This is a genomic window from Saccharopolyspora antiqui, from assembly GCF_052246905.1.
GTDB lineage: Bacteria > Actinomycetota > Actinomycetes > Mycobacteriales > Pseudonocardiaceae > Saccharopolyspora.
Genome location: NZ_JBQQBO010000013.1, coordinates 113,242 through 168,685, shown reverse-complemented (window position 1 = coordinate 168,685; position 55,444 = coordinate 113,242). Strand labels below are relative to the sequence as shown.

General features: G+C 67.9%; 55 protein-coding genes, 5 tRNA genes and 1 other RNA gene (1 of these 61 cut by a window edge). 42 read left to right on the top strand and 19 right to left on the bottom strand.

What is annotated here, in order from left to right; all coding sequences use genetic code 11:
* Positions 1–274: 274 nt before the first annotated feature.
* The 3 genes from ACTWQN_RS21435 to ACTWQN_RS21425 all read left to right on the top strand — a co-directional run bounded on the left by ACTWQN_RS21435 (position 275) and on the right by ACTWQN_RS21425 (position 2,693).
* Positions 275–850, top strand: coding sequence for a dihydrofolate reductase family protein (locus tag ACTWQN_RS21435; RefSeq protein ID WP_443205303.1), 576 nt, complete (start codon positions 275–277; stop codon positions 848–850).
* 400 nt (positions 851–1,250) lie between these two features.
* The gene (locus tag ACTWQN_RS21430; protein ID WP_443205302.1) at positions 1,251–1,973 is read left to right on the top strand and encodes a flavodoxin family protein; all 723 of its coding nucleotides are present in this window, start codon (positions 1,251–1,253) and stop codon (positions 1,971–1,973) included.
* A 24-nt stretch (positions 1,974–1,997) separates the two neighbouring features.
* Positions 1,998–2,693 carry an RraA family protein gene (locus tag ACTWQN_RS21425; protein WP_443205301.1) on the top strand — a complete coding sequence of 232 codons (696 nt, stop codon included), beginning with the start codon at positions 1,998–2,000 and terminating at the stop codon, positions 2,691–2,693.
* Positions 2,694–3,003: 310 nt separating this feature from the next.
* Here the strand turns inward: ACTWQN_RS21425 and ACTWQN_RS21420 are convergent, their stop codons facing one another.
* Complete coding sequence (locus ACTWQN_RS21420; protein WP_443205300.1) at positions 3,004–3,891, bottom strand: LLM class F420-dependent oxidoreductase; 888 nt, start codon at positions 3,889–3,891, stop codon at positions 3,004–3,006.
* A 692-nt stretch (positions 3,892–4,583) separates the two neighbouring features.
* Between ACTWQN_RS21420 and ACTWQN_RS21415 the strand changes: the two genes are divergently transcribed.
* Entirely contained in the window at positions 4,584–4,790 is a 207-nt protein-coding gene (locus tag ACTWQN_RS21415; protein ID WP_443205299.1) for a hypothetical protein, read from the top strand.
* A 103-nt stretch (positions 4,791–4,893) separates the two neighbouring features.
* On the opposite strand, the gene ACTWQN_RS21410 is transcribed toward ACTWQN_RS21415, so the two are convergent.
* Positions 4,894–5,115, bottom strand: coding sequence for a hypothetical protein (locus tag ACTWQN_RS21410; RefSeq protein WP_443205298.1), 222 nt, complete (start codon positions 5,113–5,115; stop codon positions 4,894–4,896).
* A 282-nt stretch (positions 5,116–5,397) separates the two neighbouring features.
* Between ACTWQN_RS21410 and ACTWQN_RS21405 the strand changes: the two genes are divergently transcribed.
* The 3 genes from ACTWQN_RS21405 (at position 5,398) to ACTWQN_RS21395 (ending at position 8,402) form a co-directional block, all read left to right on the top strand.
* Positions 5,398–5,529 carry a hypothetical protein gene (locus tag ACTWQN_RS21405; RefSeq protein ID WP_443205297.1) on the top strand — a complete coding sequence of 44 codons (132 nt, stop codon included), beginning with the start codon at positions 5,398–5,400 and terminating at the stop codon, positions 5,527–5,529.
* A 1,080-nt stretch (positions 5,530–6,609) separates the two neighbouring features.
* Entirely contained in the window at positions 6,610–7,194 is a 585-nt protein-coding gene (locus ACTWQN_RS21400) for a dihydrofolate reductase family protein (RefSeq protein ID WP_443205296.1), read from the top strand.
* Positions 7,195–7,418: 224 nt separating this feature from the next.
* On the top strand, positions 7,419–8,402 hold the full coding sequence (locus ACTWQN_RS21395; protein ID WP_443205295.1) for a tyrosine-type recombinase/integrase: 984 nt from the start codon (positions 7,419–7,421) through the stop codon (positions 8,400–8,402).
* A 78-nt stretch (positions 8,403–8,480) separates the two neighbouring features.
* Here ACTWQN_RS21395 and ACTWQN_RS21390 read toward each other — a convergent pair.
* Together ACTWQN_RS21390 and ACTWQN_RS21385 are read right to left on the bottom strand one after the other, a co-directional pair.
* Positions 8,481–8,565: transfer RNA gene (locus ACTWQN_RS21390), tRNA-Ser, on the bottom strand.
* 48 nt (positions 8,566–8,613) lie between these two features.
* A complete protein-coding gene (locus tag ACTWQN_RS21385; protein WP_443205294.1) occupies positions 8,614–9,090 on the bottom strand; it encodes a MarR family winged helix-turn-helix transcriptional regulator in 477 nt (158 codons plus the stop codon).
* A 99-nt stretch (positions 9,091–9,189) separates the two neighbouring features.
* Here ACTWQN_RS21385 and ACTWQN_RS21380 point away from each other — a divergent pair, with 99 nt between their 5' ends.
* The 6 genes from ACTWQN_RS21380 (at position 9,190) to ACTWQN_RS21355 (ending at position 13,971) form a co-directional block, all read left to right on the top strand.
* Positions 9,190–9,663: a MarR family winged helix-turn-helix transcriptional regulator gene (locus tag ACTWQN_RS21380; RefSeq protein ID WP_443205293.1), complete on the top strand. Its 474-nt coding sequence runs from the start codon at positions 9,190–9,192 to the stop codon at positions 9,661–9,663.
* A complete protein-coding gene (locus ACTWQN_RS21375; RefSeq protein WP_443205292.1) occupies positions 9,647–10,630 on the top strand; it encodes an ABC transporter ATP-binding protein in 984 nt (327 codons plus the stop codon). Before ACTWQN_RS21380 ends, ACTWQN_RS21375 begins: the two co-directional genes overlap by 17 nt.
* The gene (locus tag ACTWQN_RS21370; protein WP_443205291.1) at positions 10,627–11,397 is read left to right on the top strand and encodes an ABC transporter permease; all 771 of its coding nucleotides are present in this window, start codon (positions 10,627–10,629) and stop codon (positions 11,395–11,397) included. Before ACTWQN_RS21375 ends, ACTWQN_RS21370 begins: the two co-directional genes overlap by 4 nt.
* Before the next feature lie 195 nt (positions 11,398–11,592).
* On the top strand, positions 11,593–12,153 hold the full coding sequence (locus ACTWQN_RS21365) for a DUF4352 domain-containing protein (RefSeq protein ID WP_443205290.1): 561 nt from the start codon (positions 11,593–11,595) through the stop codon (positions 12,151–12,153).
* Between the two features lie 334 nt (positions 12,154–12,487).
* Positions 12,488–13,297: a L,D-transpeptidase gene (gene ldt-CoaP, locus ACTWQN_RS21360; protein ID WP_443205289.1), complete on the top strand. Its 810-nt coding sequence runs from the start codon at positions 12,488–12,490 to the stop codon at positions 13,295–13,297.
* A gap of 50 nt (positions 13,298–13,347) precedes the next feature.
* On the top strand, positions 13,348–13,971 hold the full coding sequence (locus ACTWQN_RS21355) for a hypothetical protein (RefSeq protein WP_443205288.1): 624 nt from the start codon (positions 13,348–13,350) through the stop codon (positions 13,969–13,971).
* A gap of 307 nt (positions 13,972–14,278) precedes the next feature.
* Here the strand turns inward: ACTWQN_RS21355 and ACTWQN_RS21350 are convergent, their stop codons facing one another.
* Together ACTWQN_RS21350 and hisC are read right to left on the bottom strand one after the other, a co-directional pair.
* Entirely contained in the window at positions 14,279–15,184 is a 906-nt protein-coding gene (locus ACTWQN_RS21350; protein WP_443205287.1) for a serine hydrolase, read from the bottom strand.
* A 147-nt stretch (positions 15,185–15,331) separates the two neighbouring features.
* Entirely contained in the window at positions 15,332–16,393 is a 1,062-nt protein-coding gene (gene hisC, locus ACTWQN_RS21345) for a histidinol-phosphate transaminase (RefSeq protein WP_443205286.1), read from the bottom strand.
* Between the two features lie 253 nt (positions 16,394–16,646).
* Here hisC and ACTWQN_RS21340 point away from each other — a divergent pair, with 253 nt between their 5' ends.
* The 7 genes from ACTWQN_RS21340 to ACTWQN_RS21310 all read left to right on the top strand — a co-directional run bounded on the left by ACTWQN_RS21340 (position 16,647) and on the right by ACTWQN_RS21310 (position 22,701).
* On the top strand, positions 16,647–17,348 hold the full coding sequence (locus ACTWQN_RS21340) for a dienelactone hydrolase family protein (RefSeq protein WP_443205285.1): 702 nt from the start codon (positions 16,647–16,649) through the stop codon (positions 17,346–17,348).
* Positions 17,349–17,405: 57 nt separating this feature from the next.
* Positions 17,406–19,400: an acetoacetate--CoA ligase gene (locus ACTWQN_RS21335; RefSeq protein WP_443205284.1), complete on the top strand. Its 1,995-nt coding sequence runs from the start codon at positions 17,406–17,408 to the stop codon at positions 19,398–19,400.
* Between the two features lie 113 nt (positions 19,401–19,513).
* Positions 19,514–19,603 (top strand) — tRNA-Ser (locus ACTWQN_RS21330).
* Between the two features lie 41 nt (positions 19,604–19,644).
* Positions 19,645–19,717, top strand: a tRNA-Arg gene (locus tag ACTWQN_RS21325).
* Positions 19,718–19,853: 136 nt separating this feature from the next.
* Entirely contained in the window at positions 19,854–20,078 is a 225-nt protein-coding gene (locus ACTWQN_RS21320) for a DUF1737 domain-containing protein (protein ID WP_443205283.1), read from the top strand.
* Positions 20,079–20,634: 556 nt separating this feature from the next.
* Complete coding sequence (locus tag ACTWQN_RS21315) at positions 20,635–21,411, top strand: IPT/TIG domain-containing protein (RefSeq protein WP_443205282.1); 777 nt, start codon at positions 20,635–20,637, stop codon at positions 21,409–21,411.
* Between the two features lie 162 nt (positions 21,412–21,573).
* A complete protein-coding gene (locus tag ACTWQN_RS21310) occupies positions 21,574–22,701 on the top strand; it encodes an IPT/TIG domain-containing protein (protein ID WP_443205281.1) in 1,128 nt (375 codons plus the stop codon).
* Positions 22,702–22,876: 175 nt separating this feature from the next.
* Here the strand turns inward: ACTWQN_RS21310 and ACTWQN_RS21305 are convergent, their stop codons facing one another.
* Positions 22,877–23,293, bottom strand: coding sequence for an Ig-like domain-containing protein (locus ACTWQN_RS21305; RefSeq protein WP_443205280.1), 417 nt, complete (start codon positions 23,291–23,293; stop codon positions 22,877–22,879).
* A gap of 946 nt (positions 23,294–24,239) precedes the next feature.
* Between ACTWQN_RS21305 and ACTWQN_RS21300 the strand changes: the two genes are divergently transcribed.
* Complete coding sequence (locus ACTWQN_RS21300) at positions 24,240–24,479, top strand: hypothetical protein (protein WP_443205279.1); 240 nt, start codon at positions 24,240–24,242, stop codon at positions 24,477–24,479.
* Positions 24,480–24,486: 7 nt separating this feature from the next.
* On the opposite strand, the gene ACTWQN_RS21295 is transcribed toward ACTWQN_RS21300, so the two are convergent.
* Both ACTWQN_RS21295 and ACTWQN_RS21290 read right to left on the bottom strand, forming a co-directional pair.
* On the bottom strand, positions 24,487–24,939 hold the full coding sequence (locus tag ACTWQN_RS21295; RefSeq protein ID WP_443205278.1) for a nuclear transport factor 2 family protein: 453 nt from the start codon (positions 24,937–24,939) through the stop codon (positions 24,487–24,489).
* A 176-nt stretch (positions 24,940–25,115) separates the two neighbouring features.
* On the bottom strand, positions 25,116–25,727 hold the full coding sequence (locus ACTWQN_RS21290) for a TetR family transcriptional regulator (protein WP_443205277.1): 612 nt from the start codon (positions 25,725–25,727) through the stop codon (positions 25,116–25,118).
* Positions 25,728–25,803: 76 nt separating this feature from the next.
* Between ACTWQN_RS21290 and ACTWQN_RS21285 the strand changes: the two genes are divergently transcribed.
* Together ACTWQN_RS21285 and ACTWQN_RS21280 are read left to right on the top strand one after the other, a co-directional pair.
* On the top strand, positions 25,804–27,582 hold the full coding sequence (locus ACTWQN_RS21285) for an ABC transporter ATP-binding protein (protein ID WP_443205276.1): 1,779 nt from the start codon (positions 25,804–25,806) through the stop codon (positions 27,580–27,582).
* A 162-nt stretch (positions 27,583–27,744) separates the two neighbouring features.
* The gene (locus tag ACTWQN_RS21280) at positions 27,745–28,374 is read left to right on the top strand and encodes an SRPBCC family protein (RefSeq protein ID WP_443205275.1); all 630 of its coding nucleotides are present in this window, start codon (positions 27,745–27,747) and stop codon (positions 28,372–28,374) included.
* On the opposite strand, the gene ACTWQN_RS21275 is transcribed toward ACTWQN_RS21280, so the two are convergent.
* The gene (locus ACTWQN_RS21275) at positions 28,343–29,620 is read right to left on the bottom strand and encodes an MFS transporter (protein WP_443205274.1); all 1,278 of its coding nucleotides are present in this window, start codon (positions 29,618–29,620) and stop codon (positions 28,343–28,345) included. The genes ACTWQN_RS21280 and ACTWQN_RS21275 overlap by 32 nt on opposite strands.
* 71 nt (positions 29,621–29,691) lie before the next feature.
* Between ACTWQN_RS21275 and ACTWQN_RS21270 the strand changes: the two genes are divergently transcribed.
* The 3 genes from ACTWQN_RS21270 (at position 29,692) to ACTWQN_RS21260 (ending at position 32,389) form a co-directional block, all read left to right on the top strand.
* Positions 29,692–30,672: a GlxA family transcriptional regulator gene (locus ACTWQN_RS21270; protein ID WP_443205273.1), complete on the top strand. Its 981-nt coding sequence runs from the start codon at positions 29,692–29,694 to the stop codon at positions 30,670–30,672.
* A gap of 167 nt (positions 30,673–30,839) precedes the next feature.
* Positions 30,840–31,508 (top strand): O-methyltransferase, encoded by a 669-nt coding sequence (locus tag ACTWQN_RS21265; RefSeq protein WP_443205272.1) that lies wholly within the window; start codon positions 30,840–30,842, stop codon positions 31,506–31,508.
* Positions 31,509–31,603: 95 nt separating this feature from the next.
* Complete coding sequence (locus ACTWQN_RS21260; RefSeq protein ID WP_443205271.1) at positions 31,604–32,389, top strand: SDR family NAD(P)-dependent oxidoreductase; 786 nt, start codon at positions 31,604–31,606, stop codon at positions 32,387–32,389.
* 118 nt (positions 32,390–32,507) lie between these two features.
* Here ACTWQN_RS21260 and ACTWQN_RS21255 read toward each other — a convergent pair whose 3' ends face one another.
* From ACTWQN_RS21255 to ACTWQN_RS21235, 5 genes are all read right to left on the bottom strand, one after another.
* Positions 32,508–32,738, bottom strand: a complete 231-nt coding sequence (locus ACTWQN_RS21255) for a hypothetical protein (protein ID WP_443205270.1) — start codon at positions 32,736–32,738, stop codon at positions 32,508–32,510.
* A gap of 335 nt (positions 32,739–33,073) precedes the next feature.
* Positions 33,074–33,544 (bottom strand): YbaK/EbsC family protein, encoded by a 471-nt coding sequence (locus ACTWQN_RS21250; RefSeq protein WP_443205269.1) that lies wholly within the window; start codon positions 33,542–33,544, stop codon positions 33,074–33,076.
* Between the two features lie 207 nt (positions 33,545–33,751).
* Positions 33,752–34,933 (bottom strand): cytochrome P450, encoded by a 1,182-nt coding sequence (locus ACTWQN_RS21245; RefSeq protein WP_443205268.1) that lies wholly within the window; start codon positions 34,931–34,933, stop codon positions 33,752–33,754.
* Between the two features lie 33 nt (positions 34,934–34,966).
* The gene (locus tag ACTWQN_RS21240; protein ID WP_443205267.1) at positions 34,967–35,659 is read right to left on the bottom strand and encodes a TetR/AcrR family transcriptional regulator; all 693 of its coding nucleotides are present in this window, start codon (positions 35,657–35,659) and stop codon (positions 34,967–34,969) included.
* Between the two features lie 475 nt (positions 35,660–36,134).
* Positions 36,135–37,103, bottom strand: coding sequence for a prephenate dehydrogenase (locus ACTWQN_RS21235; protein WP_443205266.1), 969 nt, complete (start codon positions 37,101–37,103; stop codon positions 36,135–36,137).
* A gap of 122 nt (positions 37,104–37,225) precedes the next feature.
* On the opposite strand from ACTWQN_RS21235, the gene ACTWQN_RS21230 reads away from it, so the two are divergent.
* From ACTWQN_RS21230 to ACTWQN_RS21215, 4 genes are all read left to right on the top strand, one after another.
* A complete protein-coding gene (locus ACTWQN_RS21230; RefSeq protein WP_443205265.1) occupies positions 37,226–37,714 on the top strand; it encodes a tRNA adenosine deaminase-associated protein in 489 nt (162 codons plus the stop codon).
* Complete coding sequence (locus ACTWQN_RS21225; protein WP_443205264.1) at positions 37,711–38,187, top strand: nucleoside deaminase; 477 nt, start codon at positions 37,711–37,713, stop codon at positions 38,185–38,187. Before ACTWQN_RS21230 ends, ACTWQN_RS21225 begins: the two co-directional genes overlap by 4 nt.
* 230 nt (positions 38,188–38,417) lie before the next feature.
* Positions 38,418–38,978 (top strand): RNA polymerase sigma factor, encoded by a 561-nt coding sequence (locus tag ACTWQN_RS21220; RefSeq protein ID WP_443205263.1) that lies wholly within the window; start codon positions 38,418–38,420, stop codon positions 38,976–38,978.
* A 45-nt stretch (positions 38,979–39,023) separates the two neighbouring features.
* Positions 39,024–39,109 (top strand) — tRNA-Ser (locus tag ACTWQN_RS21215).
* 258 nt (positions 39,110–39,367) lie between these two features.
* Here the strand turns inward: ACTWQN_RS21215 and ACTWQN_RS21210 are convergent.
* Positions 39,368–39,703: a hypothetical protein gene (locus ACTWQN_RS21210; protein ID WP_443205262.1), complete on the bottom strand. Its 336-nt coding sequence runs from the start codon at positions 39,701–39,703 to the stop codon at positions 39,368–39,370.
* A 510-nt stretch (positions 39,704–40,213) separates the two neighbouring features.
* Between ACTWQN_RS21210 and ACTWQN_RS21205 the strand changes: the two genes are divergently transcribed.
* Positions 40,214–41,968, top strand: a complete 1,755-nt coding sequence (locus ACTWQN_RS21205; RefSeq protein WP_443205354.1) for a DUF8508 domain-containing protein — start codon at positions 40,214–40,216, stop codon at positions 41,966–41,968.
* 76 nt (positions 41,969–42,044) lie between these two features.
* Here ACTWQN_RS21205 and ACTWQN_RS21200 read toward each other — a convergent pair whose 3' ends face one another.
* Entirely contained in the window at positions 42,045–42,236 is a 192-nt protein-coding gene (locus tag ACTWQN_RS21200; protein WP_443205261.1) for a BBE domain-containing protein, read from the bottom strand.
* A gap of 125 nt (positions 42,237–42,361) precedes the next feature.
* A tRNA-Ser gene (locus ACTWQN_RS21195) sits at positions 42,362–42,447 on the bottom strand.
* 570 nt (positions 42,448–43,017) lie between these two features.
* Between ACTWQN_RS21195 and ACTWQN_RS21190 the strand changes: the two genes are divergently transcribed.
* The 4 genes from ACTWQN_RS21190 to ACTWQN_RS21175 all read left to right on the top strand — a co-directional run bounded on the left by ACTWQN_RS21190 (position 43,018) and on the right by ACTWQN_RS21175 (position 46,215).
* A complete protein-coding gene (locus tag ACTWQN_RS21190) occupies positions 43,018–43,488 on the top strand; it encodes a hypothetical protein (RefSeq protein ID WP_443205260.1) in 471 nt (156 codons plus the stop codon).
* The gene (locus tag ACTWQN_RS21185) at positions 43,485–43,778 is read left to right on the top strand and encodes a winged helix-turn-helix domain-containing protein (protein WP_443205259.1); all 294 of its coding nucleotides are present in this window, start codon (positions 43,485–43,487) and stop codon (positions 43,776–43,778) included. The genes ACTWQN_RS21190 and ACTWQN_RS21185 overlap by 4 nt, the downstream gene beginning before the upstream one ends.
* A gap of 44 nt (positions 43,779–43,822) precedes the next feature.
* Positions 43,823–43,917, top strand: an RNA gene (gene ffs / locus ACTWQN_RS21180) — signal recognition particle sRNA small type.
* Between the two features lie 138 nt (positions 43,918–44,055).
* Entirely contained in the window at positions 44,056–46,215 is a 2,160-nt protein-coding gene (locus ACTWQN_RS21175; RefSeq protein WP_443205258.1) for a DNA polymerase III subunit gamma and tau, read from the top strand.
* A 61-nt stretch (positions 46,216–46,276) separates the two neighbouring features.
* Here ACTWQN_RS21175 and ACTWQN_RS21170 read toward each other — a convergent pair whose 3' ends face one another.
* Positions 46,277–48,106, bottom strand: a complete 1,830-nt coding sequence (locus ACTWQN_RS21170; RefSeq protein ID WP_443205257.1) for a S9 family peptidase — start codon at positions 48,104–48,106, stop codon at positions 46,277–46,279.
* A 300-nt stretch (positions 48,107–48,406) separates the two neighbouring features.
* Between ACTWQN_RS21170 and ACTWQN_RS21165 the strand changes: the two genes are divergently transcribed.
* From ACTWQN_RS21165 to ACTWQN_RS21135, 7 genes are all read left to right on the top strand, one after another.
* Complete coding sequence (locus ACTWQN_RS21165) at positions 48,407–48,736, top strand: YbaB/EbfC family nucleoid-associated protein (RefSeq protein ID WP_242191264.1); 330 nt, start codon at positions 48,407–48,409, stop codon at positions 48,734–48,736.
* Positions 48,737–48,876: 140 nt separating this feature from the next.
* Positions 48,877–49,473, top strand: a complete 597-nt coding sequence (recR, locus tag ACTWQN_RS21160) for a recombination mediator RecR (protein WP_443205256.1) — start codon at positions 48,877–48,879, stop codon at positions 49,471–49,473.
* A gap of 292 nt (positions 49,474–49,765) precedes the next feature.
* Positions 49,766–51,460 carry an ABC transporter substrate-binding protein gene (locus ACTWQN_RS21155; RefSeq protein ID WP_443205255.1) on the top strand — a complete coding sequence of 565 codons (1,695 nt, stop codon included), beginning with the start codon at positions 49,766–49,768 and terminating at the stop codon, positions 51,458–51,460.
* 103 nt (positions 51,461–51,563) lie between these two features.
* Positions 51,564–52,574, top strand: coding sequence for an ABC transporter permease (locus ACTWQN_RS21150; protein ID WP_443205254.1), 1,011 nt, complete (start codon positions 51,564–51,566; stop codon positions 52,572–52,574).
* A 4-nt stretch (positions 52,575–52,578) separates the two neighbouring features.
* On the top strand, positions 52,579–53,511 hold the full coding sequence (locus tag ACTWQN_RS21145; protein ID WP_443205253.1) for an ABC transporter permease: 933 nt from the start codon (positions 52,579–52,581) through the stop codon (positions 53,509–53,511).
* A gap of 14 nt (positions 53,512–53,525) precedes the next feature.
* Positions 53,526–54,518, top strand: a complete 993-nt coding sequence (locus tag ACTWQN_RS21140; protein WP_443205252.1) for an ABC transporter ATP-binding protein — start codon at positions 53,526–53,528, stop codon at positions 54,516–54,518.
* 358 nt (positions 54,519–54,876) lie between these two features.
* Positions 54,877–55,444: the 5' portion of an ABC transporter ATP-binding protein gene (locus tag ACTWQN_RS21135; RefSeq protein ID WP_443205251.1), read on the top strand. The gene runs 545 nt beyond the window's last position; the window shows 568 of its 1,113 coding nt (coding positions 1–568); the start codon lies at positions 54,877–54,879; the stop codon falls past the right edge of the window.

The following is a 55,444-nucleotide window of genomic DNA, read 5'->3' as shown; positions in this document are numbered from 1 at the left end:
GGCGGAAAACCGTTACGTGGCAACGAATTCACGGTGGCTGCGCGATGACCGGCAGTCTCCCGGTCATCGAAGCAGGGGAGTCGAACCCGCGGTCGGTCGCTTTCAAGGTCTGCGATCGTCTTTCAAGATCGACGCCCTGGTGATCGGACTGTCACGAACGTTCCTGAACGCGGAAGATCGGCGCACCAGAACTTTCTCGGCGCGAGGTGTCGAATTCGACAGCTCCCGTTCGATGCACTGATGACAGCACGTCAGACCAACCAAGGAGCAACCAATGCGCACCCTGATCGCCACCGTGTTCGTCTCGCTCGACGGCGTCGTCGAGGCGCCCGGCGGAGAACCGGGCTACCGCAACTCGGGCTGGACCTTCAAGGGCATCGAGTTCGACGAGGCCGCCTACGAGATCAAGGGTCGCGAGCAGGACGAGGCCGCAGCGATGATGCTGGGCCGGGTCAGCTACCAGGCGTTCTCGCCGGTGTGGCCGAACATGACCGCGGAGTTCCCCGGCTACAACGCGATGCCGAAGTACGTCGTGTCGACCACGCTGCAGGAGCAGGACCTGGTGTCCAACTGGGGCGAGATCAACATCCTCCGTTCACTGGACGACGTCGCCGCACTCAAGGAGACCGAGGGCGGGCCGATCAGCATCCACGGCAGCGCCACCCTGAACCGCAACCTGTCCGATGCCCACCTGATCGACCGCTACCACCTGCTGGTCTTCCCGGTCCTGCTCGGCGCGGGCAAGCGGCTGTTCAGCGACACCGACAAGGACAAGCAGAACCTCGAACTCGTCGAGAGCGAGTCCTACACCAACGGAATCCAGAAGCTGGTCTACAACGTCGTCCGCTGACCAACCCCGCCGGGGTCGGCCCTGTTCGAAGGCCGACCCCACCGCCACCTGCGGCCCGGTCAGGTCTCCCAGCAGCTTCGGCACGCACTGGTGAAGTGGCGGGAATCGAACGCGCGCGTGACGTACTGCTCCGAGCCGGGCATGCTCGCCTCGCTGGCCAGCACGACGCCACGACGTGGTTGATACTCCGACTGAGAGACAGAAAGTCCCAGTCCACAAGCCCTCTATGTAGTCGTACGTCGCCTGGCGAGCTACGGGAGACCGCGACCCGGATCGACAGCGCAGTCCAGGTCGCCAGCAGCGAGTTGATGCTCCTCGCCAGCCGTCCGGTGTCGACGACCAAGGGCCTCGCCGGTTGTGCTCGCGTTCATCCGAGCTTTCGACTGGAGGTGACGACACAATGGCACTCTCCCAGCAACCGCCACGTTTCGACGGCATACGTGCCTTGTACGTCAACTGCACGCTCAAGCGCTCACCAGAGTTGAGCAACACGCAGGGCCTGATCGACCGTAGCGCCGCGATCATGCATGACCGGGGTGTGGAAGTGGGTCAATTCCGAGCCGTCGACCACGATATCGCCACCGGCGTCTGGCCCGACATGACCGAACACGGTTGGGCCAGTGACGAGTGGCCGCAGCTGTTCCACCGCGTGCTGGACGCCGACATCCTCGTCCTGGCCGGACCGATCTGGTTGGGAGACAACAGCTCCGTGCTCAAACGCGTCGTCGAACGACTCTACGGCTGCTCGCACCTGCTCAACGATTCCGGCCAGTACGCCTACTACGGGCGCACCGCAGGGTGTCTGTTCACCGGCAACGAGGATGGCGTCAAGCATTGTGCGATGAACGTGCTCTACAGCCTGCAACACCTGGGCTACACCGTTGCGCCGCAGGCTGATGCGGGGTGGATCGGTGAAGCGGGACCCGGACCCAGCTACCTCGACGAAGGCTCGGGTGGCCCGGACAACGACTTCACCAACCGCAACACCACGTTCATGACCTACAACCTCATGCACATCGCCGCCCTGCTCCGGAATGCTGGCGGCGTGCCCGCCTACGGCAACCAGCGCTCCGAGTGGACGGCAGGCTGTCATTTCGGATTCGACAACCCCGACTACCGCTGAGGGTGTACGGCCCAAAGGGGGTCCATGATGAATGGACAGAACACGGACCTGGCAACGATGGTCACCGGACTTGGTTGCGCGTCCATTGTGGATGCCATGGGGCGTACCCACCAACACCGTACCCACCAACACCGTGCCCACCTCCTCGGCCTCGTCAGCCCCAGCCCGCAGCGCCCGATGTTCGGCCCCGCCGTGACGATCGCTTACCTGCCCTACCGCGACGACTTCACCGACAGCAACGCCGCAGGATTTGCTGGCTGGTTCTACCGAGCGGTGGGGGATGCACCGGCGGGGTTGGTACTCGTGCTCTCCAGCGGCGGTTACCCGGACGCCTCCCACGGAGGTGGCACCAAAATGTCCCGTCTGCACAACCACGGGCTTGCGGGGTTGCTCTGCGACGGCCGACTCCGCGATTTCGACGAACTGGCCCGCTACCGCTTCGCAACCTGGTGCATCGGCGAAGCCACCCGAGCAGGTGTTGACACCGTGACGCCATGCGCGGCGAACATCCCCGTGGAAGTCCGCGGCGTGTGCATCACGCCCGGCGATTACATCTACGCTGATCGCGCTGGCGCGGTCGTCATCCCGGCGCAGAGCGTGCGAGAGGTCCTGGCCGAAGCCCACCGAGTTGAATCCGAAGACGCGGCCTTCCTGCCGCATATCCGCGACGAAGACCCGGTAGCACTGCGGGAAGGACGGCGAACCAGCAGCGAACGCTAACGTGAACAGCCCGGGCAGCGAACTCGGCAGCAGCCCAGGCTTCATGGCGCCACGCGAGCGGTCTTGTCGGATCGCCTCCGGCTGCGGGTCGTAGACCATCAACCGAACCCGACACGCCCCGCCCTCAGCAGGGCCTCGCTCGGCCTGCTGAGGGCGGTCCGCTGCTGCCAAGAGATGCCGACCTGCACCACGACAACAGCTCGCAAGTCATGCGGTCGTGTGCACTGGTGTTGAGCTTCCGAGGCAGCGGTCAGCGGGGCGGGTGCGAAGCGCCCCGTGGGCTCGCGTCCGGAATCTCGGTGCGGGCGGTTTACAGCCCCAGTCCGGGGGCGATCTCGCGCAGCGCGGGCAGCGGGTCCTCGGCGCGATCGTCGCCGAGGACCTGGATCACCACGTGATCGGCGCCCGCGTCAAGATGCCGCCGCACGTGTGCGGCGATCGCCTCGGCGTCGCCGATCGCGACCATGTGCTCGGCCAGCTTGTCCGAGCCGCCGATGACCACGTCGGACTCGTCGAAGCCTTGCCGCAGCCAGGACTTCTGGTAGTTCGGCAGCTGCGAGTACATGTGCAGGTGCTGGTGCGCTCGGCGCAGCCCGGTCTCCCGGTCGGTGGTCAGCGCCACCGCTTGCTCGCTGACCACCCACTTGTCCGGCCCGAGCAGTTCCCGGGTGCGGGCGGTCTGCTCCGGGGTGACCAGGTAGGGGTGCGCGCCGTCGCCGGCGGTACCGGACAGCTCGATCATCTTCGGCCCGAGCGCGGCCAGCAGCCGGGCCGGTCGCTGCGCACCGGGCTCGATCTGCTCCGGCATCTCGTCCATGCGGCGCAGGTATTCGCGCATGGTGGCCAACGGCTTGGCGTAGGTGCCTGCGTTGTTCTCCACCAGTGGGGCGTGGCTGACGCCGAGGCCGAGCACGAACCGCCCGGGGTACAGCGCGCTGAGCGTGCGGGAGCCGGATTCGGCGGCGCTGGCGTCCCGGGAGTGGATGTTTGCGATGCCGGTGCCGACCACGAGCCGCTCCGTGGCGCCCAGCAGCGCGCTGGCTTGGGTTAGCGACTCCTTGCCGAACGCCTCGCCGTAGAACAGCGAGCCGTAGCCGAGTTCCTCGATCTCGCGGGCGCGGGCGCGCACGTCGTGGATCGACCAGCTGTCGCTGGACCACCACACGCCGATGCTTGAGCTGAAATTGATCTGAGCCATGTCGCCGATGCTATCCGCGCAGCTGGACGTTGGCGCTCGTCAGTCCATGTCAGTGACGCACAGCAGCAGCAACGCCTCGCGCCTCTCGACCTTGAGGGCGCGACCTCCGGCGTACCTGAGCCCGGCGACGCGATCAGGCTGATTCGCACGATGCTAGCGACGGGGGTGTGGGTTTGAGTTCCCTTGGTTGTCGCTGGTGCAGATCCGATGACCAGCAGTGTCGGTGAAGCAATGCTCGTCGGGCCCCTGCTGCGGGGCCAGCAGCGCTGCCGTGGCAGGAGCTTGACCCGTCGCCAGCGGGCCTCCCAGAGCAGGAGCGGAGACTCCGAACAGGAGCGGCAGCACCAAGGCGAGGCCAACCAACCCGCGTAAAACGATGCGCATCACTGCTCCTTCGCACAGATGCTTGGTGCGATCCCGCAAAAAGCGCCACGAAGAATCACGAACAGTGACGCTTCAAACGAGAAACGAAGACATTCCCAGAATAGGTTCGCCGGAGAGCCAGAAGAGAGGACTATTTCCTCTGTCGCATGGCCGGTGTCCATGCGAAAGGCTGCCCGATCTCAAGATCTGCGTTGCACCGTTCGACATTGATCGCGTGGCGTTTCCGGTGCGCCGTGAACGCCCACGATCGGATTCGCGCGGCAAGTCAGAACGGAGCAGACTGACGACACGACACGGGTCTACCCGACATGTTCAGCCTCGCCGGAGCCCACGAGGCGTTCATCGAAGACGGGCAACTGGCCCAGCCCGATCTACAGCAACGCCTGGCCGATACCGTCTCGGCCTTCGTCCATCTCGTGGAAACCGACGTGCGGTACGTCTGCCTGCGGCGACGCTGGTACGAGTTCCCGGCCGAATACACGGAGGCGCCGGTCACCCATCGGGCCGAGGGCTGAACGGCCTGATTCGACCGCCGACTACGACCGGAAAGCGTTGCGGAATCGAGGAATCGTCCCGGCTTCGACCTCGGCAAAGTCAGACCCGCACTTGTACCGGGCGTCACGGCTGTCCGCCGGGCAGGCCGTTGGAGCCGCTGTAGTTGGAGCCGCTGTAGTTGGAGCCGGAGTGGTCGGGGCTGCCGGTGCCCCCGTGGGAGCCCGAGTGGGCCGCCTGCAGTGCCCCCACCGAGTCGATCGTGGCAGCCGAAGCGACACCACCGATTCCCAGCGCGAGCGACGCGGCCAGGGCCAATCCGACGACTGCTCGTGAACTCGTACGCATAGGACCATTCCTCTGTCTTGGTAGTGGAAATGACACCACCGAGAATGGCCCGCAGAGCGCACGTTCCGCTTCGACGCCAGCAACCAGTTGCGCCTACCGCGGGCTGCAGTTCCCGGATACCGGCTAGCTGCAACTGGCCTGGTCGGAGAAGCCCACTAAGCGGCTGCTGCTCGGCCGGTCGACATGGTCATCCGTAGCGGCGGCGTGTACGGCAACGGCAGGTCGTGTTTTCCAGCCGTTCCTTGGGGAATGGAAATAACGGCTACGTGGTGTGGATCTTCGGTGGCCGTGTTGACGTCGCGGTTAGGGGCCGACGACGTCGCCGCCACCGTTACCACCTTCGCCACCCTCACCGTAGCCGTGACCTCCCCGGCCGCTACCGCCGAGACCACCGTGGCCACCAGGCGAGCCTGACCCGCCATCGCCGCCGTCGCCACCGTCACCCCCGCCGGTGCCACCACCTGTGGCGCCGCCGTCGCCACCGTCACCACCATTGATTTCGAAGTCGCCCCATAGTCCGTCAACGAGCGACGACAACACCGTTAATGCAGTGCGTGCGGGCAAGAACTCCACGTGTTGGTCATTGAGCTCCGTTAAGCTCAACGGCTGATTCGAGTCGAACACTTGATCATCCTTTGCCGATCGGGCCCGGAATCGCCGAGGAGATCGATGCCCAAACAAGGTCGGAAGCCCCAGATCCCCATTCCAACACCCACGATTAGTTGGCATCAGCACGGAGCGTATGCCCGCTCGGGATCCAACGCAGCCCCAAAAGTGTCCACAAACAGACCCTTCTTCGTGAAGAACTAACAGGGAGTCGCGGTGTCGGGCTCGACTAGGGCCGCTAGCGCACGGTGCCTCGGGCGACGCCGTAGAGCTCGGCTTCGCTTGGCAGCAGGAGCCCGGCAACAGCTCGCCCGACTCGATATCGGCGGCGATGTCATCGGAAACCTGCCACCACACGGTCACCAGACCGTCGTAGTCGATGCGGCCGGAACGATCCTGGCACCCAGTCTGAATACCCAGCGACCTGTACGGATGAGCGGAAGAGGGGGGATTCGAACCCCCGGTCGCTCTCGCGACGCTCGCTTTCAAGGTCTGCGTAGGCGTGTTTAGGCCAGTTCGCAGTGTCCGTTCTGCCTCGTCGCACGGTGCTGCCGGACCACGCTGAACACTCGCGAACGAGGGCGAATGAGACCGGAGACCGTGTCAACGCATGTCCGAATACATGGGTGTTGCTCGGCCTGCTGGCCTGAGCACTGTTCATCATCTCGTTGTTCATTGCGCCCAGCCCGCGTGGTCGCCGATGGACTTCCTTACCGTCACGGTCAAGGCACGCCGGTCACTGCGAAGCACCGCGTCCGGTTGAGGTTCCGCTGCGGACGTTCCTTCCGCTTGCCGAGTTTCCCTCCCGGCAGCCGATGAGTCTGTGGTCTCCGTAGCGTCTATACATACGAAACTCCTTTGTGCTCGCGAAACGAGAGGAACGAAAGCATGAGTGCATCCCGTCGCATCGTCGCCTGGGCCGGTGTGTCCCTCGACGGCCACACCAGCGGACCAGGCGGCCCGGATCACGACACCTGGCTGCACGAAGCCGCGATGCATCCGCAGACTGCCGAGTACTTCGAAGGGATCTGGCGCGGCGCCGACACGATCCTGCTCGGGCGCACCAACTACGAGGGCTTCTATTCCGTGTGGCCTGGCATTACCCGCGACGAGAGTACCGACTCGCGGACGCGCGAGCTGGGCCGTTGGCTCGACGCCACCGAGAAGATAGTGGTCTCGCGCACCTTGACCGAGGCACCGTGGGAAAACTCGCGTATCGCTCGCGACCTCGCCACCGAGGTCAAGACGCTGCGCGAAGGGCCGGGCCGTGACGTGTTGGTGTCCAACAGTGCCAGCGTCATCGGCGAACTGCTGCGTCTGGACCTCATCGATGACCTGCGTCTGTTTGTGGTCCCCGTGCTGGTCGGCGGCGGGCTACGCCTGTTCCCCGATGGCGTAGACGCCCGCTTCACAACGGCTGGCGTCACCGCACTGGCGAACGGCGTAATCGGCCTGCACTTCACCCGTCCCTGACCATCGACGGGATTACCGCGAGCGTGCGCGATGCGGCATAGCCGCAGCCGTCGCTAATGAGCGGGCCGGTTCGTCCGTAAGCGGGATCCCCTTGCGGACGAACCGGCCCGCCGATGACGAATCAGGGCAGGCCCCGTTCCGAGCTTCGAACACCCGAGTAGTTGACAAGCAGATTGGGATTCCCCTCCGGCGGAGACGGGAGCAAAGTTGGAACACAGGTTCGATTGATCGCCAGTTCGTGGGATGCCTATTTCTACGCCGCCAAGCACATTCGCAAGCATATTGGTGCACACAAGCTCTCGTCCCGTCTCCTGCCTGATCATTTGGAGACGATGTACCGCAAGATGCAGGAGGCGGGCGCGTCGGCCGCTACTGCGCACCAGGTGCACCGAACTATCCGGGCGGCGTTGAACGAGGCGGTCAAGCGCGGTTATCTCGCCAAGAACCCGGCTTTGATCGCCAAGGCTCCGAAGGTGGAGGAGAAGGAGGTCGAGCCGTTCGCGCGGGATGAGATCGCCAAGCTGTTTGGCGTCGCGCTGGAGAGCCGCAATGCGTGCCGTTGGATCATCGCTATCTCGCTGGGCATGCGTCAGGGCGAAACGCTTGGACTGCGGTGGTCTGACATCGACTTCGACGAGGGCACGATCAAGGTCAACATTCAGCGACCCCGGCCGAAGTGGGCGCACGGTTGCGGCGACACCTGCGGGCGCAAGCATGGCGGCCACTGCCCGCAGCGCGTGAACCTCCGGAAGGAGACGAAGAAGCCGAAGTCCCGCGCGGGTGAGCGGCCTATCGGACTGCCGCAACCGTTGCTTGACCAGCTCAAGATCCACGCTGCTGAACAGGCGACGGAACGGGAGCGGGCGGGCGGTCTCTGGCAGGACGGCGACTGGCTGTTCACCAACGAGGTTGGTCAGCCGCTCAACCACCGGACCGACCTCAAGCACTGGAAGGATCTACTGGCCGCAGCTGGGGTGCGGGACGCCAGACTCCACGATGTTCGGCACACTGCTGCGACGGTGTTGCTGGAACTCGGGGTGACCCAACGAGCCGCCGAGCACGTGATGGGGTGGTCCAACCCGTCGATGGCGAAGCGCTACCAACACGTGAACGGAAAGGTACTCGGCATGGTGGCCGACAAGGTCGGGGAGAGCCTGTGGGAGAAGCCGAAGAAGTCACGTCGGAAGCGCCGGAAGAAGGCCAACTGAGACCAGAAATGAGACCACTCTGAAAAAGGCCCGGCGGGGGAGATCTCCGCCGGGCACTGTTCTTGCTGGTCGCAGCTGCGGAAGCGGGGGGATTCGAACCCCCGGTCGGTTTCCCGACGCTCGCTTTCAAGGCGAGTGCATTCGGCCGCTCTGCCACGCTTCCCCGCAGCAGCGTAGCCAACCGGCCGAGATCTGCGTGCGGCCGGTCGGGTCAGTCCAGGCCGCGCAAGCGGGTCGTCAGCCGCTCGAAGATCCTGGTGAGCACCTTCAGCTCATCCGGTTCCAGTTGGTCGATCATGTGCTCCCGGACGCCCGCGACGTGGGTTGGCGCGGCTTCCTGGAGTTTCGCCAGTCCTTGCTCGGTGAGCACCGCCAGCACGCCGCGGCCGTCGCTGGGGCAATCGATGCGGCGCACCAGTTCGGCCGCTTCCAGGCGGCGGATCTGGTGCGAGATGCGGCTCTTGGAGTGCGCGATCTCGTTGGCGAGTTCGCTCATCCGCATCTGTTGTTGGGGCTGTTCGGACAGGCGGACCAGGATTTCGTAGTCCGCCATCGAGAGGCCGTGGGCGAGTTGCAGTTCGCGGTTGAGCCGGTACTCCAGCAGCGCGCTGCCGACGATGTAGGCGCGCCAGGACACCATCTCGCAGTCGCCCAGCCACTTGGTCCGCTGCGCGGTCACCTCGGTCACTCAGTCAGGTTACCGGGAGGGTCCCGATCTTGCGGCACTTCGTGCCATCGCGAAAAAATAATTTGTCGCCTAACCATTCCCAGTGGGTATTGTTGGCCTGTGCCCGGCTTCCTGGAACAAGACCCGCAGCGGATGCCGTTGAGCCGACTGGTCGGGTTGGCCGGTCGGCGGCTGTCGCACCACTGGGAGCAGGCCGTGGCGCGAAGTACCGATTTGAGCCAGACGGCGATGATCGCGCTCACCGCGGTCGACGAGCAGGACGGCCGAACCCACCGCGAGGTCGCCCAGCGCTGCTGGGTGCGCCCGGCGACGCTGACTCCGGTCATCGATGCCCTGGAGTCCGACGGGCTGCTCACCAGGCAGCGCGACACGGTCGACCGGCGCGTCGTCCGGCTGTGCATCACCCCGGCGGGGCGGGAGGCGCTGAACACTGCGTGGCAGGGGGTGCGCGCGGAATTCAGGCGGATCGAACCGGACACCAGTCCCGAGCAGGAGGCCCTGGTCCGGCAGTACCTGCTCGCGCTCCTGAGCGGACTGAACGAGAAAGAAGGCGGATGTGGCCAAAGCGGTTGAAGTGACCGACCTGGTCAAGCGGTATCCCAAGAGCAGCAAGAACGCGGTGGACGGGCTCAGCTTCGAGGTGGCCGCCGGGGAGATCTTCGGGCTGCTCGGCCCGAACGGCGCAGGCAAGACCACCACCGTCGGCATCCTGACCACCAGGGTGCTGCTGACCAGCGGATCGGCCCGCGTCGCCGGGGTCGACGTGGCCGCCGATCCGGTCGCGGCCCGCAGCAAGGTGGCCGTCGTGCCGCAGCGGGTGAACCTGGACCGCTCGTTGAACGCGCGGCAGAACCTGATCTGGCACGCGGCGTACCACGGTGTCGGGCGCAGCGAGCGGCAGCGGCTCGCCGACGAGCTGCTGGATCGGATGGGCTTGGCGGACAAGGCGAAAGCCCGCGTCGACGACCTATCCGGCGGGCAGTCGCAGCGGTTGATGATCGCCCGCGCCCTGATCCACCGGCCCGAGGTGCTGTTCCTGGACGAGCCGTCCACCGGGCTCGACCCGCAGGCCCGGCTGTTCGTTCACGACCGGATCAACGACCTGCGCGCCGAGGGCGTGACCATCGTGCTCACCACGCACGACATGGACGAGGCGGAGAAGCTGTCCGACCGGGTCGGCGTCGTCGACCACGGCAAGCTGCTGACCCTGGACACCCCGGAGGCGCTGATCAAGTCGCTGCCGGGTAGCGGCACGGTGGACGCCACGCTGCGGCCCAACGGCTACGACCCCGGCAAGGTCACCGAGTTGCTGTCCAATGTGGACGGTGTCCAGCGGGTCGAGCAGATCGGGTCCGGCACCACGCCGGACGGGGACGCGGAGCTGCGCCTGCGGCTGTACGTGGGCGAGGAGCCCGCCGCGTTGCTCGGGCCGGTCGCGCAAACCCTGCACGAGCAGCGGGTTTCGGTCAGCGACCTGTCGCTGGGCTCGGCGACGCTGGAAGACGTCTTCATCGACTTGACCGGAAGGGAACTGCGATGAGTCCTGTCCGCGCGTTCACCGCGGTGCTGGGCCGCGACGTCTTCGTGACGGGACGGGAGTTGCCCAGCTTCCTGGCGCAGGTGTTGGTGCAGCCGGTTGCGCTGCTGTTCATCTTCGGCAAGGTGCTCAGCGAACTCGGCTACGCCCAGCCCGGTTATGCGCAGATCCTGCTGCCCGGCATGATCGCGCTCAACGCGTTCCTGGTGTCGTTGCAGAACACCTCCTTCCCGCTGGTGCTGGACTTCTCGTTCTCCCGGGAGATCGAGGACCGGCTGCTGGCGCCGCTGCCGATCAGTTGGGTCGCGGTGGAGAAGATGCTCTTCGGCGCGCTGCGGGGGCTGTTCGCGGCGGTGCTGATGGTGCCGCTGGGGATGTGGATGCTCGGCGAGATCAACTGGAATCTCGGCGGCCTGGCCTTCGCCCTGCTGTGCATGGTGCTGGGCTCGCTGTCCGGTGCGGCCGTCGGGCTGACGGTGGGTGCGGCGGTGCCGCCGCGCCGCATCAACATCATGTTCGCGGTGATCCTTGCGCCGCTGATGTTCACCGGTGCGACCCAGTTCCCGTGGGCGCAGCTGGAACACCTCCGGTGGTTCCAGGTGCTGTGCGCGATCAACCCGCTGACCTACGTCAGCGAAGGCATGCGCGGTGCCCTGCTCCCGGACGTTCCGCACATGCCGGCCTGGATCTGCGTGCTGGCGCTGCTGATCGCCACGGTGGTCTTCGGTTACCTGGGCATCAGGTTCTTCCTGCGCCGAGCCCTGGACTGATCGGGTTTCGCGGGTGCGGAATGCGGGTTGGCGCCCGTTTTCCGCGCCCGCGATCGGATCTGCCCGTTTGCACATCCGAAGTTCAGTCGAAGTACCCGTTAGGACATTTGTCTGTTCTGATTGTTCCGTCCGGATGCTTGTGGCAGGGTGACCGCCGTTGGACTAGACCTAAATTCTCTTTTTGTGTGAGGAAAGTTGAAAAGGCTCATTGCGCCGTTAGCCGCGGCGTTGTTGATCGGATTAGCAGGCTGCGGAGCCGCGAGCTCGGACGCTTCCGGTAGCGGGGACTCCGCCTCCACGGAGGGCAGCAGCCAGGGCAGCACCCAATCCGAAGAATCCACCGGTCCGCAGAGCGTTGCTTTCGGGCAGCCGATCAAGTTCTCGCCGGATGACGAATCCGAACTGCAGGTGACCGTCGGCGCACCCGCCGACTTCGACGCCGCGCAGGCGGAATTCCCGCCCGAAAAGGGCAAGTTCATCGTGATCGAAGGTCAGGCGTCGCTGCTGTCGGGCATCGCCGGCAACATCAGCGAGGACGAGTTCACCCTGGTCGACTCGCAGGGCAACCGGTACGAACCGGCCATCGTCACGATGGACATCTCGGGGGCGTTCATCCACCTGCTGACCGCCAACGGTGAGGTCGCCACCGGCAAGATCTACTACGACGTGCCGGCGGACGCCACCGGGTTCACCGTGGAGTACCAGCCGACCGACTCCAACAGCCAGCCGCTGGGCCTCGTCGCCACCTGGAAGTGAGGTCGCGCGCCCTCTGACAGGCCGGGTCTTCCGAGTCGCCCCTCGACGCGGAAGACCCGGCCTTTTGTCGCTCAACAGACTTAAAAACCTCACACGATCGAGTGATCGGCTTCCGGTAACAATCCATAGTCGACAGTAGCGCTGATCTGTTTGTACTGATCAGGCGGCAATTCGCGGGATCGTGCTCCGGTTGGTCTGCGTCGGTGTTCGCCCGGGGACGGGTTAGCGTCCCGGCGGCACTTGATCTCGCAGATCAGGCTGCCCGCCGCAGGTGCTTCCCGGCCATCGCCGGACGCTGCCGACAACAGGTATGCCAACGGGCCAGGAGCCGATCATGAGACCTCGCGCAACTGTTACCAGACAAGTTGATTCCGCCGAACGCCGAGTCCGGGCGACGGTCGCCGCGCTCGCGGCGCTGTGCCTCGCGCTCACCGGCTGTGCGGGTGCGCCGACGTTCGAGCCGGCGTACGCGATGGCCCGTGCCGACCTCGGCATGCACGCATCGGCCACCACCTTCGCCAACTTCCCCTCGGCACCGCTGGATCCGGCGCCGAGCGCGGAAACCGATGGCGTCGTCCTGCACGTCAAGCAGGACATCGCCGTGCACCAAACACCCGACGGTCCGGTTTTCGCCCGCCTCCCCGCCACCCAGTTGGAAAACCCCACCTGGGTGCCGGTCATCGCGGAACGTGGGCCGTGGGCCCAGGTGCTGCTCCCGTCCGGCCCCAACGGCGCCACCGGCTGGGTGCGCTCCGACGACCGGGTAGACCGCGCCCGATCGCCCTACGTCGTGGACGTCGACATCGACGCGCGGCGGCTCGCGGTGCGCAACAACGGTGCGGTGATCGGGGAATGGATCGTCGGGGTCGGTTCGCCGGACTCGCCGACACCGCGTGGTCGCACCTTCATCATGGCCGCGATCGAGGAGACCGTGACCCGGTTCAGCCCGATCATCCTGCCGCTGGGCGCGCACTCGGAAACCTTCAACACCTACGGCGGCGGTCCCGGCACGGTCGCGCTGCACGGCTGGCCCGACCCCGCGGTGTTCGGGCAGGCGAGCAGCGACGGCTGTGTTCGGGTGCCCGACGACGCACTGCGGCTGCTGACCACCCTGCCGCTAGGCACCCTCGTCCACCTGCGGTGACGGCCGCGGCTGGAGTTTTCCCCGTAACACACAGAAAAGGAAGTGCGAGTATGCGTAGGACGGCTTGTATCGCGGGGATTTTCGCCGCGAGCGCCGGAGTGCTCGTCAGCGGTGCGCCAGCGTTGGCCGACAGCGCCGACAACGACGGCCTGAACCTGGGCAACGACAACAACCTGAGCCTGCTGCCGATCCAACTGTGCGGCAACAACATCGCGGTGCTCGGGGCGGTCGCGCCGATCCTGTCGCCCCAGGCCAACGACTGCGTCAACGCACCGATCGTCGACCACCCGCAGGACGACAGCAACACGCCGGGGACTCCCCAGCCGCCGGGGAAGCCCGACGAGCCGAACCGGCCCGAGCAGCCGGATTGCCCACCCACAACGGGTGGTACGGGCTGGCCGGGCGGCTCCGACGAGCCCGAGTGGCCGGGTGGGTCCGGCTGGCCGGGCGGGTCGGGCGGGTCGGATTGGCCGGGCGGGTCCGGCTGGCCGGGCCCGGGCGGGATGGATTGCCCGGGTGGGCCTGGCGGGCCGGGAGGACCAGGCGGACCTGGTGGGCCGGGTGGACCTGGTGGTCCCGGTGGGCCGAGCGGACCGGGCGAGGTCACCGATCCGAGCCTGCCGACCGCGCCGACTCCGGTCGCAGTCCGCGGGCACCACGCGGTCACCGGCTGAGATCATCCGGACGGCTGGCTTCTGCCACCTGAACAGGTGCATCGTGAAGCTGTCGCTGGCCAGCGTTCTTTGATCACCACTACATTCCGTGCTGCGTAGCTTGCTACGCACTCCAAGTGGTCGTTTCGGCTCAAACGACCACGCCCCCTGCGGTGGTGTTCGGCGAAGTACTCCCCCTCTCTTCGCTGAACACCACCGTCTTGCGGGAGAGCCAGTCCCGGAATCCGTTCTGGGCCAGGGAAATTCTGGCCCTGGGAAATTCTGGCTCCGTGAAATTCTGGCCCGGGAAATGGCACTGGAAATTCGGTCAGCGCGTGGTCGTGTCCAACAACTTGGTCAGCGCCGTGATCCGCTCAGCGGCGGTGTCCCAGGACGTCTGCTCCGGCTCCAGGGTGAGCAGCACGATGATCTTCTCGTCGTCGCCGACCGTGCCCGAGGTGTGCATGGCGGGGCGCGTCAGGTCGATGTCGCTGGCCGCGGCGGGCGTCGCGTCCTCACCCGGTGCGATCTGCTGGGCCCGCTGCACCTCCGGCGAGCTGAGCAGTCGCGCGCTCAGCCCCGGGTCGCTGGAGTCCTGGCACTCCGCACCGGGCTCCGGCGCGGCGCCGAACCCCGACCAGCCCTGCTTGACCGCGCCCGGCTCGCGCACCCCGCTGGGAATTCCGAAGGACTGGTCGAACTTGTCGTCCGCGCACTTGGTGTGCGCGCGCAGGTTGGTCAGCATGAACTCGCGGACCTCGGGGGCCGCGTCGTGCAGGATGTACTGGTAGATCCTCGCCACGTCGGCCGCGCTGAGCGCGGTGTAGCCCCACATGCCTTCGTCGGTGGGCGGCGCGGTGTCGACCAGCCCGATCTTGGCGACCATCCGGTCGACGATCGCCTGCTGCCCGCCGCGCACCCACAGCGCACTCGCGGCGTCGTCGTTGCTGGCGCGCAGCATCGGCTCCAGCAACGCGCGATCCTCGGCCGGGATCTCCTTGCCGTCCAAGGCTTCCAGGTAGTCGATCGCGATCAACAGCTTCACCAACGACGCCGACCGGAACTTGTCGTGCTCGTGGAACTGCAGCACGGTTTCGCCGGATTCGGTGTCCACCACCACGTAGCCGACGGTCATGCCATCGCTGATCGGCACCGCGTGGGAAGGGGTTGCCGCGAGCAGCAGTCCGGCGGTCGCCGTGGCCAGACCAACGGCGGCTCTCTTTGCGAAGTTCACTTTTCGCCCCATGGGATCGCATTTCATTGCTGCGGATGAGCCTATAGGTGGAGCATGGGCCATGATCATGATTGGCGGGAAGTACCACGCCGCATTTCGCGCTTTCGGTGCGCCCGGATTCCCGGATGTGCCGAATCGGGTGCGGGATTACTGCTCCGCTCGGCGGAACGACCGCGCGGCCACGAGGAACGCGTCGTTCTCGGCGGGCAGCCCGATGGTGACCCGCGCGCCCTCCCCGACGAATGCGCGGACCACGACCCGGTTGCGCAGGCAGTGCTCGTTGAACTCGGCGGTCCGCTCGCGCAGCGGCAGCCACACGAAATTCGCCTGCGTTTCGGGAACCTCGTACCCGGCGGCCACCAGTTCGCGGTGCACCCGCTCCCGCTCGGCCACCACGTTGGCGCACCGCTTGGTCAACTCGTCCGGCGCGTCGAGCGAGGCGATCGCGGCGGTCTGCGCGAGCGCGTTGACGCTGAACGGGATCGACACCTTCCGCAGCGCCTCGGCGACCTTCGGCGGCGCCACCGCGTAGCCCACCCGCAGCCCGGCGAGCCCGTAGGCCTTGGAGAAGGTGCGCATCGACGCGACGTTGTCGCGCCGCAGCGCGATCTCGATGCCATCCGGCCGGTCCGGGTCGCTGACGAACTCGAAGTACGCCTCGTCGAGCACCACCAGCACGTCCGAGGGCACCCGGTCCAGGAAGGCTTCGAGCTCCGCCCGTCGCAGCAGGGTGCCGGTCGGGTTGTTCGGCGTGCACACGAAGACCAGCCGGGTGGCCGGGGTGATCGCGGCGAGCATCGCGTCCAGGTCGATCGCGTGCCCGGCGGTCAGCGGCACGCGCACCTGCTTGGCGCCGACGACCTGCGTGATGATCGGGTACGCCTCGAAGGACCGCCACGGGAAGACGACCTCGTCGTCGGCGGTGCAGGTCGCCTGCACGAGCTGCTCGCACAGCGCGACCGAACCGCAGCCGACGGCGATCCGCTCCGGAGCCACCTTGAGCCGAGCGGCCAGCGCCTCGGTCAGCTGCCCCACTCCCATGTCCGGGTAGCGGTGCACTTCGCTGGCCGCCTGGTTGATGGCCGCCACCGCGCTCGGCAGCGGGCCTTCCGAAACCTCGTTGCTGGCCAGCTTGATCGAGCCGGGGATGGTGCGTCCCGCGACGTAAGCGGGCAGCTGCTCAAGGTCGGCACGAGTGCGCACGGTCATTTACGACTCCTAGCTCCAGTCCGTCACCTGGACGTTAACTCGCCGAGGCGGGAGCGGGAGTGCGCGGGTCGCCGTACCTCGCGGGATGCGCGGCGGTGGATCTCCGACCGGAGCCCCACCGCACTCGGAAAGCGGTTGTGCGGCGGATGGCGCAAAGCAACGGCCCGTCCCAGTGACCGTCCGTCGGAATTCACTCGTCCGACCGGCTGAACTCGTTGACTGGTGTTCACGTTGACGTGATTACCTGCTTCGCATGACCCAAACCCGGACCGAGACGCTCTCGCTCACCGACGGCACCCAACTCCGGTTCACCGTTGCCGAACCGAACAACGTGGTGCGTGGTGGGCTGGTCGTCCTGCACGAGGCCCGTGGTGTCACGCAGCGGGTGCGCCGGTTGAGCAGCGCTCTCGCGGAAGAGGGCTGGCTCACCGTCGCGCCACACCTTTACCACCGGGACGGCACCGACGAGTTCCACGACCACCATCCGGACGAGCACGTGCACGACCAGGTCCAGCGGCTCTCCGGCGACTCGATCCTGGCCGACACCGACGCGGCCTTCCTCTGGTTGTCCGACCGGAGCGTACCCACCGACCGGCAGGGCATCATCGGCTTCGACGTCGGGGGCACCGCGGCGCTGGTGGTGGCGGCCAGCCGCACGCTCGGCGCGGCGGTGAGCGTCGGCGGACGCGGCATTCTCGACCCGCTGTCCGCGGCGGTTCCGCCGCTGGTGGAGATCGCCGATGAGATCGCCTGCCCGTGGCTCGGGCTGTACGGCGATGACGATGAGATCGAGGCTGGCGAGGTCGAGAAGCTCCGCGAGGTCGCCGACGCCGCCCCGACGGTGACCGACGTGGTCCGCTACGCGGGCGCCGGGCACCGGTTCGACCGCGACGAGGAAGCCGCCTCGGACGCGTGGCAGCGGGCCCGCAACTGGTTCGACCTCCACCTGCGCTGAAATCTCTGCCGCATTGACCGCTGGCTGAATCGGGTAGTCGTGGGTTAGGAAGAGCCCATGACATCGAGCACCCACCCCGAATCGGCTCCCGAGTTGCTGTGGCAACCGAGCGCGGAACGCGTGGCCGCCAGCCGGATGGCCGCGTTCCGCGAGTGGTTGCGCGCCGAGCGCGGCCTCGATCTGCCCGACTACCGGGCGCTGTGGCAGTGGTCGGTGTCGGACCTGAGCGCGTTTTGGGCCGCGGTGGCGGAGTTCTTCGACGTCCGCTTCCACGACCGCGCCGAGCAGGTGCTGACCACCGAGGCCATGCCGGGTGCGCGGTGGTTTCCCGGCGCCACGTTGAACTACGCCGAGCACGCGCTGCGCGACGGCGCGGGCAAGGCCGACGACGACCTCGCGGTGATCTTCGCGCGCGAGGACGGCCGCACCGAGGAGATCAGCTATGGCGAGCTCCGGGCGCGGGTGGCGGCGGCCCGCGCGGGCCTCGCGGCGCTGGGGGTGCGCGCCGGTGACCGGGTCGCCGCGCTCGCGCCGAACAGCCCAGAGACGCTGGTGGCGTTCCTGGCGGCGGCGAGCCTCGGTGCCACCTGGTCGTCTTGTTCGCCGGACTTCGGCGCCCGCGCGGTCGCGGACCGCTTCGTGCAGATCGAACCGAAGGTACTGATCGCCGTCGACGGGTACTGCTACGGCGGCCGCCAATTCGACATCCGATCCACTGTGGACGAACTGCGCGCGGCGATGCCGAGCCTGGCCGCGACGGTGCTGATCGACTACCTCGCCGAGGACGCGGAACTGACCGGGGCGCTCGACTGGGACGAGCTGCTGGCGCAGCACCGCGGCGCGCCGCTGGAGTTCGAGCCGGTGCCGTTCGACCACCCGCTGTGGGTGCTGTACTCCTCGGGCACCACCGGCTTGCCGAAGGGCATCGTGCACGGCCACGGCGGCATGGTGCTGGAGCAGCTCAAGGCCACCGGACTGCACTGCGACCTCGGTCCGGGCGACCGGTTCTTCTGGTTCACCACGACCGGCTGGATGATGTGGAACTACCTGGTCAGCGGCCTGTTGAACGGCGCGACTGTGGTGCTGTTCGACGGCAACCCGGGCTATCCGTCGCTGACCGCGCTGTGGGAGCTGGCGGCCCGCCACCGGATCACCTACTTCGGTACGTCGGCGCCGTTCATCCAGAGCTGCCTCAAGCAGGAACTGCGCCCCAAGGACGACTTCGATCTGTCCGCGCTGCGCACCGTCGGCTCGACCGGGGCACCGCTGACCACCGACGGCTTCCGCTGGGTGGCCGACGCGATCGGCGCGGACGTGCAGATCGCCAGCGTCTCCGGCGGCACCGACGTGTGCACCGCGTTCGTGGGCGCCGCGCCGGATGTTCCGGTGTGGCTGGGGGAGATCTCCTGCCCGATGTTGGGCGCGGCGGTGGCCTCCTACGACGAATTCGGCAAGGAGTTGCACGAGGAAGTCGGCGAACTGGTGCTGACCAAGCCGATGCCGACGATGCCGGTGTTCTTCTGGAACGACCCGGACGGCTCCCGGCTGCGCGAGGCCTACTTCGACACCTTCCCCGGCGTCTGGCGGCACGGTGACTGGGTGCGGATCACCGATCGCGGCACCCTGGTGATCTACGGTCGCAGCGACTCGACCCTCAACCGCGGCGGCGTCCGGATGGGCACCGCCGAGTTCTACCGGGTCGTGGAGGGCTTCGAGGAGATCGTCGACTCGCTGGTGATCGACACCTCGGGTGCCGGTGAGACCGACGGTGAACTGCTGTGCTTCCTGGTGCTGGCCGCGGGCGCCGACCTCGAAGCGATCCAGCCGAAGTTGACGGCCGCGCTGCGCACCGAACTCTCGCCGCGCCACGTGCCGAACCGGTTCATCGTCGTCGACGAGGTGCCGCGCACCCTGAACGGCAAGAAGTTGGAAGTCCCGGTGAAGAAGATCCTCGCGGGCACCCCACCGGAGCGCGCGGTCAGCCGTGACGCCCTGCAGAACCCGGCGGCCCTGGACCGATTCGTGCAGCTCAGCGCCGATCTGGCGGACTGATCGACGGTGGGGGAGGTCACCGCGGCGACCTCCCCGAAGGCAACATCGACCCCCCTTTGTCGACAGGTCCGCCGGTTGTGTAGTCTTTTCTCCGGTGGCCGCGAGGGTTGCCGGGAGGCTTCGCCTAGTCTGGTCTATGGCGCCGCACTGCTAATGCGGTTGGGGGTTACGCCCCCTCCCGGGTTCAAATCCCGGAGCCTCCGCTGCGGCCTTCACTGCTAAGTGGAGACCCACAATTGAACATGCGCCCGTAGCTCAACGGATAGAGCATCTGACTACGGATCAGAAGGTTAGGGGTTCGAATCCCTTCGGGCGCGCGTCTGGTCGAGACAGCAAGAACCCCCTCCAGCAGGGGGTTCTTTGCTTTTCGGGGTCCGAGCACTGCGCCTCCCCGTCGGTGTCATCCCGTCGGTGTGGCCACAGCTGCGTCGTTGGTGCGCTCCGGCTGCGATTGTGGGCATCGCCGCGGCGAACCGGTTGCGTGGGATGCTTGCGGACATGGGTCAGCCGCCGAACGGACAGCCCCGCTACCGTCTCCTGACCGGGCCGGATGACGAGAGTTTCTGCCGCCGCGTGAGCGCGGCACTCGACGCGGGCTACGAGCTGCACGGGTCACCGGCAGCGACCTTCAACGGCACCACGGTGATCGTGGCGCAAGCGCTCGTGTGGCCTTGCTGACAAAATTCCCGACCGGCGTTCGCGGTACCCGCGCGGTGGTAATGCCGGGCCAATCGATGAGGCGCATCGCGGATTCCGGCTCGGTGCGCACCGGGTCTCTTCGAGGCGGCGCGAACCTCTTTGCGGCATGGGTTTTTCGCTCTTGCCGAGCCGCGCGTCGTGCTTCCCATCGAGCCCCCTCCGTGGGGTGCGTGAACATCGCTACCCCTCTGCACCCTGTGTCGGCGATCGGTCGCGTTTCGTTCCAGCAACTGGTGCGGTGAACTGGCCGGAATATCGGCAGGAGACACGGAGAGTAATCATTTTGGGGTCGGCCTGCTTCTATCGGGGCGACAAAGGTAGGCAAGGGGTTACGCCATGTGGCCCTACCTATTGCACCCAGAGTTAACCCGATTAGGTCTTTGCGAGTGAACGAATAACCGTTCGTGTTTACTTACTAACGATCAGTGGTTTTGCGAGCTAGGTTGGTCACTGTCCGCGATGATCGGACTCAACTGGGGAACTCTCTTGTTACTGAGTGCTACTGGGGTGCGCTCCGTGTGGGTCTGACGCGGGCATGTTCCTTACGCCATCTGATTGGAATGAGGATTCAATGCCAATTAGCCCGAACCAGGGTTCCAGTGCTGGTGGGACCGCTGTGGTCATCACCGGTACCGGCCTGGCAAACGCAACTGCGGTTCGTTTCGGTTTGAACCCCGCAACGATCACCGCCAACACCGCGACGCAGGTGGACGTGGTCAGTCCAGCAGGGCACGGCTCGGTCGGCGTCACCGTCGCGACGCCGGGCGGGACCAGCAATTCCCTGCCGTTCTTCTACATCGAGCCGCCGACCAAGACCAGCATCAGCCCGTCTTCCGGGGTCACCGCTGGCGGCAACTCGGTGACGATCACCGGCACGAACCTGAACACGGCCAGTGCCATCACCTTCGGTGCCAACGCCGGCACCATCACCAGTGCGAACGCGGGCACCGTCGTCGCGACAGTGCCCGCGGGAGCGGCCGGAACGGTGGCGATCACCCTCACGACCTCGGGTGGCAGCACCAACGGTCTGTTCTACACCTACGTCGCGGCACCGACGGTGGACACCATCGTTCCGGATGAAGGACCGACGGCGGGGGGTACGCCGGTCACCATCGGTGGAACCGGGCTGACGACTACCAGCCAGGTCACCTTCGACGGAGTCCCGGCGAGCTTCAGCGTCCTGTCGGACACCGAGCTCACCGCGATCACCCCGGCTGGAACTGCGGGAACGGCGGACGTCACGGTCACCACCACCGGTGGTAGTGCCACGCTGGCCGCTGGCTTCACCTACCTCGCAGGGCCAGGTATCTAGGCACATCGGTGAGCCAGGGGCGTCCGCGCCCCTGGCTCCACCCCAAAAACTCAAGTTCGCCGACTTCTGCGGTCGAAAACCCCAACCGGCAAGTACGAGTCAATACCGGCGCCGGTCCGGCTCAGCCGCCCTACTGCCTGCGCTGCGATGGCTCGTCAAGCAATGGCAGCGTTGGCTCCGCGCGTGAAGGACATCATGGCCACCAATCCGCAAGCAGGCAGTTCAAACGTGGAAAAACCCGAAATCGACACCGATTCCGTGGGGGTGCTGGTCGTCCCCGTGGTCACCGGGGTCAGTCCTGGATCCGGGCCCACGACGGGCGGCACGGTCGTCACCATCACCGGGTCCGCATTCATCGGCGCAACCGCCGTCACCTTCGGCGGTACTTCCGCCACCATCTTCAACGTCAATTCCAACACCCAGATCACCGCGACCACCCCGGCCCGTCCGGTGGGCGCCGCACAAGTCCGCGTCATCACCCCGGGCGGAACCAGCACCAACGCGGTGTTCTTCAACTACCAGACACCGCCCGTACCCACGGTTGGGAGCGTCAGTCCCAGCAGTGGGCCGACCTCCGGGGGAACGGTCGTCACGATCACCGGCACCAATTTCACCGGTGCCTCCGCGGTCACCTTCGGTGGGACCCCGGCGACCACGTTCACGGTCAATTCCAGTACGCAGATCACCGCAACCACGCCGGTCCGCCCGGCTGGCGCGGCGCAAGTCGTCGTCACCGCGCCCGGCGGCACCAGCAACAACACGGTCGCTTTCTTCTACCTCAACGCCCCCGCGCTGGTGGGTCTCACACCGGATATGGGGCCGACGGCAGGGGGAGAGGTCGTCACGATCACCGGAACCGATCTTTCCGGTGCCACCGCGGTCACCTTCGGTGGAACTCCGGCGACCACGTTCACGGTCAATTCCAGCACGCAGATCACCGCAACCACGCCGGCCCGCCCGGCTGGCGCGGTACAGGTCGTCGTCACCACACCGGGCGGCACCAGCAATTCGTTGTCGTACGCCTACCTCAGCGCTCCGACGATCACCAGCCTGGTTCCCGCCCAGGGCCCGCAGGCCGGTGGGAACGGGGTGACGATCAACGGTTCGAACCTGACGTTCACGAGCGGGATCACCTTCGGTGTCAACCCTGCTTCCTTCGTCGTCCTGTCGGACACGCAGATCGCCGCCGTGGCGCCACCGGGCACCGGGACGGTACTCGTGGCGGTGGCAACGCCGGGAGGTAACAGCGGAACCTTGCCGTACAACTACATCCCGGCCCCGCAGATCTGATTCCGGATGCGCAGCACGCGAATCTGTCGCTGGGGTTCCGGGGTGGGACGGTGATTGCCGCGTCTTCACCTCGGGAACATCAACCCCGGCTCGAAATCGAGCCGGGGTTGATGCGCCTTGCTCGGTACGACAAACGGGCTCGTCGTTGGTCCTGGCCCGTTGCCTGCCGCGGTGCCTAGTTCGTCACCGTGTACGGCCCGAAGTTGATATCGCCGATGATGAGGTTGAGCAAGCCGCAGTCGCACGAGGGCGGTGTCGGCGGCGTGGGCGCGGAAGACACCTGGACCGTGGTGGTGTCGTTCGACGCCCCGCAGTTCTCATCACCGTTGTAGGCAGACGTGATCTCGTGGCTTCCCACAGTCGAGAAAGCCGTGGTTAGCGAAGCGTTTCCGCTGGCGTTGAGGGGCACCGTGTCGAGGATGTCGGGACCGTCGAAGAAGGTCACGCCAAGGCCACCGGGAGTGAATCCCGGGCAGCTGACCGTCGCGCTCAGCACGACCTGCTGTCCAACGGTCGCGGAGGCGGGCGACGCCTGCACCGTGGTGGTCGAGTTCACGGCCTGAGCCGCTGCCTGCGGGGCGAATGCCGCCAATCCGGCCAGCGTGGCGAACGCAACTGCCAACCCGCGAAGGTTCCGCCTGTGCCCAGATTTCACAGTAATACCTCCTAAAGAAAGTTTCGAGGCAATGCGCGGTGTCGAATGAACCACGCGAAAATAGCTAGTCGGTCGAAATTCCGGTCGCAACCGGAAGCGCGCCCCGGTGATCCTTACGGGCGACGCTTTACCCCCGGACGGGCGGAATTTCGTCATCGGCGCATCGGCCGCGGCTATCCAAGAATTTGTCACATTTTGCCTGGCGGCGGATAGGTCAAGGGTCTGGTCGCCTGCACAATCAGTCGTGTCGCGGATTGTGAATCGGGATCGAATTCAGGTTTCGTCGGCGTCGATCGAGTGGTCGCGCTCCAGGCTGGACGCAAGACCCCGAGGTCAGGAGCCTGGTGTCAGTGCGACCGGCCCACTTGTCGCCGCGATGGCGGCGTTTGTCGACTCGGGATAGGATGCCGCTCCTGTTGATCAGACCTGCTCCTGAATCCGGATTCTTCGACTGCGCACGACCGGCTTATCGAGAATGCATGCGTGGAAAGTGTCGGAGATGTTTTACGTGTTCCACAAAATGCCGGAGTGCGATTTCTAGGGCAACTGGTGGTTGCGCGAGATCTGAATTTGTCAGCGGATCGCAACTGGATCCCGGTGGTCGCCGGAGGTGGACTGCACTTGAACGCTGGGGCTGGTTCGCCTCCATCGGCCACACCGCGCCGCTTTCCGCCATCGCCGAGGACATTCGCCAACTGGCGGCGACCTGACCCTCACGCGACTGGCGCACGGCGAGGGCATCGAATTTGGTTGCGCCGCTCGTGGTCGTGGTCGGCCCCGCCGTCGTCGGCCTTCGCCGTGATGGCGATCGCGGCGGTCCTTTTCGCAAATGACCCCGTTCGCACCAACGCCCGGTCGGGTGCGAGTCGCTACCGTCGGGAGCATGGTGCGGGATGGGCAGCCGGTTGATCGTTCCTGGCGGCGCTTCTGGCTGCTCGACGGGACCGTCGGACTGGTCGGCATCGGTTACGTGACCGCCAAGATCGTGCTCTACCCCGAGCAGGTCAGCACGTCGGACGCGGTGTTCAACTACGGGCTCTGCATCGCTGCGGTGGTGGTTTTCGCGCTCTGCTACTGGGGCTTGCGCCAGTCCAGTCGGGAACGGGCCCGCGGCAAGCGGTGATGGCCGGTCACGCGGCGGCGCCGGAGCGCCAGAGCCGTTCGGCTTCGACGTGGGAGAAGCGCCAGCCCGCCGGGGTCCTGGCCGCTTCGAAGCGGTAGCGCTCGCCGATCGTGAAGGTCGGTTCGAGGTCGCTCGGGTCCTGCACGAAGACCGCGATGAGGTTCGCGGTGACGGTTGCGCGGTCTTCGGCTAGGTCGATCAGCACGTTGCTGGTGACGTGCTGGGTCCGGGCGAAGGCCGCGTGACTGCGCCGGGCCCGCTCGGCCAGCTGGTCGGCGCCGTGCAGTCGTCCGGCGGGGAAGTCGCCCGTCGCGTCCTCGGTGAAGATCGTTCGCACCTCGTCGAAGCGCTGCTCGTCGAGCCAACGGCCTTGGCGGGCGAGCAGTTCGACGATCCCCTCCCGATCGGCCAGCCGCCGCAACTGCTGGTCGAGGTCGCTGCGTTGGGTCTGTTCGATCACGGTTCGCTCACCATATTGTTGGTGATACCAACGTTGGCTTCACCAACATTAACACGAATCGTGGGTGCCGCCAATGACCTCGTTGGATGGATGGTCCTGCTGAGCAGGCTGGTCGCGCGGACCGTGGTGCGCCCACTGGCCAGTGCCCGACTCGCGCCGCTACCGCCGCGCTGTGCTCAGGCGCTGACCGCCTTCCGCAGCGTGCGCAGGCACATGCTGAGTGCCGCGTGCTTGGGCGCGCCGTTGCACCGGGTGTGCTGCCAGGCGGAGTAGAGCACGGCCCAGAGCACCTGTTGGATCCAACGCCCGTCCAGTTCCGGGTCGATGGTGCCGTCGTCGTGGCCGCGTTCGACGATCCGCAGCACCGTCCGGTCGGCGTCGGTGTCCTCGTCCCAGGTTCCGCAGGTCACCAACTCCTGATCGTTGAACACCAACATCAGCAGGTCGCCGAGTTCGAACAGCTGTTGGCAGAGCCGGTCCAGGGCTTGCGGCGCCGTGCCGTGCTCCGGAGCGGCATCCGCGGTGGCCGCGGTGATCTTGTCGGCCGCGACCGCGCTGAGCGCGGCGAGCAGGTGGGAGCGGTCCGGGAAGTAGCGGTGCAGGGTGGTGCGTCCGACGCCGGCCGCGGCGGCGATGTCGGCGAGGGATGCCGACGCGTCTTTGCCGAGCATCCCCACCGCGGCGTCGAGGATGGCCCGCCGGGTTCGCAGCCGCGCCGCGGTCTCGCCCTTGCCGGTCACTTCGAGGTGTGCGCGTCTGAAGGCCGCGGTCCCGTCCGCTTCGGTCATGAGGCGACTCTACCTCCGCGTCCCATTTCGAAAAATAACTGGACTGAAGTGGAACATAGATGTTCCACTGGGGAACATGAATGCTTCGGACAGGGCTGAGTCTGGTCGCGGCGGCAGGCTGCGCGTGCTGTGGTCGTTCGCACGGCCGCATGTGGGCAAGCTGCTGCTCGCGTTGCTGTTGGCGCTGGTCGCATCGGCTTTGAGCCTGGCTACGCCGATGGTCACCAAGTGGGTGCTCGACTCGTTGAACGCGTCGGCGTCGCTGGCCGCGCCAGTCGCGGCGCTGCTGGTGCTGCTCGTCGCCGGTGGGTTGATATGGACCTGGCAGTGGATCCTGCTGGGCACTTTGGGTGAGCGCGTGGTGTTGGCGGCGCGCGAGTCGATGGTGCGGCGGTTCTTCCGCGCCAAGGTGCTGACCGTGACCGGCCGCCCCACCGGCGAGCTCGTCACGCGCGTCACCTCCGACACGGTGCTGCTGCGCGAGGCAGCCACCTCCAGCGTGATCGGCCTGATCAACGGGACGATCATGCTGGTCGGCACGCTGCTGCTGATGGGCGTGCTGGATCTGGTCCTGCTCGGCATCACGACGGCGTCGGTCCTCGTGGTCGCAGTGCTGTTCGCCGTGCTGATGCCAGCCATCGCCAAGGCGCAGGAGCAGGCGCAGGAACACGTCGGGCGACTCGGCGGTGTGCTGGAGGGCGCGTTGCGCGCGATCCGGACCGTGAAGGTCAGCCGGGCCGAGGACCGGCAGGCCGAGCGGATCATCGCCGATGCGCGGGCCTCCGCGCAGCACAGCATCCGCGCCGTCCGGCGGGAGGCGATCGCCTGGACCATCGCGTGGTCCGGCATCCAGTTGGCGATCATCCTGATCCTCGCCGTCGGTGCCTGGCGGGTGAGCGCCGGGCAGCTGGAGGTGTCCAGCCTGATCGCGTTCCTGCTGTACGCGTTCGGGCTGATGGACCCGATCACCGAGCTCAGCCGGAACGTCACCGCACTGCAGACCGGAGTCGCCGCGGCCGGGCGGATCCGGGAGGTCAGCGAGCTCGCGCCGGAGATCAGCGCCGATCCTCGCCCGATCGCGGCCGCGGTCACCCGCGAGACGCCGGTGCTGGAGCTGCGGGGTGTGGCCGCGGCTTACGGGCCGGATGCCGAGCCGGTGGTGCGCGGAGTAGACCTGGTGATCCCCAGACGCGGCCACACCGCGATCGTGGGGCCGACGGGCGCGGGAAAGACCACGCTGTTCTCGCTGGTCCTGCGCTTCCTGGAGCCGCAGGAAGGACAGCTTTTCCTGGACGGGCGGCCCTATCCGGAGCTCAGCCACGACCAGGTGCGGTCCCGTCTGGCATACGTGGAACAGGAGACCCCGATCGTGCCTGGCACGGTCCGGGACAACCTCTTGTTCACCCATCCCGATGCCACCGACGACGAGCTGCGGGCGGCATTGCGCGCGGTGCGGCTGGCGGACAAGATCGAATCATTGCCTGCCGGGTTGGACACGCCGCTGGCGTCGGCATCGGTTTCCGGCGGCGAACGACAGCGCATCGCGCTGGCGCGCGCGATCCTGCGCACCCCCGATGTGCTGCTGCTGGACGAGGCCACCGCGCAGGTCGACGGCCGCACCGAGGCCGCGATCCACGACTGCATCCGGGACCGCGCCGACAACGCGGCGGTGGTCACGATCGCCCATCGGCTCTCGACGGTGCTCGATGCGGACAACATCGTCGTGCTGGACGCGGGGCGGATCCGAGCCCAAGGACGGCACGCGGATCTGCTCGCCACTGACGGGCTGTACCGGGAGCTGGTCGAGGCGCTGCGAATTGCCGGTACGCGCGAGCCTGCGACCAAGGCCGGGTGATGGCCAGCGGTGCTTGAACTGGCGATCGAGCAGACCGCGCACACCCCGGTCCGCTCGTGGGTGCGACGGCGGGCGCCAACCCGCTTCCGCACCCACGAGGCGAGCGAGAGTGCGGTGGAGGCCGGATGATGACCAGCGGGCGCCCGGACGGAGAGGAACCACATGATCGACATCGCAACGCAGGTCACCGCCGTGCAGCGGGTGGTCTGCCAGCACTCGATCGACGGCGGCGAACGGGTGAGCGTGCTGCTGCGCCGGAACTACACCGCCCCGATCAAGGACGTCTGGAACGCGTTGGCCGAACCGGATCAGCTGCGCCGCTGGTTCCTGCCGGTCACCGGGGAGCTGCGGGAAGGTGGCCGGTTCCAGCTCGAAGGCAACGCCGGTGGCGAGATCCTCCGCTGCGAGACACCCCGCCTGCTGAAGATGACCTTCGGCATGGACACCAGCGTGGTGGAGCTGCGACTGTCCGAGGTGGACGTCGGTACCGGGTTCGAGATGATGCACTCGGTCCCGATGGAGGTGGCCGGTAGCGCCGCGGGCGCGCTGTTCGTCGGCCCCGGCTGGGACGTCAGCCTGCTCGGCCTGGAGCTGTTCCTCCGAGGCGAGATCTTCCCCGACCCGGTCGAGTGGCAGAACTCCGCGGAGGTGCAGCGGTTCTCCCAGCAGACCATCAAGGCGTGGGCCGCCGCCGCCGAGGACTCCGGCACGGCCGACGGCGACCAGATCGCCCAGGGCATCGCCGCGGCGACCGCGCAGTTCACGCCAGACCTCGACCCGTCGACCGCCTGATCGCGGTCGCCAGCAGGGCGGCTGCGGCGCACAGCCCGGCCGCGCTGATCCACACCGCGTCGTAGGAACCCAGCAGGTCCCGCGCCACGCCACCGAAGAAGGCGACCAGCCCGGCGCCCACCTGGTGGGCGGCGCTCACCCAACCGAAGATGATCGCGCCGTCGGCACCGTAGATCTCGCGGCACAGCGCGATCGTCGGCGGCACGGTGGCCACATCGAGCAGTCCGAACAAGACGACGAAGACGATCATCGTCGGCCGCACCGTCGGCGCCAGCAGCACCGGCAGGAACAGCAGGGATGTACCGCGCAGCGCGTAGTAGCCGGCCAGCAGCAGGCGCGGGCTCAACCGGTCGGTGAGCCAGCCCGAGCTGATCGTGCCAGCTACGTTCACCACCCCGATCACCGCGAGCAGCGAAGCCGCCACCGTGGTGGGCATGCCGTGATCGTGTGCGGCGGGAGTGAAGTGGGTCCACATGATCCCGTTGGTCGACGCGCCGCAGATCGCGAAAGTGCCCGCCAGCAACCAGAACGGTCCGGTCCGCGCGGCGGCGAACACCACCCGGAGCGCACGGCGGGCGGCGCCCGGAACCGGTACCGGCTTGGGGGAGAACCGCGTCGCGCCGTACGGGCGCAGGCCGAGGTCGGCGGGATGGTCGCGCAGCACCGACCAGACCAGCGGTGCGGTGCCCAACGCGATAACCGCCAGCGTGATGGTCGCCGTACGCCACTCGAACCGATCGATGAGCCACGACAGCACCGGGAGGAAGGCGAACTGGCCGAAAACGCTCGCTGCGGTGAGCAATCCGGTCACCAGCCCGCGCCGCGCGACGAACCAGCGGTGCGTCACGGTGGCGGCGAAGGCCATCGCCAACGCGCCGCAACCGACCCCGACGAACAGGCCCCAACCGACCACCAGCTGCCAGGAGTCGGACATGGCCGTGGTGACCCCGGCACCGGATGCGATCAGCAGCAGCGCACCGACGACCACCCGCCGGATGCCGAAGCGGTCCATCAGCGCCGCCGCGAACGGCGCGGTCAATCCGTACAGCGCCATGTTCACCGAGACCGCGACGCCGATGGTGCCGTGCGACCAGCCGAACTCGTGGTGCAGCGGAGTGACCAGCAGACCGGCGGTGGTGGCGCAGGCGCCCGCGCCGACGATCGCCAGGGCGGTGACCGCGGCGACCCACCAGGCGCGGTGGATGTGTGTTCGCTGAACCGGTTCGGTCGTCGTGCCAGCTGTCATGGCTTCGACCCTGCGTCGTCGAGCCCAGTGGAACGAGTGGCCTGATAGACAACATATGCAAGAATCGGGCCATGGCTATTCGAGTCGCGGTGCTGGTCCGCCACGGTGTGATGCCGATGGAGCTGGGCCTGGTGCACCAGTTGTTCGGGCGGGCGCTCTCGCCTGCCGGGGATCCGCTGTACGAGGTCGTGACCTGCGCACTCGTTCCCGGAGAGATACGCACCGACGCGGATTTCCCGATCCGCGTCGCGCACGGTCCGGAAGCCCTGGCGGCTGCCGACACGGTGATCGTCCCGGCGTCGCACGAGTACGACGAGTCCGAAACCCTCGGTCGACTCAGCGCCGCCATGGCCGATGCGTTCGCGCGCATCCGTCCCGGCACGCGCATCGCCTCGATCTGCACCGGCGCCTTCGTGCTGGCCGCGGCCGGGTTGCTCGACGGCCGTCGGGCGACGACGCATTGGAGGTCCGGCGACCAGTTCCGGAAGCTCTACCCGGCGGTCCACCTGGATCCCGACGTCCTCTACACCGACGACGGCGACGTGCTGACCTCGGCTGGCGAAGCGTCTGGAATCGATCTGTGCCTGCACATGATCCGGTGCGATCACGGCGCGGCGGTCGCCAACGAGGTGGCGCGCGTGACCGTCGTCCCGCCGCACCGCGAAGGCGGCCAGGCCCAGTACATCCGACGCCCGATGCCCGAACCGCAGTTCTCCTCGACCGCGCGGGCCCGCGCGTGGGCGCTGGAACACCTGGACCGGCCGCTGGCCCTGCGCGAGCTGGCCGCCCGCGAGTCGATGAGCGTGCGGACGTTCACCCGGCGGTTCCGCGACGAGGTCGGCATCTCGCCGTTGCAGTGGCTCACCCAGCAGCGCGTCGAGCGGGCCCGCCATCTGCTGGAGGAGACCGATCTGTCCGTCGACCGGATCGCGGCGGACGCGGGCTTCGGCACGGCGGCCTCGCTGCGCCAGCACCTGCAGGCCGCGCTCGGCGTGTCACCGAGCGCCTATCGCAGCACCTTCCGCGGCGGCGAATCGGTCATGGTGGGTTGACCACCAAGATGTCCACATAGGACTGATCGACATCCGTCGAGGTTGGCCACGGTGGCCGCACGAGCTGCTCAGCCGGTGTGCCCAAGCGCGGCGAACCAGTGCTCCAGCCGATCCGCTGCGCGGTGGGGTCCGACCGGGTGCAATGGTGGAAACGACAGGAGGTCGGCATGGCAGAACAGCAGTGGACCGCAGTGGACGACTACCTGGCCGGGCTGCTCGCGCCGGAAGATCCGGTGCTCATCGCTGCGCTGCGGGCCGCCGACGACGCCGGGCTGCCGCGCATCAGCGTTTCCGCCCTGCAGGGAAAGCTGCTGCACCTGCTGGCCCGATCAGTGCGGGCGCACAGCATCCTGGAGATCGGCACGCTCGCCGGTTACAGCGCGATCTGGCTCGGCCGCGCCCTGCCGCCGGACGGTCGGCTGATCACCCTGGAGGTGGAGCCGAAGCACGCCGAGGTCGCGCGCGGCAACCTGGCCCGGGCGGGGCTGGACGCCGTCGCCGAGGTGCGCCTCGGCTTCGCCCTGGACACCCTGCCGGAACTGGTCGAGGACGCCTTCGACCTGGTCTTCATCGACGCGGACAAGCCGAATCTGCCGGAGTACTTCCGGTGGGCGATGGTGCTCACCAAACCGGGCGGGATGGTGGTCGTGGACAACGTGGTCCGCAGGGGCGAGGTGGTCGACGAGCACAGCACCGATCCGGCGGTGCGCGGCGTGCGCCGGTTCCACGAGATGCTCGCGTCCGAGCCGAGGGCGGAGGCCACCACGATCCAGACGGTCGGTGTGAAGGGCTACGACGGTTTCGCCCTTGCCGTGGTCCTCCGGCCTGATGAATGATCTGGTGGTCAGACCAGTACGCGGGTGTGCGGAACGGCTTGTTCAGCGCGCCCGACGGCTGGTCCACAGCGGACCGATCAGCACCCGGAGGAATCATGACCAATCGGCTCGCCAACCTCTTCCAGCTCGACGGTCGCAAGGCGGTGGTCGTCGGCGGCGGCAGCGGCCTGGGCCGGTCCAGTGCGGTGGGCCTGGCCGAGTTCGGTGCGAAGGTGGTCGTCGCGGACGTGGACACGGTCGGCGCCAAGGAAACCGCGGAGTCGATCAAGCAGCTCGGCCACGAGGCGAGCTGGCGGGAACTGGACGTGCGGGACGGCGCGCAGATCCACCAGTTGGCGGCGGCCGAATCGGATGCCGAGGTACTGGTCATCACCCCCGGCATCAACGTCCGCAAGCGGTTGGTGGACACCGTCGACGAGGAATTCGATCGGATCGTCGACGTCAACCTGAAGGGCACCTACCGGCTGGTGCGGGACTTCGGCGCCCGGATGGCCGAGCGCGGCCGGGGCAGCATCATCACCTTCGCCAGTTTCCGGGCCGAGGTGGTCGAACCCGGCCAGGGCATCTACGCCGCGACCAAGGCCGGTGTCGTGCAGCTTTCCCGTGCGCTGGCAGCGGAACTGGGGCCCAAGGGCGTGCGGGTCAACGCGATCGCGCCCGGTCCGTTCGAGACTCCGCTGACCAAGCAGATCAAGTCCGACCAGGCCTGGTACGACGCGTATGCCGAGAAGACCGCGCTGAAGCGGTGGGCGGGTGCCGACGAGATCGCGGGTGCCGTGGTGTACCTGGCCTCGGACGCCGCGTCCTACGTGACCGGCAGCCTGCAGCTGGTGGAGGGCGGCTGGACCGCGATCGACGGCCGCTTCGAACCCAGCGTCTGACCGGCTCCCGACCGCCGGGTGGCGCGGATCGCAGCGGCGCGCCCGGCGTCGGCAGTCCCGTTGCCCAGCAAAGAGCGAGGCCCCGTCGGATCGGCGGGGCCTCGCTGCTCGTTTTCGGTCAGCCGATGATGCCAGCGTTGATGATGTTCACATCGTCATCGCTGATGTGGGTCCAGTCCCAGTCGATATCGGTGTCGTTGCAACTGATGAAAATGCAGGTGTTTTTGTCTCCGTCGTCCCCGTGGGGTCCATCCCAGCCCCAAGGGTCCGCAGCGGCCAGCCCCGCTCCGCCGACGGCCAGCGGCAGGGCAAAGGCGCTCACAACGACAATGCGGGACAGCGAACGCATCGGTGCCTTCCTTCCAATTCGGGGGATATTGGTTCCCGGATCTGGGTTGGACCCGGAATGTGTTGCGCTCCCATGTTTACCGGCCCGTGCTTTCACTTGCCGCTCTCACGAGGTCCTTTCACCTCAAGGTGTGCCAAACAGGAATAGCGGTAACGGCCGAGGTGTGGTCGACGCTGCTAAAGGCCCACGTGAATCATGTTCATACCTTGTGTGACCTGGTAATCCCTTGGCTGGTACCCGTACGGGTGGCATGTCGATCAGGCTTGTCACGACAATTTGGAACTGTCCGAAAAATGCTCATGTGGAGTGCATCCCGAACCACCTGAAGGTGGAATTCAGGGTTTCTCCACTTCGGCTGCCAGGCCGTCGGTGATCCGCACCAGTTCGTCGAACGAAGTCGGGAACATCGCGTGCTTGCGGCCCGCTCCGGCCCAAACCACCGGGTGCTCGGCCAGCTGTCGGTCCACCACGGTCCGGATCGGCTGCGGATGGCCGACCGGGCCGACGCCGCCCACCGGCTGCCCGGTCGCCGCCAGCACGAATTCCGGGGTGGCGCGCCGAATCTTGCGCACCCCGAGCAGTCGGGCGACGTGCCTGGTGTCCACCCGGTGCGCACCGCTGGCGACGATCAGCAGCGGCTCGTCATCGGCGGTGAAGACCAGGCTGTTGGCGATCGCGCCGAGTTCGCAGCCGAGCTCCTCGGCGGCCGCCGAGGCGGTCGGCAGGTCGGTGTCGAACTCGACGACCTGACCGGGTACGCCGAGCCCGCGCAGGCAGCTGGAAAAAGCGTCCGTGGCATTGCTCATGCGGCGCAGAATCTCGCAGACCGCGGCGCCGGACAAGTCAATTGTCGGTGACGCGCGGATGATTTCGACCACCGACCAGTTCTGTCCACTGTGATCGGTCAGTGGATCGAAGCGCCAGTTCTGCCTGGAACCGGCATCCCCCGAACCCGGCGAAGCGCCGGTCGGTGCCAGGCAAAACCGCGCCGATGCCCCGGACTGCTGGTGGGGTCAGTTGAGCAGGAGCGGGAGCTTGCGGACCCCGGTCATGCTGGGGCTGGGGATGAACTCCGGTGCGTTCGCCGGGTCCGTCCGCAGGCGCGGGAACCGGTCCAACAGGATGTTCAACGCGACCCGCCCCTCCAGCCGGGCCAATGGCGCGCCCAGGCAGAAGTGGATGCCGCGGCCGAAGCCGATCTGCGGGTTCGGGTCCCGGGTGATGTCGAAGACGTCCGGGTCGGCGAACTGCCGGGCGTCCCGGTTGGCCGCCGCGATCCACAGCAGCAGCAACTCGTCGGCCGGGATCTGCTGGCCGCCGAGCTCGACCTCCCGGTCGGTCACCCGGGAAACCGCCGCGAACGGGCTGAAGTAGCGCAGCGACTCCTCGATCGCCGAAGGCACCAGGGCCCGCTTCGCCCGCACCTCCGCGAACTGCTCCGGGTGCGCGTCCAGGCAGAGCACCGTGTTGCCCAGCAGCATCGTCGTGGTGATGTGCCCGGCGATCAGCAGCACCATCCCGAAGTTGACCACTTCGGCGTCGCTGAGCCGCACACCGTCCACTTCGGCCGCGACGAGCTTGCTCAGCAGGTCCGCGCGCGGACTGCGCCGCCGCTGCGCGACGTGCTCACCCAGGTAATCGACGAGTTCCTGCACCTGTTCCATGGCCTTGGCCATGTACTCCTCCTGCTCCTTGGAGCGCTTCTTGAGCGAGAAGGAGTTGGAGTTGGTGAACATCGCGTCCACCCACTTCTTGAACAGGCCCCGGTCGCTGGCGGGCACGCCCAACAGTTCCGCGATCACGATGACCGGCAGCGGGTAGGCCAGGTCGGCGACCAGTTCGGCGCGGTCGGTCACCGCGTCGAGCAGTTCGTTGGTCAGCGCGGCGATCCGAGGTTCCAGATCCGCGACGACCTTCGGCGTGAAGGCGTGGCTGACCAGCTTGCGCAGCTTGTGGTGCTCCGGCGGGTCCATCTGCACCAGGTTGCCCTCGGTGAACCCGGTGGCCTCGGGCACCAGCCGCTGGGCGTTCGACGAGAAGGTGGCGGGGTCGCTGATGGCTTGCAGGATCTCGGGGTAGCCGTAGACGTTCCACATACCCGTCTGCGAGTCGTACTGGACCGGTTGGTCCGGCTGGACGCCCCGCAGCCAGAACTGCGCCTCGTTAATTCCCCAGGTGTCGGCGAGCGTCGTCATTGTTGCCCCTTCTTGATGACCTCCGGCGCGGGATCAGCCGCGCTGGTTGTTCGGATCGGATGTGTAGATCCACTCCTGGTAGCTCGCGTTGACCTCGTCGAACAGCGCGCTGATCTCGGCCGCGGCCGCGGCGAGTGTCGCCTGGTCCGGTCCGTCTTCGGGTTCGAAGGCGCGTCGCACGGTGTCGGCGAGGGCATCCGCCTTGGCCTGGTCGTCCAGGTGCTCCAGCTCCGGGTTGATGCTGGCGGCCAGGAAGAAACCGGTGATCGTCGCGTTCATCGAGAAGACCAGGTGCGGCACGTCCTCGCGCACCAGGCCGTACTTGGTGATCAGCGCGAAGTACCGGTCGCTGAACAGCTGACCTTGGCTGCGCGTCGGCGACTCGTGCAGGCTGCCGAGCAGTTCGGTGTCGCCGATGACCAGCGCGCGCATCAGCGGCCTGCGCTGCGTCGCCAGGAACGACGAGTGCAGGAACCGATGCGGCCGGACCTCTTCGGGGTCGTGGCGCAGCCCGTCGACGAGTTCGGCGAGCAGCCCCGTCGACTCGCGCACGATGAGCGCCTCGAACAGCCGTTCCTTGGTGCGCCAGTGCAGGTAGACGGTCCCCTTGCCGATGCCTGCCTGCCTGGCGATGTCCTCGATGGTCACTTTCCGGTAGCCCAGCCGAATCATCAGTTCGCCCGCCGCATCGAGGATGCGGTCGGCGCGTTCGGTGGGCTGCGGCACGGGGCGCCTCCAAGGTCGAGATGGATCAGTCCGATGACTGCATGACCAATATTGAAATCTGGTCATCCGGTCAAGGTTCAAGATAGCGCGGCTCGACGACCGCGGCAATGGTCACCTGGAAGCGCAAAACACCCTGGTCGAGTTGCTCCCTCCGAGCGAACCCCGGCGCGCGCCTCCACCGTCGCGGGATTAGTTTCTGCAGGTGGTGCCCATGCCGGAGGGCTTTTCCCGCAGGCCGGAAGGGGGCACCATGGGATTTGCAGACTTCAACGACCGGCCGCGTCCGGAGCGGCCCGGCGCCGGAGCCTGGTGGTAACCAATCGGACATCGCCGCCCGACCCACGCTGACGAGCGGGACCAGGTGAGGGCCGTCCTGCCCGGCAGTGGTCGGAGCGGATCATGGAGAGGCCGCCTCAACGCACAGGGCGGCCTCTCTTCATGTCCGGGGTCATCGCGGCGGCAAGACGGCCGTCGATCACCCGACCGGGAGCTCCACGCTGGCGGTCTGCTCGGACAGGGCCACCACGCGTCCACCGCGCTCGCCGAGCTCCCGCAGGCGCCGCAGCGCGCTGCCGTTGAACCGCACCGCCTCGGTCGTGCGCTCGCTGGTCACCAGGTCTTCCAACGCCTTCCGCGCGGCATGTCCAGCATCCACTGTGGACTTCAACCCGCCGGTCGAGGCGAGCGAACCCCGCGCCGCGCCGAGTCGGCCCAGGGCGTCGTCGACGGCGTCGAGCAGCGCGATGCGATTGCCCTCGGTCATCGCCCGCACCAGCTCCGGCGCGCTTCCCGCGACGCGGGTGCCATCGCGGAACGAGCCAGCGGCCAGCGACAGCGAGAGCGGCCCGCCATCGGCCCCGACAGCGGCCAGCACCGCGGCGAACAGGTGCGGCAGGTGCGAGATGCGCGCGACCGCGGAGTCATGCGCCGCCGCCGAGGTAGGCACCACCTGGGCGCCGCAGTCCAACGCGAGCCGCGCGGCCTGCCGCCACGCGTCGATCGTGGTGTCCTCCTCGATGGTCACCGCCCACGCCGCACCCGCGAAGAGCTCGCCCGAACCGGCCGACCACCCGGAGCTGGAAACCCCGGCCATCGGGTGGCCGCCGGCGTACCGGGCATCGGGCAGCAGGCTGCGGACCTCGGCGTCGACCGGGTCCTTCACGCTCACCACGTCGGTCAACCAGGCCTCGGGAGCGTGTTGGGCGACCTGCCGCAGCACCTCGCGCACGGCGGTCAGCGGGGTCGCGACGACCACCAGCGCGTCCGCCTCCGCCGCACGCCGCAGCGCCGCGGAGATCTCAACCACGTCGAACCCGGCCGCCCGCGCGGCGGCGGCATCCGCCTCGGACGCCGTTGTCCCCCACACGGGTCGTCCAGCGGTTGCGGCGGCCCGCAGCACGGATCCACCGATGAGTCCCAGTCCGATCACGCACACGGCACGCATTGGCCCATCCTGCCCGACTCCACCGGTGACCACGCACCCGGTTGAGCGGCAAACCATGCCCGGATGGTTACGAGCACGCAATAGTGCTTTCGGGTGGCGTTCGTACGCTCTACGGTGTCCTCATGACGGTGCAGGAGCCGGTCGCTGGCTTCGCCGTCGCCGTGGTGCGGGAGGACGGGCGGTGGCGGTGCAGTGCGATGGACAAATCGGTGCTGACCGGCCTGGACGCCTCGATCACGGCGTTGCGCGAGCTGCGTTCCACCGGTGCGGTGTTCGGCATGTGCAATGTGGACGACGAATTCTTCGTGCTGACCAGACCGATACCCGGCGGCGTCGACCTGTTGCTGTCGGATGCCGCCGCCGCGCTGGACTACGACATCGCGGCCGACGTCCTCGACCTGTTGCGCATCGATCCGCCCGATGAGGACGACGAAGAGGTCTGGCCGGAGGGCAACCTGTCGATCCTGTCCGATCTCGGGCTGCCGGAGGGCGAGCTGTTGGTGATCATCGAAGAGGTCGACCTCTACCCGGACGAGCAGCTGGAGATGATCGCTCAGCGCTGCGGCTTCGGCGAGGAATTCGCGAAGGTGCTGGAGAAGCTGGACCAGTGAGCACTTCCGGTGCCCGCGCCGGGGATGCCGAGCTGGTGCGGGCCGCGTTGCGAGCCGCCGCCGAGGCACCGTCCACAGGGGATGTTCCCATCGGCGCCGTCGTGGTCGACCAGACCGGGCGGTTTCTCGGGCGAGCGCACAACCAGCGGGAGGCGTTGCGGGACCCGACGGCGCATGCGGAGATCCTCGCGTTGCGCGCCGCGGCCGCCGCGCACGGCGACGGCTGGCGCCTGGACGGCTGCACCCTCGCGGTCACCGTGGAGCCCTGCACGATGTGCGCTGGCGCGTTGGTGCTGGCCAGGGTCGCCAGAGTGGTGTTCGGAGTGTGGGAACCGCGGACCGGCGCGGTGGGCTCGCTGTGGGACGTGGTGCGCGATCGCCGCCTGAACCACCGGCCCGAGGTGGTCGGCGGCGTGCTGGCCGACGAGTGCGCCGCCGTGCTGGCGGACTTCTTCGCCCAACACCGCGACTGAGCTCGCCCTCGCGCTCGGATTTGCGCGGCAGCCGGTGCGCCCGCGGTTGCTTCCGAGCGGGCGCGGAACCCCGCGGTGCCCTGCTGCTCGGTGTCGCGCGGGCTTTATCCGACGGCTGCACATTCCACCGGTTCGGGTGGCCTGTCCGAACCGCGATCGACAACCCGGACTGTGACCATGAATTCGCTCCGCTCCAGTTGGGCGGGGCTCATCGCGTTGCAGGGGGTGACGTGGATCCGACTGACGCAGTTCTGGCCACCAGCATCGCGGCGGGCGACGTCGATGCCTTCGAACTGCTGGTGCGTCGCTATTCCGACGGGGTTTTCGGCATGGCGCTGCGGATGCTCGGCGATCGGGCGGAGGCCGAGGACGTCGTGCAGGAGGTGTTCGTCACGGTGTGGCGGCGAGCCGGGGGAATCGCCGCGCCGACGGCCCTGCGGCCCTGGTTGTTCCAGGTCGCGCGTCGCCGCTGCCTGATCGTGCTGCGCCGTCGCCGGACGCACCGCACCGACCCGGTCGGCGTGGTACCAGAGCACCGCGGCGCGGTCGGCGCGGCCGTGCTGACCGCCGACCCGCAGCGCGTCGTGGAGGCGGACGCGGGTGTGCTGGCGCTGCGGCGCGCGCTCGCGGGCCTGCCGACCCGGCAGCGCGATGTCTGGCTGCTCGCCGAGATCGACGGCCTGTCGTACCTGGAGATCGGCGAGCGGGTCGGGGCGGGCGAACAGGCGGTGCGCGGTCGGCTGTTCCGCGCCAGGGCGAGCCTGGCCGACATGATGCGCGCCTGGCGGTGACCCCCCTTTGTCGAACGACGTCGGTCGGCCGGTACGCTGGCTGGCGGTAGCGTGTCCGAGCGGCCGAAGGAGCGCGCCTCGAAAGCGCGTGTGGTTAACAGCCACCGTGGGTTCGAATCCCACCGCTACCGCAGGTGAGAGCCGGTTCCCGTTGATGATGGGAACCGGCTCTTTTCGTGCGATCTCAGTTGGCGCTGCCCGGCGGGCACCAGAACACCGGTTGAACCGTCGTCATCGTCGTCGTCCTGTTCTGCCGCTGACCAGATTCGGCGGCCCGGAAAGTACGTTTCGTGGGCCCGATTTCGGTCTGCGGTGCGGCGGTGCGCTGCCTGAGAGTCATGGCTAAGCTGAGCATCCATCCGCCGCGCGGAGCAGGCGGGGCCAGACCGCTATCGCGGACGGTGCCTGATGACTTCCCGTACGCCAGCCAGGACCGGCAGGACCAAGCCCATCCCCAGGACGATGAGCAGTACCGAGTCGATGAAGTTGCTCATGCGCTGCTCATCATCCGGGGTTCGTGGATTGAAGGGGTTGCCCACCGTAACGTTCTGCGGCTCGAAGTTGATCATTTGATGAATGCCGAACCAGATGAGCGCCCCGCCTCCGCCGACCATGGCCATTCCGACGATCGATGCAAGGGCAACAACGCCGACAGTCGCCACTTTGTCTGATAGAGGCACCAGATCCTCCCCACTGGGTGGCGGAAACGCCCCAGATTCAACCATTGCTTCTCCTTCGCCCAAAGATCTAGGGGCCGAGATAGGACTTGAGTCAGTCGATCGCATCAGCACGGCGCCCGGGTTGCCTGGCGACGTGCCCGGCCCGTGTGAGAGTCCCGAGGTGGTGACTCGCGGCCATGCCGAGCCGTCCACCTCAAGATCCTCGCCACCCCGGAGGGGTCTGGTCGTCATCACCAATCACGGGCATCCCTTCCATCCCCGGCGTCTGCTGGAGGAGCGCTGCGCATCCCTGATCAGATCGGGCAGTAGAGCGCCCAACCGCGTCCGATGGTCCGGCGACGTTTCCATGCCATTGCCAGCCATTCGCCCACGTAGGAGAGGTTCACCGGTACTGGTCGCCGCGGTCGCGGTGACCGGCTCCTGCATTTCTCCGGGCTTGTTCATTTGATCGTGTGCCGTTCGTCGCCTGCTGCCGGTAGCTTCGCGTGGATCAAGTCGCTTGGCGAAGGGGAAGCCGAAGTGCGCATCACGACGTCGTTGCTGGCCACCACGGGCATGCTGCTGTCGATCGCGCCGATCGCCGCCGCGCAGCAGCAGGTCCGCATCCACGACATCCAGGGCAGTACGCGGGTGTCCCCGCTGGTCGGTCAACGGGTGGCCGGGGTGCCGGGCGTGGTGACCGGGGTGCGCGGCTTCGGCCCGGCCCGCGGGTTCTGGTTCCAGGACCCCCGACCGGATGCGGATCCGCGCACCAGCGAGGGCTTGTTCGTGTTCACCGGGGAGCAGACTCCGGCAGTGGCGGTCGGGGACGTCGTATCGGTCGACGGGCTGGTCGCGGAGTACTACCCGGCGGCCGAGGGGGAGACACCGGAGACCACGCCGAACCAGTCGCTCACCGAGTTGTCCGAGGCGAGCTGGCAGGTCACCGGCCAGGGCGGGGTCCCGGCCGAAGTGGTCGGGCCGGAGACCGTGCCGGTCGAGTACGCACCGCAGGACGGCGCGATCGACAAGCGGGAGCTGGAGCCGCAGCGGTACGCGCTGGACTACTACGAGTCGCGGGAAGGCATGTCGCTGCGGGTCGACGACGTGCGGGTGGTCGGGCCGACCGATGCGTACCGCGCGCTGTGGATCACCACCAAACCGGAGCAGAACACCAATGGCCGAGGCGGCACCACCTACACCGGCTACGCCGATGCCAACGCCGGGCGGCTCAAGGTCGAGTCGCTGACGGACGGGTCGTTCCCGGCCGCGAACGTCGGCGACCAGCTGCGGGGCAGCACCGAAGGTCCGCTGGACTACACCCGCTTCGGCGGCTACGTGCTGGAAGCCGCCCGGCTCGGCGAGCACACACCGGGCGGCCTGCGACCCGAGTCGACGCGACCGCAGGGCGCTGACGAGCTCGCGATCGCCGCTTACAACGTGGAGAACCTCGCCGCTGGCAACGACCCGGCCAAGTTCGCCCGGCTCGCCGAGGGGATCGTCGACCGGCTCGCCGCGCCGGACATCGTTGCGCTGGAAGAGGTTCAGGACAACAACGGCCCGACCGACGACGGTGTGGTGGCCGCGGACCGGACCTTGCAGGAGTTCACCGACGCGATCGCGGCGGCGGGCGGGCCGCGCTACCTGTGGCGGCAGATCGACCCGCAGAACAACGCCGACGGCGGGGAGCCGGGCGGCAACATCCGGGTGGCGTTCCTGTTCAACCCGGCCCGGGTGTCCTTTGTGGATCGTCCGGGTGGGGACTCCACCACGCCCGTCTATCCGGTGGCCGAAGGCGACCGGGTCGCGCTGAGCGCGTCACCGGGCCGCATCGATCCGCGGAACGAGGCGTGGCGGGACAGCCGCAAGCCGCTGGTGGGTGAGTTCCTGTTCCGCGGCGCGCCGGTGCTCGTGGTGGCCAACCACTTCACCTCCAAGGGCGGGGACCAGCCGTTGCACGGCCGGTTCCAGCCGCCGACGCGCGCCTCGGAGCAGCAGCGGGAGCAGCAGGCGCGGGCGGTGCGCGGGTTCGTCGACGAGGTGCGGGCCATCGACGACCAGGCGAAGGTCGTGGTGCTCGGCGACCTCAACGACTTCGGGTTCGCCCCGGCCCTGACGCCGTTGACCGACGGGGGAGCGCTGGTGCCGCTGGCCGAGGGGCTGCCACCGGTCGAGCGCTACAGCTACGTCTTCGAGGGCAACTCCCAGCAGCTGGACCACATCCTGGTCAGCCCGTCGATCACCGCCGACTACGACATCGTGCACATCAACGCGGAATTCGCCGACCAGGCCAGCGATCACGACCCGCAGATCACCCGCATCCAGCCGTGAGCTCGTGAGTGGTTGTTCCGGCGAGAACCGGGATTTCCGCTCACGAGCTCGCGCGGACGTCCGCAGCGGAGAGGGATCAGGGCCGGACGTTCTGGTTGAGGTGAAAGAGGTTGTCGGGGTCGCAATTCCGCTTCGCCTCGACCAGCCGGTTGTAGTCGTGCTGGTTGATCCGGGCCTTGTGGGCGTGGCGAGCCTCGTCGAAACCCGCGTCGCGCGGGCAGATCACCTCGCCGCGATCCCGCTCCCGCAGCCTCTCGATCGTGATCATCGGTGCCTCCCGGGAAGGTCCCGTTGGGGCCACGGTGCGGCGCGCGTCGCCGGTCGCAAAGGGGCGTACTACCCGGTGGAAGCGAAAAGCCCCGGCGCGCAATCGCGTCCGGGGCTTTCGACCGGCGGAGGATACGGGATTCGAACCCGTGAGGGCTGTTAACCCAACACGATTTCCAATCGTGCGCCTTAGGCCGCTCGGCCAATCCTCCGCTGGGAAGCCTAGCAGAGGGCCTTCTGAGCAGCGGATATGGGTCGTGACCTGGGGCGACGGTCGGGCGTTGGGATCTTGCGCAGCGCTTGGAGACCAACACTATTCGAGGGTCCGTGACCTGAGGACGACTAACGCGACGGCTGCGGTCCGGGGCATGCTGGCGGATCGTTGGCGCAAGACGAAGAAGCTCTCGCCGAACACGGAGCGTGGTTGCCCCTGCGTTCCGCGGCGGCGGCTGGCCGCTGACGACATGCGCTGCTGAGGTCAGTCGTTGCGCTGGTTTGCGGGATCGCGATTCGTAGCCTGATCAGGCCTGGCTTCGACCGGTCGAAGCCAGCCGTTGTCGCCGCCAACGGTGTGCTGCGCCGGACATCCGGCCCATCAGCGGCACGTCCTGCGGACGCCAGGCTCGTCCGGTGAGGGTGGGGCGGTAGCCCCCGAACTTCTTCGAATGCAACCTCGTAGCGCTTCCGCTCCAGCTCGGCCGACTTCGGGCGCGGTCTTGGCAGGCGCGGCGACGCGACGTAAAGTACTTTCTACATAGAAAATTGATGCGAAGGGGGCAATCGTGGAGGACTCAGTAGCGGCACTCGGTGAAGTCGAGCGGCAGCGGCGACGGCTGGGCGAGCGGTTTCGCTTACCCGCCTGGTACTTCGTGCTCTACGGCGCGGGTGGCGCTGCGGTACTGGCCGCTCCGGCGGCGATGGTGCTGCTCGATCGGAACATCGCGATCATGATCGTCCTGCAGCTGTTCGGCGTGTTCGCCTTGTGCACCCCGGTATTCCTGGTGCCCAGGCTGACCGGCGTGCGGCTGCCGTTCGCGACCTCGTCCACCTATCCATCGGTCCTGCGCACGGTTTGGGTCCAGGTGGGTGTGCTGGCGATCGGTACCGTTGGAGTGCTGCTGCTCTCCCTCAACGGGCTGGCGCTGCTCGCGCTGGCGGTGGCAGCGATTGGCGGGCTCGGTGCGGGGCTCGCGCTCAATCGGGTCTACCTGGGCATTGGTCGGGATATCGCGGAGGGGAAGGCGCGGACGTGATCGACTCGGTCATCCACCCGTTGCCTCGGTTGTCGATCTGCGCGCTGTTGGCCGGGGGCGTGGACTGGGTGGAGTTCAAGGTGGTCCGGGACTCGACCGAGCTCAGCGACTCGATGTTGTCGAAGCATTCGCGGGCGCTGGAGGACGCGGGTTACCTGGAGGTGCGCAAGGGGGCGGTCGGTCGGCGTCCGCGCACTTGGTTCCGGCTGACAGACCAGGGCAAGAAGGCGTATCGCGGGCACGTCGAAGCACTGCGGCGGATGACGGAGAACGTTCCGGTCGATCAGTGACCGGGGTACTCCGCCGAGCGCTGGCGGTGTCGGGTTACACTGAACGCGGACCTCGTGCGGCGTCCATCCTGTGAACTCCCCCAGGGCCGGAAGGCAGCAAGGGTAAGCGGGCTCTGGCGGGTGCGCGGGGTCCCCTTATTTCTCCAGTGCGCGGGTCGTCCCATCCCGCCGTGCGGTTGGCGCCGGAGCGCATCGGCCCACCTGCTCGTTCCGGCGGTTGGCCGCGTGCCAAGGTCCTGTCCGAGTTGTGTCAGCCTCACCGCGTAGGGTTTCGACCGTGGCGCTCGCCCTCTACCGCAAGTACCGGCCTGCGACCTTCGCCGAGGTCGTCGGGCAAGACCACGTCACCGAGCCGCTGCGGACCGCGCTGTCCTCCGGGCGGATCAACCACGCGTACCTGTTCTCCGGGCCGCGCGGTTGCGGTAAGACCTCCAGCGCCCGCATCCTCGCCCGCTCGCTGAACTGCGCGCAGGGCCCGACTCCCGAACCGTGCGGGGAATGCGATTCGTGCGTCGCGCTGGCGCCCGAAGGCGGCGGCAGCGTCGACGTCGTCGAACTCGACGCGGCCAGCCACGGTGGCGTGGACGACACCCGCGAGCTGCGCGACAAGGCGTTCTTCGCGCCCGCCCAGTCGCGGTACCGGATTTTCATCATCGACGAGGCCCACATGGTCACCACGCAGGGCTTCAACGCCCTGCTGAAGATCGTCGAGGAGCCGCCGGAACACCTGATCTTCGTCTTCGCCACCACTGAACCGGACAAGGTGCTCACCACCATCCGGTCCCGGACCCACCACTACCCGTTCCGGCTGATGCCGCCGGGCGTGATGCGCGAACTCGTCGAACGCATCTGCCAGGACGAAGGCGTGCAGGTCGAGCCCCCGGTGTTCCCGCTGGTGATCCGGGCCGGTGGCGGCTCCGCCCGCGACACGCTGAGCGTGCTCGACCAACTGCTCGCCGGGGCGAGCGCCGATGGTGTCACCTACGAGCGGGCGATGGCGCTGCTCGGGGTGACCGACGTCGCGTTGATCGACGACATGGTGGACGCGCTGGCGGCGGGTGATGGCTCGGCCGTCTACGGCACCGTCGACCGGCTCGTGGAAGCCGGGCACGATCCGCGCCGGTTCGGTTCCGACCTGCTCGATCGGCTGCGCGACTTGGTGCTGCTCAACTCAGTGCCGGACGCCGCGCAGCGCGGCCTGGTGGACGCGGCCGGGGACGAGCTCGCCCGGATGCAGAACCAGGCCGAACAGCTCGGTGCGGCAACGCTGTCCCGGTTCGCCGAGATCGTCCACACCGGACTTTCCGAGATGCGCGGCGCCACCGCGGCCCGGCTGCTGCTCGAACTGCTCTGCGCGCGGATGCTGCTGCCCACCGCGTCCAACTCGGAAACCGCGCTGCTGCAACGGTTGGAGCGCGTCGAGCGCCGCATGACCATCGCGCCGGGCGAGGGCGCCGCGCAGCCGCAGGTGGATGCCGCACCTGCGGCGGATGGTGAGGCACGGCCACGGCGCGTCTTCCAGCGGCCGAACGAGCGCGCGGCGCAGGAGGCGGCCGAGCCGCCCCGCGCGGAGCCCGCGCGTCCCGCGGAATCGGTGCGCGCGGAACCGGTGCGGCCTGCGGAACCGGTCCGTCCTGCGGAACCACCGAAGGCGCCTGAGCCCGCGGCTCCGGAGGTTCCGGCCGCCGAGTCGACGGCACCGGCGCGGGGTCGGTTCGACGCGGCTGAAGTGCGGCGGGTGTGGACGGACGTGCTGCAGGCGGTCGCGAAGCGGAATCGTCCGACGCAGGCGCTGTTGCTCAACGCCACGGTCCAGGATCTCAACGACGGCACGCTGGTGTTGGCCATGCCGACTTCCGGGCTGGTCAAGCAGCTCGCGCAGCAGCGGCGACTGGACTTCGTCCGGGATGCGCTGCAAGAAGTGCTCGGCGGCGAGTGGGACATCCAGTGCGTCGAGGCCGGTGCGGCGCCGCCTGCCCCGGCGCGTCCGGCGGCGCCGAAGCAGCCGCCGCAGCCGCCGCGCCGGGAGGCCCCGCAACGCCGGTCGGCCAACCCGCAGAGCGAGCCGTCCGACGGCCCGACCCCTGGCGGCCAGTCGACCAACGGTCGGGCCCGGGGGCAGGCGAGTACGTCGGCGCGCCAGGGTTCGGTGCCGCGTCCGCCGGAGCCGGACGACATCCCGCCGCCGCCCGAACCGCCGGACGACGAGCCTCCGCCGCCGGACGACGTGCCGCCGCCTCCGGAGCCGCCCCGGCCGCCGGAGGAGGCACCCGCCCCGAAACCGAAGCCGCCGGTCGTCGAGGACGACGAGGACCCGGAGGCGATGCTCGCCGAATCGTCCCCGATCGACGCTTCGACGCCCGTTGGCCCGGACCCGGAAGCCGCGGCGGTCGAACTCTTCGAACGCGAACTCGGCGCCCGCCGCATCGAGGGCTGACAACGCCCGGCCCCGTGGCGGGGTTCAGCAGCGTGCTCATGAGCGACTCCTCAGCCGCGGGTCATGGGCGTTTCGCCAGGTGGCGGGCGAGGAAGGCGAGGGCTCGCGGGTAGGCGTCCAGGCGGTTGACGCGTTTGGCCAGACCGTGGCCCTCGTCGTCGTAGACCAGCAGTTCGCACTCCAGCCCGTTGGCCCGGACCGCTGCGGCGATCTGCTCGGCCTCGGACAGCGGTACCCGCGGATCGTTGGCCCCGTGCAGCACGAACAGCGGTGCCGCGATCGCCGCGACCCTGGTCAGCGGCGATGCCTCCCGCAGGAAAGCGGTGTCGGCGGCCAGCGAACCGTACTCGCGCTCGCGGTGCGCGCGCCGGTACGCGGCGGTGTTCTCCAGGAACGTGACCAGCGACGAAATCCCGACGATGTCGACCCCGGCCGCCCACCGCCTCGGCTGGAAGGCCAACCCGGCGAGCACCATGTACCCGCCGTACGAGCCGCCCCACAGCGCGGCCCGCTCGGGGTCCAGGCCGATCGTCGGCAACCAGTCGTGCAGATCGCCGAGGTCGGCCACCGCCGCCAGCCGGTTGCGGCCGTCGTCGGCCGAGTACCAGCGCTTGCCGTAGCCGGTGGAGCCGCGCACGTTGGGCACCAGCACGGTGTGCCCCTGCGTGACGAGTGCCTGCACGATCGGGTTGAACGACCGGATCGACTGGCTTTCCGGGCCGCCGTGCACGAGCAGCACCGCCGAACCGGCCAGCTGCGGATCGGGCTCGCCCGGCCGGTACACGAAGCACGGCACCCGTTCGTCATCGCGGGTCGGTACCCGGTGCGTGCTCGGTTCGACCGGGTGCTGGCCGTCGAGCTGCGCTGCCGAATCGGTCAGCGCTCGGCAGTCGCCGGTCGAAGCGTCCACCAGCAGCGCGTCGCCGGGGATCGTCGGGGCGCTGAACGACAGCGCCGCGAATCGCGAGTCCGGCGACCAGACCGGGGCGGGTAGCGGGTACGCGCACCAGCCGTCGGCGGGCAACCGGACCACTCGCCGCACCGCGCCCGTGGCGGCGTCGTGCAGCGTCAGCCGACTCGCGCCGTCCTCGTTGGCCTGCACCAGCAGGGTCGAACCGTCCGGGGCGAGCCAGCCGGTGAGGTCGTGCTCGTCGGAGGTCACCAACCAGCGTCGGGTGCGGGTGCGCGGGTCGATGCGCGCGATGCCGGTGTGGTCCCGGCCCAAGTCGCTGGTGACGATCAGCCCGGAACCGTCGGGCAGCCAGCCGATGTTGGTGTGCCGGGCGGGTTCGTCGCGGTCGGTCAGCACCAGCACGTGATCGGCTTCGGTCATCGGCATGGTGTTGACCAGGATCAGCTGGTCGGACATCGACCGCGCGGCCGGTATGGTCAGCGCCACGTATTGGCTGTCCGGTGAGGCCGCCACCGACAGGACCATGCCGCCCCGGTCGTAGACGACCTGCTCTTCGCCGGTGATCACGCTGCGGATCACCACGTCGAAGTCGATGTCGTTGCGGCGGTTGGTCGCGTAGACGATCCGGCCCGGCAGGACGTCGAGCAGCCGGTGCACGTGCTCGCGGTCGCGGACCAGCGGTACCAGGTCGCGCAGCTGGGCGGGGCCGGTGCGCGGTTCGTCCAGGCGCAGCAGGGACAGCTGGCTGCGCTCGTCGCCGTCGGTGTCGTGCTGCACGATCACCGCTGGCTCACCGGGCAGGTACCGGCCGCTGACCGCGCCGGGTAGTGCGGTCAGCGGGGTGCGGTCGCCGTCGGCGAGTTCGACGAGCTGGATCGAGCCGGATTCGTCGGAGCCGGCCAGGACCCGACCGGTGTCGGCCACATCGAAGGCCCGCCAGCTGGTCAGCTCCAGCAACCGCACGATGTCCAGCACCATGTGATCACCTTGTCATGCTTCGCAGCCGCCGCCCAGGGCCATGAGTGCCGTCCCGGGACCCGCCACCCGCGCAACAGAGCTCGTCGCTGAACTCGTGCTGCGTGGCGGGGCAAGCGGCTGGCGTCGCTTCGAGAACAGAAACAACAACGAGTGCTCAGCTGCCCCTTCGCGGGTGGCGACGCTACCCGCACCGCCACGCGGAGCAGGCCGTGCATTCTCTAGGCTGGTGGCGTACCCGGTGCGAGGTACGTGCGCGCCAGCCGGAGGAGGATCACGGTGCAGCCAGGTGGCCAGCCGAACATGCAGCAGATCATGGAACAGGCGCAGAAGATGCAGCAGCAGCTGATGACCGCGCAGCAGGAGCTCGCCGCTGCGGAAGTCACCGGAAGCGCCGGTGGCGGCCTGGTGACCGCGACCGTCAGCGGTGCGGGCGAGCTGAAGGGGCTGTCGATCGACCCGAAGGCAGCCGACCCGGAGGACACCGAGACGTTGGCCGATCTGGTGGTCGCGGCGGTGCGCGACGCCAACCGGGCGGCGCAGGAACTGCAGGCCGAGAAGATGGGCCCGCTGACCAGCGCGTTCGGCGGGGGCGGCCCGGACCTCGGTGGGCTGAGCCTGCCGGGCATGTGAGCCGACCGGGCACCGGCCCCGGTACGCGAGCCCGCGCTGCCAACCCGACGGCGGACCCATTCCATCGGACACCGTCGACGGTCGGGAGGGCCGCGCTGGGCAGAGGTCTTGGCATCGGCACCCGTTGAAACGAGCGATACGTGTACGAAGGTCCGGTTCAGGATTTGATCGATGAGCTCGGCAGATTGCCGGGCATCGGTCCCAAGAGCGCGCAGCGCATCGCCTTCCACCTGCTCGCGGCCGAGCCCGCGGACGTGACCCGGCTGCAGGAGGTGCTGCAGAAGGTCAAGGAAGGCGTGGTGTTCTGCGACATCTGCGGCAACGTTTCGGAGGAGACGACCTGCCGCATCTGCCGGGACGCCCGGCGCGACAAGACGCTGGTGTGCGTCGTCGAAGAACCCAAGGACGTGCTGGCCGTCGAACGCACCCGCGAGTTCAAGGGTCGCTACCACGTGCTCGGCGGCGCGCTCGATCCGCTGTCCGGGGTGGGGCCGGACCAGCTGCGGGTGCGCGAACTGCTGGCCCGCATCGGACAGGACGAGATCGCCGAGGTGATCATCGCGACGGACCCGAACACCGAGGGCGAGGCGACCGCCACCTACCTGTTGCGGATGCTGCGGGACTTCCCCGGCCTGACGGTCACCAGGCTGGCCTCCGGTCTGCCGATGGGGGGCGACCTGGAATTCGCCGACGAGCTGACGCTCGGCCGAGCCCTCTCCGGCCGCCGCGCGATGTAGCGAGTTCGGGTGATCTCCGGCCGGACCGGCGGTTTGCCGTCCACCCGGCCGAGATTCGGTCGGGGCGGGCCGATTTTCCTAGGTTTTTACCGGATTTCCCAGCCCCCGGGTGGATTGTCGCGCCCCATCTGGGCAGCCCAACAGCCTCGACCACCTGGGTGAATGCCCGAAAATTCGGCCGTTCATTAGGCGCGCCTAAGTAGTGGGATCGTAACCTCAGCTACCCCACTGAACTCCTAATGCGAGTTAGTCTCACGGAACTCTGAGACCTGAGACACACCGAGGTGCTTCCATGAGTAGAGCTCCATCGGCGCTGCGTCGCGCACCAAGCGCGCGGCGCCGTGTTGTGACCGCAGCCGTCGCACTCGTCGCGGCGACATCGCTGGCGGCCTGCGCGCAATCACAGCGCGATGCCGGTGGCGGCGCAGGCGGCACATTCACCTTCGGTGCGGCCGGTGCACCCGACCTGTTCGACCCGTTCTACGCCTCCGACGGTGAGACCTTCCGGGTCACCAGGCAGATGACCGAGGGGCTGGTCGGGTTCAAGCCCGGATCCTCCGACGTCGAACCGGAGCTCGCCGAGAGCTGGGACCACAGCCCGGACGGCAAGACCTGGACCTTCAAGCTCCGCCAGGGCGTCAAGTTCCACGACGGCACCGACTTCAACGCCGACGCGGTGTGCAAGAACTTCCAGCGCATGTACAACCAGACCGGCGCTGGCCAGAACAACGCGCTGTCCTACTACTGGATCGAGAACTTCGGCGGTTTCGCCGACGGCAAGAGCCCCTCGCTGTACCAGAGCTGCGACGCAGCGGATCCGGCCACTGCCGTGGTGCACCTGACCCGGGCCACCTCGAAGTTCCCGGACCTGCTCGGGCTGCCGTCGTTCAGCATGCAGTCGCCGACCGCGATGGACCAGTACCAGGCCAACAACGTCCAGGCGCAGGGCGACAGCTTCGTGTACCCGGAGTACGCCAGGTCGCACCCGACCGGCACCGGCCCGTTCAAGTTCGTCTCCTACGACGAGAGCAACGGCACCATCAAGCTGGCCCGCAACGACCAGTACTGGGGCGAGAAGGCCAAGGTCAGCGAGCTGATCTTCCGCATCATCCCGGACGAGACGGCGCGCAAGCAGGAGCTGGAATCCGGCGCCATCGACGGCTACGACTACCCGAACGCCGCCGACCTGAAGTCGCTGCGCGACGCCGGGAACACCGTCCAGGTCCGCGACCCGTTCAACATCATGTACCTGGGCATCACGCAGAAGAACAACCCGGCGCTGCAGGACCTGCGGGTGCGCCAGGCGCTGGCCTACGCGATCGACCGGGAGACGCTGGTCAAGGCCAACCTGCCGGAAGGTGCGTCGGTGGCCACCCAGTTCTACCCGAACACGGTGGACGGCTACGCCCCGGACGTGCAGCAGTACCCGCACGACCCAGCCAGGGCGCGGCAGCTGCTCACCGAGGCGGGCGCGTCGAACCTGACGGTGAACTTCTACTGGCCGACCGAGGTCACCCGGCCGTACATGCCGGACCCGCAGGGCATCTACAACGCCATCGCCGAGGACCTGCGCGAGGCCGGTATCACCGTCAACCCGATCAGCAAGCCGTGGAACGGCGGCTACATCGACGACGTGGACAACGCCAGGGCGGACATCTTCCTGCTCGGTTGGACCGGCGACTACAACACGCCGGACAACTTCATCGGCACGTTCTTCGGTACGCCGACCAACCGCTTCTACACCGCTGCCGCGCCGTGGGGCGAAGACCTGGCGGCGCAGTTGCGGGCGGCCGACAGCGAGCCCGACGAGGCCAAGCGCAACCAGATGTACCAGGACCTCAACCGCAGGTTGCTGGCCGAGTACCTGCCCGCGGTGCCGCTGTCGCACTCGCCGCCGGCGATCGTGACCAGCCCTCGGGTCCAGGGTCTGCAGACCTCGCCGTTGACCGCCGAGGAATTCGCGTCGGTGAGCGTCTCGGAGCAGTGAGTTGATCGCGGTTTCGCGCGGAACCGACCACCTGCCACCGGTTGGCGGTCGGTTCCGCGCGAACCTGTCTACTCGCTGCCCGGGCTGAACAAACGGGGGTTTCGTGCTCCGCTACACGATCCGACGGCTCGCGCAGCTGGTACTGGTCGTCGTTGTGCTGTCGGTACTGCTGTTCGCCTGGCTGCGGATGTTGCCCGGTGGACCGGTCTCGGCGCTGTTGGGCGACCGCGCCACACCTGAAGCGCGCGCCAAGCTGGAGGCCGACCTGGGCCTGGATCAGCCGATCTTCGTGCAGTACTGGCGTTTCCTGGGGCGGGCCATCACCGGGGACTTCGGCACCTCGACCGGTGTGCAGCGCGGCGCACCGGCGCTGGAGGTGTTCCTGATCCGCTTCCCGGCGACCTTGGAGCTGTCCATCCTGGCGCTGCTGCTGGCGATCGCGGTCGGCATTCCGCTGGGGTACCTGGCCGCCCGCAAGCGCGGCAGCTGGCTGGACAACCTGAGCATCACCTGGTCGCTCGTCGGTGTTGCCGTGCCGGTGTTCTTCCTGGCGTTCCTGCTGAAGTTCGTCTTCGCGATCCAGCTGGGCGCGCTGCCCGCCTCGGGTCGGCAGGACAGCGGGATCGAAGCGACCCGGGTGACCGGCTTCTACATCCTGGACGGGATGCTGACCCGCGAGTTCGACGCCTCGTGGAACGCGTTCGTGCACCTGATACTGCCCGCGATCGCGCTGTCCACCATCCCGTTCGCGGTGATCTTCCGGATAACCCGGGCCGCCGTGCTGGACGTGATGGACGAGGACTACGTGCGCACCGCGCGGGCGAAAGGCCTGGCGGGCATGGTGATCCGGCGTCGGCACATCCTGCACAACGCGATGCTGCCGGTGGTGACCACGATCGGCCTGCAAACCGGTGCATTGCTGGCCGGGGCGGTGTTGACCGAGCGGGTGTTCAACATCGCCGGGATCGGGCAGGCGGTGGCGATCGGGTTCGAGCGCAAGGACTTCCCGGTGCTGCAGGTGGTGATCCTGGCGTCCGCGATGGTGTACGTGCTGGTCAACCTGATAGTCGACCTCTCGTACGCGTTGATCGACCCACGACTGCGGACACGGTGAGGTCATGGTGCTGAAAACGCAGCGCAAGGAGCGCATCGACGCGCTGGCGGAGACGGCGGCGGATGCCGGGGTGAGCCTGACGGCGTCGGCTTGGCGTCGGCTGAAGCGCAACCCGGTGTTCGTGGTCGGCGCGGTGATCATCGCCGCGTTCGTGCTGCTGGCTCTGCTCGCCCCGATCCTGGCTCCGCACGATGGTGCACAACGCCTGCTGGAGCAGCAGGTTTCCCGCGCGGACAACACGATCCCGCCACCGCAGCCCGGTTTTCCGCTGGGCGGCGACCAGTACGGCCGCGACCTGTTCTCCCGGTTGCTGCTCGGCTCGCAGCAGACGCTGGCGGTCGCGGTGTTCGCCACCGTGATCGGTCTCGGCGGCGGCTTGGTGCTGGGCATCCTGGCCGGTGCTTTCGGCGGCTGGGTGGACGCGGTGGTGATGCGGATCGCCGACGTGATGCTGTCGGTTCCGTCGCTGCTGCTGGCGGTGTCGATCGGGGCCCTGTTCGCGCAGCAGACGCAGTTCACCGTGATCCTGGCGGTCGCGATCGTGCAGGTGCCGATCTTCGGCCGCCTGCTGCGCGGCACGATGCTCGCGCAGCGGGCCAGCGATCACGTGCTGGCCGCGCAGGCGCTCGGCGTGAAGCGCAGCTCGATCGTGTTCCGGCACATGCTGCCGAACGCGCTGGGACCGGTCATCGTGCAGGCCACCCTGGTGCTCGCGGTGGCGATCATCGACGCCGCCGCGCTGTCCTTCCTGGGGCTGGGCGCGGCCGACGACTCGGTGCCGGAATGGGGGCAGATGCTCGGCGGTGCGCAGAGCATCATCGACTCGCATCCGCAGTTGGCGTTCTGGCCAGCTGGCTGCATCATCCTGGTCGCGTTGGGATTCACACTGGTCGGCGAATCGCTGCGGGACGCGCTGGACCCGAAGCGTCGGCGCTAGAGCTGAGGAAACGTATGGCACTGCTGGAAGTTCGCGACCTCTCGGTGGTCTTCGCCCGCAAGGGCGAGCCGCCGGTGACCGCTGTGGACGGCATCTCCTTCGACGTCGAGCCGGGCCGCACGGTCGGTCTGGTCGGCGAGTCCGGCTGCGGCAAGTCGGTCACCTCGTTGGCGATCATGGGCCTGCTGCCGAACACCGGTGCGGAGGTGTCCGGTTCGGTCAACTTCGACGGCACCGATCTGCTGCGGTTGACCCGCCGGGAGCTCGACCAGCGTCGGGGCCGCGACCTGAGCATGGTGTTCCAGGACCCGCTGACCTCGCTGAACCCGGTGGTGCCGATCGGCCTGCAGGTCTCCGAGGTCATCGAGCGGCACCGCGGGCTACCGCGCAAGACCGCGATGCCGGAGGCCGAGGAACTGCTGCGACGGGTGGGGATCCCGGACCCGGGGCGGCGGTTGCGGGAGTACCCGCACCAGCTCTCCGGCGGCATGCGGCAGCGCGCCCTGATCGCGATGGCGCTGGCCTGCAAGCCTCGGCTGCTCATCGCGGACGAGCCGACCACCGCGCTGGACGTGACGATCCAGGCGCAGATCCTGCGGCTGTTGGCGGAACTGGTGGCCGAGACCGAGACCGCGCTGATCATGATCACCCACGACCTTGGCGTGGTGGCCGGGCTCTGCGACGAGGTGAACGTGCTGTACGCGGGCCGGGTGGTGGAGCGCGCCGCGCGGCACGAGCTGTTCGCCCGACCGCGGCACCCCTACACCGCGGGCCTGCTGTCGTCGATCCCGCGATTGGACTCGCCGCGCGGGCAGCGGTTGTCGCCGATCAAGGGCTCGATCAGCGACAACATCCCGTGGGACGCCGGGTGCGCGTTCTGCCCGCGCTGCCCGAACGCGCTGGAGGTCTGCGAACAGCAGACCCCGGACGTGAGCGTCGACGTGGGAGCGCGGCTGCTGCGCTGCCACAACCCGGTGCGCGAGACGATGTCCATGGAGGCGTCATGAGCGACACTTCTTTGCTTTGCGCTTGTGTAAGCCGACTGGGTGCGGGTGTCCCGCAAGGCATGGAGGCGTCATGAGCGACACTTCTCCGCTTTGCGCTTGTGTAAGCCGACTGGGTGCGGGTGTCCCGCAAGGCACGGAGGCGTCATGAGCGACACTTCTTTGCTTTGCGCTTGTGTAAGCCGACTGGGTGCGGGTGTCCCGCAAGGCACGGAGGCGTCATGAGCAGTCCGGTGTCAACCTCAGTGCTCCTCAACCGCGCCCCAGGGGACCGTGACGCAAGCCAGCCACTAGAAACGACGCAACGCCGCGATGGGGCTGGATGTGGCCACCACGGTGAATCGCGGGGAGGCGGACAGTCATGACGGAAACTTCGGGAACTGCGGCCGAAACGCCTGACGTGCTCGTCGACATCGACGAGGTCGCGGTGCACTACCCGATCAAGCGCGGCATGGTGCTGGATCGCACGGTCGGCTACGTGTACGCCGTCGACGGGGTGTCGCTGCGGATCGAGCGCGGCGAAACCTACGGCCTGGTCGGGGAGTCCGGCTGCGGCAAGTCGACGCTGGGGCGTGCCGTGCTGCGGCTGGAGAAGCCGACCGCGGGCAAGGTGGTGTTCGACGGCGTCGACCTGTCCGGGATGAAGGGCGAACCGCTGCGCCGGATGCGCCGCCGGATGCAGATGGTCTTCCAGGACCCGCTGTCTTCCCTGGACCCTCGCCAGTCGGTGCAGTCGCTGCTGTTCGAAGGCATGCGGGCGCACGGGTTGGACACCGACCGGAAGGCCACCGACAAGCGGCTGCGCGAGCTGCTGTCGGCCGTCGGCCTGCCGTCGACGTCGCTGCGCAAGTACCCGCACGAGTTCTCCGGCGGTCAGCGGCAGCGCATCGGCATCGCCCGCGCGCTGTCGGTGGGGCCGGACCTGGTGG

What these genes read in the sequence shown, in the direction of transcription:
- ACTWQN_RS21420 (WP_443205300.1), bottom strand. Translation starts at nt 3,891, where the DNA reads ATGGCTCAGATCAATTTCAGCTCAAGCATCGGCGTGTGGTGGTCCAGC.
- ACTWQN_RS21260 (WP_443205271.1), top strand. Translation starts at nt 31,604, where the DNA reads ATGACCAATCGGCTCGCCAACCTCTTCCAGCTCGACGGTCGCAAGGCG.
- ACTWQN_RS21315 (WP_443205282.1), top strand. Translation starts at nt 20,635, where the DNA reads ATGTTCCTTACGCCATCTGATTGGAATGAGGATTCAATGCCAATTAGC.
- ACTWQN_RS21245 (WP_443205268.1), bottom strand. Translation starts at nt 34,933, where the DNA reads ATGACGACGCTCGCCGACACCTGGGGAATTAACGAGGCGCAGTTCTGG.
- ACTWQN_RS21270 (WP_443205273.1), top strand. Translation starts at nt 29,692, where the DNA reads ATGGCTATTCGAGTCGCGGTGCTGGTCCGCCACGGTGTGATGCCGATG.
- ACTWQN_RS21140 (WP_443205252.1), top strand. Translation starts at nt 53,526, where the DNA reads ATGGCACTGCTGGAAGTTCGCGACCTCTCGGTGGTCTTCGCCCGCAAG.
- ACTWQN_RS21230 (WP_443205265.1), top strand. Translation starts at nt 37,226, where the DNA reads ATGACGGTGCAGGAGCCGGTCGCTGGCTTCGCCGTCGCCGTGGTGCGG.
- ACTWQN_RS21310 (WP_443205281.1), top strand. Translation starts at nt 21,574, where the DNA reads ATGGCAGCGTTGGCTCCGCGCGTGAAGGACATCATGGCCACCAATCCG.
- ACTWQN_RS21285 (WP_443205276.1), top strand. Translation starts at nt 25,804, where the DNA reads ATGAATGCTTCGGACAGGGCTGAGTCTGGTCGCGGCGGCAGGCTGCGC.
- ACTWQN_RS21200 (WP_443205261.1), bottom strand. Translation starts at nt 42,236, where the DNA reads ATGATCACGATCGAGAGGCTGCGGGAGCGGGATCGCGGCGAGGTGATC.
- ACTWQN_RS21290 (WP_443205277.1), bottom strand. Translation starts at nt 25,727, where the DNA reads ATGACCGAAGCGGACGGGACCGCGGCCTTCAGACGCGCACACCTCGAA.
- ACTWQN_RS21155 (WP_443205255.1), top strand. Translation starts at nt 49,766, where the DNA reads ATGAGTAGAGCTCCATCGGCGCTGCGTCGCGCACCAAGCGCGCGGCGC.
- hisC (WP_443205286.1), bottom strand. Translation starts at nt 16,393, where the DNA reads ATGACCGTGCGCACTCGTGCCGACCTTGAGCAGCTGCCCGCTTACGTC.
- ACTWQN_RS21250 (WP_443205269.1), bottom strand. Translation starts at nt 33,544, where the DNA reads ATGAGCAATGCCACGGACGCTTTTTCCAGCTGCCTGCGCGGGCTCGGC.
- ACTWQN_RS21435 (WP_443205303.1), top strand. Translation starts at nt 275, where the DNA reads ATGCGCACCCTGATCGCCACCGTGTTCGTCTCGCTCGACGGCGTCGTC.
- ACTWQN_RS21400 (WP_443205296.1), top strand. Translation starts at nt 6,610, where the DNA reads ATGAGTGCATCCCGTCGCATCGTCGCCTGGGCCGGTGTGTCCCTCGAC.
- ACTWQN_RS21235 (WP_443205266.1), bottom strand. Translation starts at nt 37,103, where the DNA reads ATGCGTGCCGTGTGCGTGATCGGACTGGGACTCATCGGTGGATCCGTG.
- ACTWQN_RS21430 (WP_443205302.1), top strand. Translation starts at nt 1,251, where the DNA reads ATGGCACTCTCCCAGCAACCGCCACGTTTCGACGGCATACGTGCCTTG.
- ACTWQN_RS21300 (WP_443205279.1), top strand. Translation starts at nt 24,240, where the DNA reads ATGGTGCGGGATGGGCAGCCGGTTGATCGTTCCTGGCGGCGCTTCTGG.
- ACTWQN_RS21410 (WP_443205298.1), bottom strand. Translation starts at nt 5,115, where the DNA reads ATGCGTACGAGTTCACGAGCAGTCGTCGGATTGGCCCTGGCCGCGTCG.
- ACTWQN_RS21265 (WP_443205272.1), top strand. Translation starts at nt 30,840, where the DNA reads ATGGCAGAACAGCAGTGGACCGCAGTGGACGACTACCTGGCCGGGCTG.
- ACTWQN_RS21335 (WP_443205284.1), top strand. Translation starts at nt 17,406, where the DNA reads ATGACATCGAGCACCCACCCCGAATCGGCTCCCGAGTTGCTGTGGCAA.
- ACTWQN_RS21205 (WP_443205354.1), top strand. Translation starts at nt 40,214, where the DNA reads ATGCTGCTGTCGATCGCGCCGATCGCCGCCGCGCAGCAGCAGGTCCGC.
- ACTWQN_RS21275 (WP_443205274.1), bottom strand. Translation starts at nt 29,620, where the DNA reads ATGACAGCTGGCACGACGACCGAACCGGTTCAGCGAACACACATCCAC.
- ACTWQN_RS21145 (WP_443205253.1), top strand. Translation starts at nt 52,579, where the DNA reads ATGGTGCTGAAAACGCAGCGCAAGGAGCGCATCGACGCGCTGGCGGAG.
- ACTWQN_RS21255 (WP_443205270.1), bottom strand. Translation starts at nt 32,738, where the DNA reads ATGCGTTCGCTGTCCCGCATTGTCGTTGTGAGCGCCTTTGCCCTGCCG.
- ACTWQN_RS21355 (WP_443205288.1), top strand. Translation starts at nt 13,348, where the DNA reads ATGCGTAGGACGGCTTGTATCGCGGGGATTTTCGCCGCGAGCGCCGGA.
- ACTWQN_RS21170 (WP_443205257.1), bottom strand. Translation starts at nt 48,106, where the DNA reads ATGGTGCTGGACATCGTGCGGTTGCTGGAGCTGACCAGCTGGCGGGCC.
- ACTWQN_RS21415 (WP_443205299.1), top strand. Translation starts at nt 4,584, where the DNA reads ATGTTCAGCCTCGCCGGAGCCCACGAGGCGTTCATCGAAGACGGGCAA.
- ACTWQN_RS21340 (WP_443205285.1), top strand. Translation starts at nt 16,647, where the DNA reads ATGACCCAAACCCGGACCGAGACGCTCTCGCTCACCGACGGCACCCAA.
- ACTWQN_RS21280 (WP_443205275.1), top strand. Translation starts at nt 27,745, where the DNA reads ATGATCGACATCGCAACGCAGGTCACCGCCGTGCAGCGGGTGGTCTGC.
- ACTWQN_RS21210 (WP_443205262.1), bottom strand. Translation starts at nt 39,703, where the DNA reads ATGGTTGAATCTGGGGCGTTTCCGCCACCCAGTGGGGAGGATCTGGTG.
- ldt-CoaP (WP_443205289.1), top strand. Translation starts at nt 12,488, where the DNA reads ATGAGACCTCGCGCAACTGTTACCAGACAAGTTGATTCCGCCGAACGC.
- ACTWQN_RS21425 (WP_443205301.1), top strand. Translation starts at nt 1,998, where the DNA reads ATGATGAATGGACAGAACACGGACCTGGCAACGATGGTCACCGGACTT.
- ACTWQN_RS21370 (WP_443205291.1), top strand. Translation starts at nt 10,627, where the DNA reads ATGAGTCCTGTCCGCGCGTTCACCGCGGTGCTGGGCCGCGACGTCTTC.
- ACTWQN_RS21165 (WP_242191264.1), top strand. Translation starts at nt 48,407, where the DNA reads ATGCAGCAGATCATGGAACAGGCGCAGAAGATGCAGCAGCAGCTGATG.